We start from the raw sequence: 56,922 nt of genomic DNA on the forward strand, positions 1-56,922 counted from the left end.
CAGCAGTTTTCCGGGCCGGAGCCGGACCGGGACGGACTGGCGCGCTTTGCCGGAGATGTCGGGGGAACAGCGCTCTGCATCGCCAACGGGATGCAGGACATGCCCGACCACCTGAAGCCGGTGGAGGTTCCGCAGGCCATGGAGCGGGTGCTGTTCATGGCAGAGGATCTGTTCCATCGGCGGACTGTTTCACCGCAGCCCGCGGCAGACCTGCTGAAAAGCCTCACGGATGGCCGTGCCGATACCGGACGCCGCGCCCCCGGCGCTGCGGTTTGAGGTTATGTGCGGCCTTCGGGTGACGGCAGCAGCATCTTTCGGGCAACGGCCACCACATGGCGTGTCAGCGCCTCGAGCGGTTGCCCGGAAAGCCGTGTCGCCTGCCAGTCAAGCGCGATATCGACGGGGGTATCCGGCAGGAGTTCCACCAGCCGGCCCGCCGCCAAGTGCTCCTTCACCAGCATGTCCGGGTTCATGCCCCAGCCGATGCCGGCGAGGGCCGCGTCGACGAAGGCATGCGTCGAGGGAAGCCAATGGCTGGGATGGACGAGATCGGCGCCGAAATTTTCGCGCAACCATTGGCCCTGCAGCCGGTCCTTCTGGTTGAAAACGAGGGCTGGCGCGTTGGCCAAAGCGTCCGCCGTCACGCCATCGGGGCAGTAGCGCGCCAGAAAATCCGGGCTTGCCGTTGCCCGGTAGCGCAGGATGCCGAGCGGCGTTCGCCGGCAGCCTGCCACTGGTTTTGACAGGCCTGTCACGGCCGCCAGCACCCGCCCGCGTTGCAGCCATTCGGCGGTATGATCCTGATCGTCCACCGCGACATCCACGAGATAACCGGTCTCGCGGGTGAAGCGCGCCAGTGCTTCGATGAACCAGGTGCCAAGGCTGTCGGCATTGGTTGCGATGTTGAGTGTTACCCTCTGTGGCTCGCTGCCGGCAAGGCCCGGCAACTCCTGAAACAGGGCGTCTTCCAGCATGCCGACATGCTCCATGTGGCGGCAGAGCCAGGCGCCTTTTTCGGTGGCAGTGCAGGGCGTACCGCGCACGATGAGCACGAGGCCGAGCCTGTCCTCCAGCTGCTTGACCCGCTGCGATATGGCAGATGGCGTGACGTTCAAAACACGCGCGGCTTTTTCAAAGCTGCCGGTCTGGATGATGGCGGCCACGGCACGCAGGGCAGGGTAGTCGATCATGGCATTAGCTCGGCTTCATCTAGATAAGCAACATTAATTAGCCTGAAGGGAAGGCCGGCGCTATGGCTACCGGCACACGATCAGGAAAGTGCCCCAGAGAATGATTTCCTCCGCCAGTCTCACCGGTTTTACAACCGGCCTCAGCCTCATCCTCGCCATCGGCGCGCAGAATGCTTTCGTGTTGCGCCAGGGACTGCTCGGCCGTTACGTGTTTGCGGTCTGCTTCGCCTGTGCGGCGTCGGATGCGGTGCTGATCCTCATCGGTGTGACCAGCTTCCGGCAAATCGCGGCCCTCTTGCCGTGGCTTGATCCGGTCATGCGTCTCGGAGGTGCGGCGTTTCTTCTCTGTTATGGCGCGCGCAGCCTCTATTCAGCTTTCCGTTCCAGTGGCAGCCTTTCGCCGGACGGCGGGGCGGTGGCGGGGCTGTGGCGCACGCTTGGCCTTTGCCTTGCTCTCACCTGGCTCAATCCGCATGTCTATCTGGATACGGTGGTGCTGCTCGGTACGATTTCGACGCGCTTTCCCGGTGCCGAACTCGCCTTTGCCGCCGGGGCCACGCTGGCCTCCTTCAGCTTCTTCTTTTTGCTCGGTTACGGCGCCGGCTGGCTGCGGCCGATCTTCCTGAAACCCTTGAGCTGGCGTGTGCTGGAAGCGGTGATCGGCCTTGTGATGTGGGCGATTGCGCTGAAGCTGCTGCTTGGCGCTTGAGACCGGCCTCGGCCTTCAGAGGCGCGCCCGCGTGCTGCGGGGCGTGGCGAGCAGCAGGCTGGTTTCGCTGGCGGTAATGCCCGCCACCAGCCGGATACGGCGCAGCACCGCGTCAAACTCCGTGAGGCTTGCGGCACCCACTTCGACAATCAGATCGAAGCGGCCATTGGTGGTGTGGATTTCGGAAATTTCAGGAAAACCACCGAGCGTCTGGATCACCCGGTCAGCCATGCGGCCTTCGACCTCGATCATCATGATGCCGCGCACCGGCAGTTCCACCGCGTCGGCCCGCAGGATCACGGTATAACCGATAATGTTGCCGCTGGTTTCCAGCCGTTCCATGCGGCCGCGTACGGTTGCCCTGGAGACGCCGAGGTCAATGGCGAGATCCGAGACGCTGCGGCGCGCATCGTGGCGCAGGAGCGTGATCAGCCGTAGATCCAGATCATCCATTCGAGATGCCGTTTTGATTGATGAAGCTGCCATATTGATAGGTTAAGCCATGAGAAATGGCAATTCTTGGTGTTCGGATTGCCAGGGGACTGTGGTCTTATCCAGTGAAAGGGAGACAAGGCATGTTATGCAAACTGATCGGCGTTCCGCTGCAGGATGGTGCAGCGCAACTGGGGTGCGAAATGGGACCGAGCGCCCTGCGCACGGCGGGCCTCGTCGCGGCACTGGCCGGGCTTGGCCATCAGGTGGCCGATCTCGGCAATCTGCAGCCCACGGTCGGCGAACCGGTGGCGCATCCGAATGGAGCGGTGCGCAATCTGGCAGAAATCTGCGGCTGGATCACCGTGATCGAAGAGGCGGCCTACCGCGAAAGTGCCGAGGGCATGCCGATCTTTCTCGGTGGCGATCACGCGCTTTCCGCCGGCTCGGTTGCCGGCCTTGCGCGCCGCGCACAGGAAAAGGGCCGGCCGCTTTTCGTGCTGTGGCTTGATGCCCACACCGATTTCCACACGCTCGACACCACCGGCAGCGGCAACCTGCATGGCGTGCCCGTCGCCTATTTCACCGGTCGTCCCGGCTTTGCGCCATATTTCCCTGAACTGGCCGCTCCCGTCGATCCGAAAAATGTCTGCATGATCGGCATTCGCAGCGTCGATCCGGCCGAACGGGCAGCGCTTAACGAGACGGATGTGCTTGTGCATGACATGCGCGCCATCGATGAGCATGGTGTGGCCGCACTGCTGCGCGGCTTTCTCGAAAAAGTCGCCTCCGTCAACGGCCTGTTGCATGTGAGCCTCGACGTGGATTTCCTCGATCCGTCCGTGGGGCCGGCCGTTGGCACGACGGTGCCGGGCGGTGCAACCTTCCGCGAGGCGCATCTTGTCATGGAAATGCTGCATGACAGCGGCCTCGTTTCCAGCCTCGACCTCGTGGAGCTTAATCCCTTCCTCGATGAGCGGGGCCGCACTGCAACCGTTCTGGTGGATCTGACCGCCAGCCTGATGGGCCGCACTGTGATGGACCGCCCGACACGCAGCTACTGACCGCACCCGCTTCACGCAAACGCCGGAGAACTCTCATGCCTGCACCTGGAACTCTCAATCTCGTGCCTTTTGTCAGTGTCGAGAACATGATGAACCTGGTGCTGGCAACCGGCGTCGAAACATTCCTCACCGAACTTGCCGTCTATATCGAGGAGGACTTTCGACGCTGGGAGGCGTTTGACAAGACGGCGCGTATCGCCTCCCATTCGACGGATGGCGTGATCGAACTGATGCCGACCAGTGACGGCCGGCTCTACGGGTTCAAATATGTCAACGGCCATCCGAAGAACACGCGGACGGGACGCCAGACGGTGACGGCGTTTGGCGTTCTCTCGGATGTGGAGAGCGGCTATCCGCTGCTGTTGACGGAGATGACCATTCTGACGGCCCTTCGTACGGCCGCCACCTCTGCCGTTGCGGCGCGTTATCTGGCGCCTCAGGGTGCACGCACCATGGCCTTGATCGGCAATGGCGCACAGAGCGAGTTTCAGGCCATGGCCTTCAAGGCGATCCTCGGCATCGACCGCCTACGGCTCTTCGACATCGAACCGACTGCCAGCGAACGGTGCCGGCGCAATCTGGAAGGGTTCGGCTTTGACATCGAGATCTGCCGGAGCGGCGAACAGGCCGTGGAAGGTGCTGATATCGTCACCACCGCCACCGCCGACAAGCAGAGCGCCACCATCCTCAGCGACAACATGATCGGCGCGGGCATGCACATCAACGCGGTGGGTGGTGATTGTCCCGGAAAGACGGAACTGCACCGCGACATCCTGTTGCGCTCCGACATTTTTGTGGAATTTCCGCCGCAGACCCGCATCGAAGGGGAAATCCAGCAATTACCGGCAGATCATCCGGTGACGGAGCTTTGGCAGGTGATTGCGGGCCTGAAGCCCGGCCGGCGCGCAGCGCAGCAGATCACCTTGTTCGACAGCGTCGGTTTTGCGACGGAAGATTTTTCAGCCCTGCGCTATGTGCGCGACAAGCTCGTCGACACACACCATTTCGACATGCTCGATCTTCTGGCCGATCCGGACGAGCCGCGGGACCTCTTCGGCATGCTGCTGCGCCGCAAGGCGCTGGGTCTTTCCGCTCAGTAGGAGGCGGCGGCAATTACCGGCGGTGCCTCGCCCTTGGCGCGGGCATCCTGGATGGCGCGGTATTCGCCCATGGCGGCAAGGCCGCTGTCGCGCAAAAGCGCCACGTCATAGGGGCCGGGAATGAAGCGATAACCGCGCTCCAGCAGATCATGCACATTGGCGCCGGCATTCGGCACGGTACCCATGATCTTGCCGGCGGCCAGAATATCGCGTTCGGCCTTGCGGGCGAGCGCCTGCACTTCCGGATGGCCGGTCTGGCCCAGCCGGCCGACGGAGCCTGCGAGATCATTGATGCCGATGAAGATGATGTCGGCGCCTTCGATCGCCGAGATTTCAGCGGCATGCTCGACAGCGGTGTAGGATTCCAGCTGCAGCACGATCAGCATGTTGGCATTGGCCTTTTCCAGATAATCCGGCGCCGTGCCATAGCTGGAGGCACGCACCACGCTTGCCGCATAACCGCGAATGCCCTGTGGCGGATAAAGACAGGCCTTGACGGCTTCCACGCCGGCCTCTGGCGTATCCACCTGCGGGATCATCACCGACTGCACGCCCGCATCGATGACGCGCTTCAGAAACACATGGTCGTTCCAGGGAACGCGCACCACGGCCGGCGTCGGTGTGGATTCGATGGCGCGAAGCGCATCGACGATATCGCGGGTTTCGCCGATGCCATGCTCATGGTCTGCCAGCAGGAAATCAAAGCCGAGATGGCCAAGGATTTCGCAGTTCGTCGGCGATCCGCCGCCCACCCAGCAGCCGTATGCGGCGTCTCCGGCAAGAAGGCGGGCTTTCAGGTGGTTGGGCTTGAACATGCGGATAAACCTTGGACAGAACGATGATGAGGATGGGAAGGCGCACGATGTTGAACGGGGCGATCTTAACGCTCCGGCATCGTGCCGCCTAGCCGCAATCTAAAATCTAGTGGCCGAAGGCAAGGGTGCATTTTACCGCCGAATCCCAGCCATCGAGGAGACGGCGGCGTTCGCCGGCCTGCATCGAGGGCGTGAACTGGCGCTCGCGGTGCCAATCGGCAGCAAAGCCGTCCCGGTCTGGCCAGATGCCGGCACCGTGGCCGGCAAGCCAGGCGGCCCCGAGCGCCGTCACCTCAGACGAATCGGAACGGTCGACGGGAACGCCCAGAATGTCGGCGAGCCGCTGCATGGTCCAGTCGTTGGCCGCCATGCCGCCATCAACGCGCAGCAGCGTATCGCCTTCACCCGGCCAGTCCTTGCGCATGGCGCCGAGCAGATCACGCGTCTGGAAGCAGACGGATTCAAGCGCTGCCCGGGCAAATTCGGCGGGCCCCGTATTGCGCGTCATGCCAAACATGGCGCCGCGCGCTTCCGCATCCCACCACGGTGCGCCAAGACCGGTAAAGGCCGGCACAAGATAGACGTTCTGGCCCGGATCGGCCTTTGCCGCCAGTTCCGCCGTCTCCGACGCCTTGCCGATCATCTTCAGCCCGTCGCGCAGCCATTGCACGGCAGCGCCCGCGATGAAGATCGAGCCTTCCAGCGCATAATGGATCTCGCCATCAAGGCGATAGGCGATGGTGGTCAGCAGCCGGTTCTTCGAGGTGACCCGATCCCGACCGGTATTCAAAAGCGCAAAGCAACCAGTGCCATAGGTGGATTTCATCATGCCCGGCGTGAAGCAGGCCTGGCCGATGACGGCCGCCTGCTGGTCGCCGGCCACACCGCGAATGGCGATGGAACCGCCGAACAGATCCGGGTCCGTCTCGCCGAATTCATCGATATTGGAGAGGATCTCCGGCAGCATGGAGCGCGGAATGTCAAACAGCTGCAGCAGGTCGTCATCCCAGGCGGCAGTGCCGATGTTGCACAGCATGGTGCGCGAAGCGTTCGTCACGTCGATGACATGGCGTTTGCCGCCGGTCATCTTGTAGATGAGCCAGCTATCGACGGTGCCGAAGGCGAGATGCCCGGCTCTGGCGGCTTCGCGCGCACCTGAGACATTTTCGAGAATCCAGGCGATCTTGGTGGCCGAAAAATAGGGGTCGATGAGGAGGCCCGTCCGCTCGGCCACCAGATCGGAATGACCTTCCTCCCGCAGTTTTGCGCAATGGTCTGCGGTGCGCCGATCCTGCCAGACGATGGCACGGTGAATGGCCTTGCCGGTGCGCTTGTCCCAGACAAGCGCTGTTTCCCGCTGGTTGGTGATGCCGATGGCGGCAATGTCTGCGGCGGTGACGCCGGCCGTTTCCATGGCCTTGCGCGCTGTCTCAAGCGTCGTCGTCCAGAGATCCTCGGCCTCATGCTCCACCCAGCCGGACTGCGGAAAATACTGGGCAAATTCCATCTGGCCGGCGCCCCGGCTTTTGTAGGCGCGGTCGAAGATGATCGAGCGGGTGGACGTGGTGCCCTGGTCGATGGCGAGAATATAATCCTTCATGCGGCAGATCCCGTTTCCGTCATGGCGTGCAGATCATGGAGAGATCGGTGCGTCGAACCGATCCTTTAAAAAATTCTGGTTGGAAGTGCTGGTCACGGATGCACGCCGCGGCCGAGCCTTGCGGCACACCGGCATGACTGACATCAACTCCTCCGTCTCCGTCGCTCCCAACGACAGTGCTCTCTTGGTAGCATAAATGGCAGCCGGCAAAAGCCCCGTGCGCCGGCTTTTGCGCCAGCCTTCGCTCATGGCGCACCGGCCAGCACGTGAACGAGCGTCGGCATGGCAAGCGAAAGGCCCGACAGGAACAGCATCAGAAAAGCCATGCGCCGCAGGGAAAGCGGCGATAGCGGCGGCGGATGGCGCCGCGCAAGATAGGTGGCTGCCATCACGACGGGAACGGCAAGCAGTGCGGGCCAGAAGGCGGCAGAGGGCAGGCGTCCGGTTGCCGCGACCAGCCCGAGGCGGATCAGCGCATTGACCGCAAAGATCGCCACCAGCGTTTCGCGCACGGCCGCGGGCTTCAGTGGCTGGCGGTAGAAATGATAGATCAATGGCGGCCCCGCCGTGGAAAACAGGCCCCCCATGATGCCGGCCACCGCTCCGAAGCCGGCAAACGAGGCGCGTCCCGACGGCACGGCAAGCGGCGCCGGCTTCAGCGACAGCTGGATGCTGGAGGCGACGATGACAAACCCGAGCATCAGCTTCAGCCAGTCCAGCGAGGTGGCCACCATCAGGCCGAGCAGCCAGTAGCCGAGGCCGAGAAAGACGAGGCTTGCGGCAAGCGCCGGCAGGAACTGCGCCACGGCAATATCCCGCCAACCCTTTGCCAGCACCTGCGCGGCATTGACCACGACAAGAATGCTGACCAGCACGGCAGCGTCGGTGAGCGGAATGACGCCGGTCAACCCGACGCCTCCCATCATGATGAGGCCGAGCGCAAAACCGGTCAGCGTTTGCGTATAGGCCGCAACGAAGGCAATCACGAGCAGGCCGGCAAGGCCCTGGGGCTCCATGCTCAGAGTGTCCTCAAGGCATCAAACAAGGCGGCCTTATCGGCGCCCTTGCGGTAGAAGACCGGCGGGGAGCCAAGCGGTGCATCCACCGTGATCGTCTGGCCGCCCGTGTGCTCGGCGCCACTCCAGACATGCACCCAGGCCTCGCCACCTGGCAGGTAGACGTGCCGGGTCGTTTCGCCTGCCTGCCAGACCGGAGCCACCAGCAGGTCACGGCCGTAGAGATAGGCATCCTGGATCGCGTAGGTTTCCCGGTCGTCTTCATGGTGGAGGAAGAGCGGGCGCTGTACCGGCAGGCCGGTTTCGGCAGCTTCTGCAGACAGCACCTTCAGGTATGGCGCCAGATGCACATAGATGTCGGTCATGCGGGCAAAATGGGCCAGAACCTCCGGGTCCTGGTCGATCTGCAGGTTGTCGCGCGGACGGTTGCCCTCGTGGCTGCGCATGACGGCGGTAAACGCTGCCATTTCCGCCCAGCGCATGATGAGTTCGCTCGTGCGCACATTGCCGAACAGGCTGGTGTAACCGCCGATATCGGAATGGTGATAGGCATTGCCGAGAAGGCCCGACGACAGCGCACCGCACATCACAGTGACAAGCCCGTCATGGCGGGAGAAATCCACCGACTGGTCACCGCCCCACAGAAGCGGGCAATGGGCCTGAACGCCGGTAAAGCCCGCGCGCATGAAGAACAGCGCTTCGCCCGTCTTGCCCCGGCTCTCCACCGCCTTGGCATTCACTTCGGCCCAGAGCGTCGGCCAGGCATTGTGCATCAGCTTGGCATCGATGCCGTTCTTCAGGTGGACGTCGATCGGCAGGTATTCGCCGAAATCGGCCATCCAGCCGGACAGGCCAAAATCCAGCATGTTCTTGCCGATCACCTCTTCAGCAAACCAGTCGGCTGCCTCGGGATTGGTAAAATCGACCACGCCGCAATCGAATTCGCCGAAATCCACCAGCGCGGTGCTGCCAAAATTATCTGTGGCGAAATAGCCCTTGGCCTCCGCCACCGGATAAAGCGGCCCGTCGACGCAGAGATAGGGGTTCACATACCCGAGGAAGCGGATGCCATCATCCTGCAGCTGGGCAATCTTCTGGCGCAGGTTCGGATAACGCGCCTCATTGGCCTGCCAGTCCCAGAACAGGCGGGCGCCGAAAGAGGTGTGGCGAAGACCCACCCAATCCTCGCACCAGAGCCCGGCAACCTTTACGCCAGCCGCCCGCATCGTCTCCATACGGGCAAAGGAGTTTTCGCCGTCCTTCAAGCCAAGGATTGCGCCGCCATAGACCCAGTCGGGAAGCTGCGGTTGCCGGCCGAAGCGCGTGGAAAGCTGCCCGACCAGCGCCACGAATGTATCTGCCGCAAAAAATTCCAGACGCTCGGGAATGGCCCAGATCTCGATCTCGTGAAATTCGCTCCGGCTAAAATCGAAAACGGAATAGGCCGTGGTTTCGACATGCGCCGCGTAACGGCGCGAAGAAATATAGGTCGGCTGCGGATAATTGGTGTTGTAATAATCGCCGCCGGATTTGCCCGTCACATCCGCCTTGAAGGTGATTTCGCTCGACTTGTCGCGGCCGACGCCGGGTTCGGAAGTCCACAGCGGAAATTTGCGGCCGCGCATGTCGAAATAGGACATCTGCTCGCCACCGCCCCAGACATGTTCGCCGTCTTCGGCAACGAGACGGATCCAGAGCCGGTTGATGGCGGCGTCCATCGTCTCCGTCAAAACGTGATTGCCGGCAAGGCGCAGGCAAAATCTTGCCGGCTGGCCCATACCGGTCGCCAGTTCGATGCGGTCATCGACGATCTCGGCATGGCAAAGCGCCACGCGCTCGACCACGTAATCCTCGATATCGAAATTGCCGCGATACATGTCCATCCGCTCGATCCCGCGCCCAACGAACAGGGCAGGGGCGGCGGCGGTGTGGCGCAGGATTTCGCGGCCGTTGAGCGTAAGGGTAAAGCCGCCGGGGATCAGGTCGAGTTTCATGGACATGGCTTTCAGTTCTGGGTGAGGCCGGCATCAACGACGAAATTGGCGCCGGTGCAGCCGGCGCTCTCGTCGGAGCCGAGGAAAAGGGCAAGGCGGGCCACGTGGCTCGCATCGAGGCGGAATTTCAGCGCCTGCAGGTCGATGAACTGCTGGTTCTGCTCCGGACTGGTCCAGAGCGCCAGCTGGCGCTCGGTCACGATGGCGCCCGGCACGATGCAATTGACGCGGATGCCGGAGGGGCCAAGCTCGCGCGCCAAGGTCTTCGTCATGCCGTTGATGGCAGCCTTCGCCGTCGTATAGCCCACCATGCCCGGGCGCCCGCGCATCCACGAGATCGAGCCCGTCATGATGACCGATCCGCCACCCTTTTCCGCCATGGCTTGCGTTACGGCTTGCGTCGCGAAAAACTGATGGTCGAGATTGAGCGCCAGCGCGCGGTGCCAATAGTCCGGCTCGACCTGTGCCATGGCGTGGCGGTCATCCTTGCCGGCATTGTTGAGGAGAACGTCAACGACGCCTTGTTCCGCCTCGAAGGCGGCAATCGTCTCCCGCAGCGCCGAAATATCCGTGACGTCACAGGGCTTGAAGTTCGCGCCGCTTGCCTCTGCGGTCGCGGCACCTGCGGTCGCATCAATGTCGAGGAAGGAGACGCGGGCACCCTGGTTGCGGAAGGCCTTGACCATTTCCTCGCCAATGCCCGAGGCACCGCCGGTGATCAGGACGTGACGGTTTTCGAGTGAGGCATAACGGACGGTATCGTAGGAGGCGGACATTGGAGGTCTCAGATGTCTGGGTTGAACAGGGATTTTGGCAGGCCGGGCGTTTCTGTGCGCATGGCAAACAGCGCGCCTGAAAGCGGATATTCGGCGAGTTCTTCGTCGGGCCGGCCGATGCTGGCTGAGGTGCAGTAGAGGGTGTTCAGATCCGCGCCGCCGAAGGTGACCATGGTCGGGCATTTGGCGGGAACCGGGTATTCGGAAAGAAGCGTGCCATCCGGCGCATAGCGTTGGACGCGGCCACCTTCGAAAAGCGCTGTCCAGTAACAGCCCTCGGCATCGACAGCACCGCCATCGGGGCGGCCCTTGTCGGTGTCGGAGCCGAATTTTGCAAAGAGCTGCCGGTTGGTGGCAGCGCCCGTCACGACATCATAATCATAGGTATAGAGCGAATAACGCAGCGTATCGGAATGGTAGAGGCGTCGGCCATCGGGCGAAAAGGCAACGCCATTGGAGGTGAACAGGTCTCCCGCCAGCTTTTCCAGCCCACGACTGTCATAGCGGTAAAGACTGGCCGTGCCGCGCTCGCGCGTCTCGTCCACCGTGCCGGCGATGAAGCGGCCCGCGGGGTCCACCATGCCATCGTTAAAGCGGCTCACCGTCTGGTCTTCCGGATTGTCCGCAAGCTTGGCGATCAGTTCGCCTTTGGCAGAAATCAGCCAGAGGCCGGAGCGCAGACCGGCCACGAAACCGCCTCCCAGCGCCAGACCGATACAACCCACCTCTTCCGGCAGGGTGATCGTGCCGAGCGCGCTGGTGGCCGGATCGAAGCGATGGATGCGGCTCTGCTTGATGTCGACGAAATAGAGCACCTGTTCGGCGACCGACCACAGGGGGCATTCGCCGAGTGACGTCTTCACATCCAGAACGCGTTCGAAACCGGCTTGCACGCTTGCCACCTCAATAGGCCGCGGCAGGGGCGGACGTCGCAGGTTTTGCTTCGCCCTTCATCTGGGAAAGCCAGTCATTGGCACGACCGGTCATCATGGCGACATCAGACGCGATGGCGGCAAAGTCATAACCATAACCGATGAAGCGCTTCACCATGTCGGGGTTCGGGCCGACAATGCCGACCGGCTTGCCGGCAGCGTGGGCATCCTTGGCGGCCTTTTCGATCAGCGCCTGGACTTCCGGATGGGCGATATTGCCGATATGGCCCATGGCAGCCGACAGATCGCCCGGACCGACGAAGAGCGCATCAATGCCCTCGACGGCAGCGATTTCCGGCAGGCGTTCGATGGCCTCAGGCGTTTCCAGCTGCACGATGGTGCAGACGTCGTTGTTGGCGTTCTTCAGGTAATCCGGAATGGTGCCGAATTTCGAGCCGCGATGAACGGCGGCAACGCCACGGATGCCGTGCGGCGGATAACGCGTGTAGGAGGCGGCAGCCTTTGCCTCTTCCGCCGTCTGCACGAAGGGCAGCATGACAGTGCGCGCACCGGCATCCATGCAGCGCTTGACCAGAACCTGATCGTTCCAGGCAAGACGCACCACGGCATCTGCCGGCGTGCAGCCGATGGCGCGCAGGATATGGGCCAGATCGGACACTTCGATCGGCACGTGTTCCATGTCGACGACGAGGAAATCGAAACCGGCATAACCGAGCGCTTCGGCAGTCGTTGGCGCCGCTGCCATCAGCCATGTGCCAAGAGGTGTGGCGCGGTTCTTGTCCGACAGCCAGGACTTGAAGGGGTTGAGCGTGCTCATGGACAAAAATCCTTTAGAAAATGACCGGGTCCGGCACCTTGGCCGTGCCGCCGAGAAAGTCGAAGTCGCAGCCCTCATCCGCCTGGCTGACATGCTGCTGGTAAAGGGCGGCAAAGGAGCGTTCGTAGATGCGGGCCGTCGGCTTCCATTCCGCCCGGCGACGGGCGATTTCCGCATCGTCCACAGCCATGTTGATGGTGCCGGCGGCCACATCCAGCTCGATGAGATCGCCGGTCTTCACCAGCGCCAGCGGGCCGCCGATGGCCGCTTCCGGCGAGACATGCAGGATGCAGGTGCCGTAATGCGTGCCGCTCATGCGCCCGTCGCAGATGCGCACCATGTCGCGCACGCCCTGCTTCAAAAGCTTCTTCGGGATCGGCAGGTTGCCCCATTCAGGCATGCCGGGCGCCCCGACCGGGCCGGCATTGCGCAGGATGATGACGGTATCTTCCGTGATATCGAGGTCCGCCTGGTCGAGCGTCTTGTTCATGGTGGCGGGATCGTCAAAGACGATGGCCGGGCCGACATGCTTTAGGAACTTCGGATTGGCGGCAGAGGATTTCATGACAGCGCCATTGGGGGCGAGATTGCCGCGCAGCACTTCCAGCGTTTTTCCGCGCGAGAGCGGAACGACCGGATTGTCCTCGCCACGGATCACGTCATCGTTCCAGCAATCGGCAGTCGCAATGTTTTCGCCGATGGTCTTGCCGTTGACTGTGGGACGAGAGAGATCGAGATGATGCTGGTACTTGCGCAGCAGGGCATTGAGCCCGCCGGCGAAATAAAAGTCTTCCATCAGATATTCGCCTGAGGGAAAGACGTTTGCGGCAACGGGCACCTTGGCGGCCATGGCCGACATGTCATCCAGCGTCAGGTCCACCTGCGCGCGCCGTGCCATCGCCACCAAATGCACGGCGGCATTGGTGGAGCCGCCGAGCGCCATATAGGCGACCAGCCCATTTTCAAAACTTGCCTTGTTGAGGATGTCGGAGGGTTTCAAGTCCTCCCAGACCATCTCGACAATACGCACGCCGCATTCGGATGCCATGCGCGGATGGCCGCTATCGGTCGCCGGGATCGAGGAGGCGCCGGACAGTGTCAGCCCCATGGCATCAACGATGGAGGTCATGGTCGAGGCGGTGCCGATCGTGTTGCAGGTGCCGGCCGAGCGGGTCATGCGGCTTTCCAGATCCACCCAGTCATCCTGGGTGATGTTGCCGGCGCGCAGTTCGTCCCAGTATTTCTTCGTATGGGTGCCGGCACCCGTCTTAATGCCGCGCCACTGGCCGTTCGACATCGGACCTGCCGGGCAATAGATCACCGGAATATCCATGGAGATAGCGCCCATGATCAGCGCCGGCGTGGACTTGTCGCAACCGCCGAGCAGCACCGCGCCGTCGATCGGGTGCGAGCGCAGCAGTTCCTCGCATTCCATGGCGAGAAAATTGCGGTAGAGCATGGTCGTCGGCTTGACCATCACCTCGCCGACAGAGAGCGCCGGCATTTCCACCGGATAGCCGCCCGCCTGCCACACACCGCGTTTCACCGCTTCGGCCCGGTCGCGCAGATGCGCGTGGCACGGGCTCATCTCGCTCCAGGTGTTGATGATGCCGATCACGGGCCGCCCCATGAACTCGTCGCGGCGCATGCCCATCTGCTGGGTGCGCTGGCGGTGGGCAAAACCGCGCATGTCATCGGAGGCGAACCAGCGCTGGCTGCGCAGTTCTGACAATTCCTTACGCTTCGTCATGTCGCTTATCCCTTGATGCCGCCGGAGGTGAGGCCGGAGACGACCCGTTCCTGGAAAATGACGATGAGGATCGCGACCGGCACGATGCCGACGACGAGGGCTGCCGAAATCACCGGCCAGGGGAAGGCGAACTCGCCCTGATAAAGCTGGATGCCGACGGGAAGCGTGCGAAGCGCCGGATTGGAATTGAACGACAGCGCCAGCAGGAACTCATCCCAGGCATTAACGAAGGCCAGAATGCCGGCGGTGAAGACACCCGGCGCGCAGAGCGGCACGACCACCTTGAACAGCGCGCCCATGCGGGTGCAGCCATCGATCATCGCGGCATTTTCCAGATCGCGCGGAATGCCCTCGAAGAAGGAGACGAGCATCAGCGTGCAGACCGGCAGCGACAGGACGGTATAGGGCAGGATCAGCGCGATCCAGGTATTCAGAAGGTTCAGCGCCCGCATGATCTCGAACAGCGGCACCAGCAGCGTGACGAGCGGGAAGGTTGAGACCGCAATGATCAGCGACAGGATGAGGCCACGATATTTAAGGTTGAGGCGCGCCAGAGCGTAAGCGGCAAGCACAGAGACGAGCAGCGTCAGGCAGGTGGAGAGCAGCGCCACCATGAAGCTGTTGAACAGGAAGACATGCAGCGGCTGGTCGGAAAAGGCCTGCATGTAATTGGCAAGCGTGGGCGTATGCGGCAGCCAGGTGATCGGCTTCACCGTCAGCTCCGCTTCCGTCTTCAGCGATGTGAAAAGGATCCAGAGGGCCGGAAACATGCCGTTCACCAGAAGGATGGTGGCGGCGATGAAGCGCAACGGCTTGCCGGAAAAGAACGAGTTGGCCCCAGAGGCGGCGACCTGGCTCATGGGTTACTCCTTGGTCCTGATAATGCGCAGGTAAACGGCGGTCACGCACATGGAGAGCGCGAACATCACGACGGCGAGCGCCGAGCCGTAGCCGAGATCGAGGAAGGACACGGTGTTCTGGTGGATATACATGGCAAGCGTTGCCGTTGATGTGCCCGGCCCGCCGCCTGTCATCATGAAGGGGATGTCAAACGTCTGCAGCGCCGTGATGGTGCGGAAGATCAGCGCCACGACGATGGCCGGCTTCAAAAGCGGCAGGGTGATTTCGAAAAACTGGCGAATGCGGCCTGCACCATCCACATCGGCTGCTTCATAAAGCGAACGCGGAATGGTCTGCAGGCCTGCCAGAATGATCAGCGCCATGAAGGACGAGGTCTTCCAGACGATGGTGAGACAGATGGCGGCAAAGGCGAGTTTGGGTGAATTGAACCAGATGACGCCGGGAAAACCGAAGCGCGCCAGCACATCGTTCACAACGCCATATTCCGAATGGAAGAACCAGGCAAAGATCAGGCCGGCAAAGGAGAGCGGCAGCGCCCAGGGAATGAGCAGCGACAGGCGCACCGGCCACTGCATGCCAAAGGGCAGGTTGGCGAGAAGCGCAAGCCCAAGCCCGACAAACAGCGCGCCCGGCACCGTGATCAGCGTGATCAGCACGGTATTCCAGGTGGTTTCCCAAAACACCGGATCCTCGATCATCAGCTGGTAGTTTTCCAGCCCGACGAACTCGGCGGGTAGGCCTGATGTCAGCGAGAGCGAAAAGAAGCTGGTATAGAGAAGCCGCAGAACCGGATAGACGATGATCAGCGACAAGAGGATGGCAGCCGGCGCCAGGAGCAGCACGGCAAGCGCGCGGTCGCTGAGATCGAGCATCTTCGTCCAGGCCGGTTGCCGTTTCTCTAGCTCGTCGTTGGTGGTGAAGGATGTCACCGTCGCATCTCCCGCGATTGGCTTTTTGGTCAAAGGACAGGCTCCGGGGCGGCGATGAGGCCGCCCGGTTGCGTGTCGGATGAGGGGAGGGGCGCCCTTTGGCGTCCTTCCCGAATTTCTGCTTTAGGCTTAGCGCAGGATGCGCTTCAGGCGCGCTTCGATCTGGGCGGCACCATCTTCCGGCGTCATGACACCGGCAAGAACCGCGTTGACGGTGGTGCGGATCGTTTCGCTGACCTCGTTGTAGCGCGGCGTGACCGGACGCGGCTTTGCGGTTTCAACCACCTGCAGCGCATCGGCAAACCAGGGGGCAGCCTTCAGAACGTCGGCATCCTTGTAGAGATCGGGATAGGTCGGCAGCAGCGAGCCGTTGACCGCCATGAACTTGGACGAATCCTTGCTCGAGAGGTATTCGACAAGCTTCTTGGCCTCATCCTGATGGGTGGAATACGCCGAAACGCCCCATTCCCAGCCGCCGAGGCAGGTGGCCTGCTCGCCGCCGGTGATGGCGGGAAGGCGGGCAACGCCGACCTTGCCGGCAATCGCCGATTCCTTGCCCTGCGACTGTGCCCAGGCATAGGACCAGTTGACGGCGAAGATGGCGTTGCCGGCTTGGAATTCCTTGCGGGTATCGTCCGTTGCCACTTCGGCAATGTTCTTCTTGGCCACGCCGTTATCGACGAAGCTCTTCCAGAGCTTCAGGGACTTTGTGGCCGCGTCCTTGTCGAAGGTCAGCTTGCCGTTGTTGACCAGTGACTTGCCCTGGCTCCAGTAGGGGAGGAGGAAGGTGCAGACGGCGCCTTCGATGGCCTTGCCCTGGAAGGACAGACCCTGCAGGTCGGGGTTGTTTTCAGCGCCATTGATCTTCTTGACGGCAGCGGTCAGCTCGTCCCAGGTCTTGGGCGGCTGAATGCCATGTTTCTCAAGCAGGTCCTTGCGATAGTAGAGGAACATGGAATCGGCAAAGGCCGGCAGGGCGACGACCTTGCCATCCACCGTATTGGCTTCGGCATAGGCCGGCAGATAGACCGACATGTCCTTGCCTGCAAACGGGCTCGTCCAGCCGGCTGCCGCAAACTGCGCCGGGCGGATGACGTCGAGGATCAGCACGTCGAGCGAGCTGTCCTTGGCCGACATGATGGTGTTAAGATACTGCGCCTGCGCTTCCGAGGTGTTGCCGCCGGTTTCGATCGAAACCTTCGTGCCGGGATTGGCAGCCTCGTATTTATCGAGAATCTGGCGCCAGACCTGCGGCTGATGCTGGCTTGAAATATAGACTTTCAGCTCTGTATCGGCAAAGGCTGGCTGCGCGATGGCGGCCATTCCGGCAGACAGGGCCAAAGCTGCGGTTGTTATTCTGTAGTTCATATCGTCCTCCCAAAACGGTAAGTCTGTCCGCGGGCCCGTGTTCTCCCCCGCGTTCGGAGCATGTGAAATCTGGCCTTGTCCAGTGCGGATCAGGCGGCGGATCAGGCGATCGTGCGCTCGGTCTTGGCATCAAAGAGATGAACCTTGGACGGATCAAGCCCCAGGCGCATTTCGCTGCCGACCACAGGGCGCATGTCCGGCGGCATGCGCGCCGTCAGCGTCTCGCCGCCGATCTGGAAATGCACGAGCGTATCGGACCCGAGGGGTTCCACGACCTGGACGCGCGCCGAAAGCGTCATGGCCGGGTCGGCCAGCGTGACAAAATGTTCAGGCCGGATGCCAACGATCAGCTCGCGGCCTTCCATGGCGCCGTCACGGCCGCGGTTGAGGCCCGACAGCGGCAGGCGGTCGCCATTGGCAAATCGCAACGCGTCGCCGTCGACGGTCACCTTGGCGAAATTCATTGCGGGCGAGCCGACAAAACCGCCGACAAAGACGCTTTGCGGCTGGTTATAGACCTCGTCCGGTGTGCCGACCTGCTCGATATCGCCCCCGCGCAGGATGACGATGCGGTCCGCCAGCGTCATCGCCTCGACCTGGTCATGGGTGACATAGATGATTGTCGTGCCGATCTGCTGGTGCAGGCGCTTGATTTCGGTGCGCACCTGGCCGCGCAGCTTGGCATCGAGGTTGGACAGCGGTTCATCGAACAGAAAAACCTGCGGACGGCGCACGATGGCGCGGCCCATGGCGACGCGCTGGCGCTGACCGCCAGAGAGCTGTCCGGGTTTGCGGTCGAGCAGATGCGCGATGCCGAGCATTTCGGCGGCCTCGCCGATACGGCTTTCGGCATCCTTCACGGCAACGCCGCGCACCTTCAGGCTGAAACCCATGTTTTCGCGCACGGTCTTGTGCGGATAAAGCGCGTAATCCTGGAAGACCATGGCGATGTCACGCTCGCGCGGGGCAAGCTTGTTGACGACGCGATCGCCGATCAGAACCTCGCCGCCGCTGATCGATTCCAGGCCCGCCACCATGCGCAGCGTCGTGGACTTGCCGCAGCCCGATGGGCCGACAAACACTACGAACTCGCCATCCTCGATGGTGAGGTCGATACCCTTGACGATGCGAAGCGAGCCATAGCTCTTTTCAAGCTTGCGAAGACTGACCGAAGCCATCCGTTCCTCCCGAACGCAGGACGTCGAAATCCTGCTTTATCCCATTGCGGCAAATCATAGCGCTACGATTTATAAATGCAATGCCTGTTTCGGGCTTTCTTGATGTTGTGGAAAAGGGCGACAGAAAGGGCAATTTTATTGTTAAATAACATCGTATTCTCACCAAAGACGCTAGAATTCGATTGCCGCATGGGATGCAAAGAGTTAAAAAATATCATCGCAGCGCTATGCAGGGGTGGACATGGCCGATCATCTGAAGTCTGGACTGGAGCGCCCTCAGCGACGACGCCGCAAGATGCAAAGCATCACCATGACCGATGTGGCCGAGCATGCCAAGGTCTCGCCGTCGACCGTTTCGCTCTACCTGCGACGTCCCGAAGCCGTATCGGCAAGCGCCGGCAGCGCGATCGCCCATGCCATCGACAAGCTGAATTATGTGCCCAATCTCATGGCAGGTGGTCTTGCTGCGGCAAGCTCGCGCGCGGTCAGCATTATCGTCCCTTCCGTGCGAAACGCCTTCTTTGCAGAAACCGTCTCCTCCATGCAGACGGCGCTTCGGCGGGAGCGGCTGCAGGTTATCCTCGGCCATACCGAATATGACGAGCGGGAAGAGGAGGATCTGGTGCGCACCGCCTTATCCTGGTCGCCGGCAGCCATCGTGCTGACGGGCCTTGCCCATAGCGATGCAACCCGGCGCATGCTGTCGCATTCGCCCGTGCCGGTTATCGAGATCTGGGAACTGGGCGGGCCACAGATCGAAACCGCCATCGGATTTCATCACGCCGAGGTCGGGGCGGCATCCGCCCGCCACCTGATCCAGCAGGGACGTCAGAATCTGCTTTATCTCGGCGCGCGCATGCATGAGGACCAGCGCGCCCGGCAGCGCTGCGACGGATTTCTGGCCGCAGCCGGGGAGGCGGGCGTTTCAGTCGACGTGATGCAGCATCCGGCGCCGGCTTCGGCAGATGTGGGCGCCATGCTGCTGTCTGAAGCGATGCAGACGAGGCCCCTGACCGACGGCGTTGCCTGCTCGAACGACCATATTGCGCTCGGCGCCTTGTTTGAATGCGAGCGGCTGGGCATTGCCGTGCCGGACCGGCTGGCGGTGATGGGCTTCGGCGATCTGAGCTTCAGCGGTGCCTGCAATCCCTCGCTCACCACCATTCGCCCGTCGGGAGACCTGATCGGCAAGGAAGCGGCACGCCTCATCATCGACCATATGGCCGGCCGCGAGCCGCCGGCCCAGAGCGTGATCGACACGCGTTTTACGCTTCTGCACCGACGCAGCAGCTGAGGGCGGTTCAGCCCTCCGCGTTGATCGCAACGAGGATGACGCCGGCCCATCCCTCGACCGATATCGGCGGATCGCCGTCCTCGAGAAGAAGGCAGTCCCAGGTCTGCAATGTTGTGGCACCGCCTGACCATTCCAGCGCCATCTTTCCCTCGGTGCAGAAGAGCGCGCGGAGCGAAGGGGATGACGGCAGATCGAGTGGCAGAGACAGACGATGCACACTATGGCGCAGGCGTCCCCGCCGGGTCATGACGTTAAGATCGATCACCGTGCCATCGACCAGAACGGCCGAGGTCGCAACGTCTGCACGAAATGCCAGCGGGTCGGATTTGCGCGTCAGCGTCATCTCCGGCTGATCGTCCACCGCAAGGATGATGCCGGCGCCCGACAGGATCGTCAGGGTGCGATCAACACCTTCGAACATGGAGAACGGCCCATCGCAGGCAACCGTCGCCATGCTGATGCGCCAGTTAAAGGCGCTGAGCGGCGCGTCCGGCGGAAAGACGGCGATTTCCGCCGTCTCGCCGCCGCCGTTTTTCCACGGCATGCGCCTGTAGTTTTCGGCTCGGAGGATCTGCATCCTCAATTGCCCAGAATGCCGGGCAGGCGAAGACCTTTTTCCTTGGCGCAATCGAGTGCCACGTCATAACCCGCATCGGCGTGGCGCATGACGCCGGTTGCCGGATCGTTCCAGAGCACGCGCTCCAGCCGGCGTGCGGCATCATCCGTGCCATCGGCGCAGATGACCATGCCGGAATGCTGCGAAAAGCCCATGCCGACGCCGCCACCATGATGCAGAGACACCCAGGTGGCGCCCGAGGCGCAATTTAAAAGCGCGTTGAGCAGCGGCCAGTCCGATACGGCATCCGAGCCGTCCTTCATGGCTTCCGTCTCGCGGTTGGGCGAGGCGACCGAGCCTGAATCCAGATGATCGCGGCCGATCACCACAGGCGCTTTCAGCTCGCCGCTGCGCACCATCTCGTTGAAGGCAAGGCCAAGCTTGTGCCGGTCTCCGAGCCCCACCCAGCAGATGCGGGCGGGAAGGCCCTGAAAGGCGATGCGTTCGCGCGCCATGTCCAGCCAGTTGTGCAGATGCGTGTTGTCAGGCAGCAGTTCCTTCACCTTGGCATCGGTCTTGTAGATATCTTCGGGATCACCGGAGAGGGCTGCCCAGCGGAAGGGGCCGATGCCGCGGCAAAACAGCGGGCGGATATAGGCGGGAACAAAGCCCGGAAAGGCGAAGGCGTTTTCGAGACCCTCTTCTTTCGCCACCTGGCGGATATTGTTGCCATAATCGAGCGTTGGAACGCCCATGTTCCAGAAATCGACCATGGCCTGAACATGCACCTTCATCGAGGCGCGGGCAGCAACTTCCACGGCTTTTGGATCGCTTTCCTGTTTCGCGCGCCATTCGGCGACGGTCCAGCCGGAGGGCAGGTAGCCATGGATCGGGTCATGGGCAGAGGTCTGGTCGGTGACGATATCGGGCTTGACGCCACGCTTCACCAGTTCCGGAAAGATGTCTGCGGCATTGCCGATGAGGCCGACGGATTTTGCTTCGCCCGCCTTCGTCCACTGGTCGATCAGCGCAAGGGCCTCATCCAGCGTATGGGCTTTTGCATCGACATAACGCGTGCGCAGACGAAAATCGACGCGGGTCTCATCACATTCGACGGCAAGGCAGCATGCGCCGGCCATGACGGCGGCAAGCGGCTGGGCGCCGCCCATGCCGCCAAGCCCGCCGGTCAGGATCCATTTGCCCTTCAGGCTTCCGCCGTAATGCTGGCGACCGGCTTCGACAAAGGTTTCGTAGGTGCCCTGCACGATGCCCTGCGTGCCGATATAGATCCAGGAGCCGGCGGTCATCTGGCCGTACATGGCCAGGCCCTTCTTATCGAGTTCGTTGAAATGATCCCAGGTCGCCCAATGCGGCACGAGGTTGGAATTGGCGATCAGCACGCGCGGCGCATCCTTGTGGGTGCGAAACACGCCGACCGGCTTTCCCGATTGCACGATGAGGGTTTCTTCCTCGGTCAGCGTCTTCAGCGTTTCGACGATTCTGTCGAAATCATCCCAGGTGCGCGCGGCGCGACCGATGCCGCCATAAACGACGAGATCATGCGGGCGCTCTGCCACGTCAGGATCGAGATTGTTCATCAGCATCCGGAGCGGCGCTTCCGTCATCCAGCTTTTGGCGGAAAGCTCCGTGCCGGTTGCGGCGCGCACATCGCGCATATTGTGGCGTGGATTGGTCATGGTCATTCCCCCTTGTTCTTGAATGCAAATGCAATGGTCTCGATGCGTTCCAGAATGGCTTTCAGGTGCACCCTGAGCGTTTTGGCCTTCGCCTCGTCATAGGCAAAGGGTGGCGCTTCCGTCGTCAGATGACTGATCTGGGCCAACTCCATCTGGATGGCATGCACGCCCTGTTCCGGCCGGCCGTAATGGCGGGTTGTCCAGCCGCCCTTGAAGCGACCGTTGAGGATGCTTGTATAACCGTCAGCCTTCGCCGCAATCTCGGCGACAGCAGCTTCAATGGCAGGATCGCAGGTGCGCCCCATGTCCGTGCCAATGTTGAAATCCGGCAGCCGCCCTTCAAACAGATAGGGAATTGTTGAGCGGATCGAGTGGCAATCATAGAGCACCGCCACGCCATGCAGGGCCTTCACTCGCTCGATTTCGGCGGTAAGGGCTGCGTGATAGGGGGCGTGGAACTGAGCGAGGCGATGGGCGATATCCGCCTCTTTCGGCTCCTGCCCTTCGTGCCAGATCGGCAGGCCATCGAAATCCGTCTCCGGGATCAGGCCGGTCGTGTTCTGGCCGGGATAAAGACTTGTTCCCGAGGGATCGCGATTGGCATCGATCACGTAGCGGTGGAAGGTGGCGCGCACGGTGGTCGCTTCGGGCAAAAGCCCGGCATAGAGGTCGTGGATATGCCAGTCCGTATCGGCCAGCAGTTTGCCGTTGTCGTTCAGCCTGTCGTGGATCTCGGGCGCAACCTCTGTTCCCGTATGCGGGAAGGCGAGGATGACGGGGGAGGTGCCCCGGGTGATGTGAAAGGTGGCGGTCATCAGAAATCTTCCCCAATTGGTTGAGAAGCGATCAAGGTTGGTGCGAAAAACCCCCTCACCCCGCCTCCGCTTTGCTCGGCGGCCCTCTCCCCGAGGGAGAGGGGATCACTTGACGTTGCGGCTTTCTCCCTTCTCCCCCGCGGGGAGAAGGTGCCGGCAGGCGGATGAGGGGGTAAGCCAAGGCATCCACGCCAGAGGGGAGTGCGACCACGACCATCATCACCTCAACCCTCCAGCCCCGGCAGCAGCCCATCGGACACGCTTGCCACCAGAACACCATCCGCCACCAGCGTTGCAGCGGCGGCAAGATCCGGAGCCATGAAGCGATCCTCTTCCAGCGTCGGCACCACGGCGCGAAGCGCTGCGACGGCCTTCAAAAGCTCGGGACTGGTCGTCAGCGGTGCGCGGAACTCCACCCCTTGCGCGGCCGTCAGCGCTTCGATGCCGATGATGGCAAAGAGGTTTTCCGTCATCTGCAACAGGCGGCGTGCGCCGTGGCAGGCCATGGAGACGTGGTCTTCCTGATTGGCCGATGTCGGCGTCGAATCCACCGAGGCCGGATGCGACATCTGCTTGTTTTCGCTCATCAAGGCGGCGGAGGTAACCTCGGCGATCATCAGGCCGGAATTCAGCCCCGGCTTTTTGGCGAGGAAGGCCGGCAGGCCATAGGAGAGGGCGGGATCGACCAGCAGGGCGACGCGGCGCTGGGCGATTGCGCCGATTTCGCACACGGCAATGGCGATCTGGTCTGCCGCAAAGGCCACCGGTTCGGCATGGAAATTGCCGCCGGAGACAACGCTCAGGTCGGAGAGGACCAGCGGATTGTCAGTGACCGCATTGGCTTCGATTTCAAGCGTCCGGCCGGCCATGCGCAACAGGTCGAGGCAGGCACCATCCACCTGCGGCTGGCAGCGAATGCAATAGGGATCCTGCACGCGCTCATCGCCTTCCAGGTGGCTCTGGCGAATGACGGATCCTTCGAGCAGCGCGCGCAGCGAAGCGGCGGTATCGATCTGGCCCTTGTGGCCGCGTAGCGTATGGATATCGGCGGTGAAGGGGGCCGATGAGCCCATGGCCGCATCGGTGGAGAGTGCGCCGGTAATGAGTGCTGCCTGGGCGGCCCGATGGGCGCGAAACAGGCCGGCCAGCGCCAGCGCCGTCGAGGCCTGCGTGCCGTTGATCAGCGCCAGCCCCTCCTTGGCCGCGAGAACGACCGGCGTCAGTCCGGCGCGACGCAGCGCTTCGGCGCCGGAAAGACGTTCGCCTTCAAAAAAGGCTTCCGCCTCGCCCATCATCACGGCGGCCATATGGGCAAGCGGCGCCAGATCGCCCGACGCGCCGACAGACCCCTTTTCCGGAATGAGCGGTGTAACGCCCTTTTCCAGCATGCCCTCGATCAGCCGCACCAGATCCAGCCGCACGCCGGATGCGCCGCGCCCGAGCGAGACGAGTTTCAGCGCCATGATGAGGCGCGTGATGTTTTCAGCCATCGGCTGGCCCACGCCACAGCAATGGGAGAGGATGAGGTTGCGCTGAAGCGTTGCGGTGTCGGCGCTGTCGATCTTGATCGAGGCAAGTTTTCCAAAGCCGGTATTGATGCCATAGACCGGTGCGTTTCCGGCAGCGATCTCGGCAATGCGGGCCGCCGCGCGTTCGATGCCGGCATCGAAACTGCGGTCCAGCTGTGCTGCCGCACCCGTCCAGTAGATGCGCGAGAGATCGGCAAGCGTCACGCTGCCCGGCTTCAGAGTGATGGTCATGCGGATGCTCCTCGATGAATGGTCTGGCCTTTCCACACGCGCTGATGAAGCGGGTTGAAGCCCATGCGATAGACAAGTTCGGCCGGCCGTTCGATGTCCCAGAGGGCGAAATCGGCGGATTTTCCGGCCTCCAGCGTGCCGGTTTGCGCCTGCAGTCCGAGCGCTCTGGCTGCCTCGCGCGTCACGCCGGCAAGGCATTCCTCGACGGTCAGCCCAAACAGCGTCGCACCCATATTCATGGTCATCAGAAGCGAGGTGAGGGGGGAGGTGCCGGGGTTGCTGTCAGTGGCAAGCGCGATATGCGCGCCGGCTTTCCGGAGCGCGGCAATCGGCGGCAACTGTTTTTCCCGGAGCGTATAAAAGGCGCCGGGCAAAAGGACGGCAACCGTTCCCGCATCGGCCAGCACCTGCGCGTCCTCTACCGACAGAAATTCCAGATGATCGGCAGAGAGCGCGCCATAACGTGCCGCAAGACGTGCGCCACCCAGATCAGACAGCTGTTCGGCATGCAGTTTGACGGGCAGGCCAAGCGCCTTTGCACGATCAAAAACGCGAGCGATTTCCTCCGGCGAGAAGGCAATTCCCTCGCAAAAACCATCGACTGCATCCACGAGGCCTTCCGCGTGGGCAGCTTCAAGCCCCGGCAGCGCGATGTCGGTGAGATAGTCGCCGTTGCGGCCCTTGTAGGCGGGGGGCGTGGCATGGGCGGCAAGCCAGCTGGTGACGATGCGCACCGGGCGGATTTCGCCGAGCTTTCGCGCTGCCCGCAGCATGTTCATCTCACCCTCTATGGTGAGCGCATAACCGCTCTTGATCTCCACAGTGGAGACGCCTTCCGCCAGAAGCGTATCGAGGCGGGGCAGGGCCTGTGCCACGAGTTCATCGACGCCGAGCGCATTGGTGGCCGACACGGAAGAGACGATGCCACCGCCGGCGCGGGCAATTTCCTCGTATGTCGCGCCATTGAGACGCATCTCGAACTCCATGGCACGATTGCCGCCATAAACGAGATGCGTGTGGCAATCGATAAACGAAGGCAGCATGAGGCGCCCGCCGCAATCGATGATCTCGGCATTTTCGGCAAGTTCTACGGGCATCGTGTCCGCGGGGCCGACGAACCGGATGCGCGCGCCCTCCGCCACCAGCGCGCCGTTTTCGATGATGCCAGGCGCTGCCTCCTCGGCAAGTGTGGCGATCCGTACGTTCTGCCACAGCGTGCGGCCAGTTCCCGAAGTGTCTTGTGAAAAATCGCGTCCTGCCATCGCTCTTTCGCCTTCCCTTTGCGGTAACATGTATATACATTATAACGCTGAGGCAAGCGGAAATTCCGCAACCAGAGTGGTTCGCAGAAGGGAAGGAACGGCGACATGCAGGTCATCCATGCTAAAAGCGCATTGTTGCCAGAGGGCTGGCGAAGCGATGTACGATTGACAATCGAAGACGGGTGTTTTGTTAGCGTGGAAGACGGCGTGGCAGCGGACGTTGGCAACAGCTGTTGCGCAGTCATTGTGCCGGCCATGCCCAACCTGCATTCCCATGCGTTCCAGCGTGCCATGGCGGGGCTTGCCGAGCGACGCGGGCCGGGGACGGACAGTTTCTGGAGTTGGCGCACGCTGATGTATCGTTTTGCGCTGTCGATGACGCCGGAGCAGGTGGAGGCGGTGGCCGCACAGCTCTACATGGAAATGCTGGAGGCCGGTTTCGGCCGTGTCGGCGAATTCCATTATCTCCATCATGACAAGGATGGCGGCTTTTACGCCAATATCGCCGAAATGGCCGAGCGGATCGCGGCAGCCTCCGTCGAAACCGGCATTAACCTGACGCTGCTTCCGGTGTTTTACGCCCATTCCGGATTTGGCGGTGCCGCACCAAACGAAGGCCAGCGTCGCTTCATCCATTCCCCGGAGGCTTTTGCGCGCCAGATGGAGGCCTGCCGGAGCCTTGTCGCAACCCTTGCAGGCGCAAAACTTGGCATTGCCCCGCACAGCCTTCGCGCCGTAACGCCCTCCGAATTGCAGGCGATCCTGCCGCTCGCAGAGGGTGGCCCGGTGCATATCCATGTGGCCGAACAGCTGAAGGAAGTGGAAGACAGCCTTGCCCATACCGGCCAGCGCCCGGTGGAATGGCTGCTCGCCAACACGCCCGTCGACCATCGCTGGTGCCTGATCCACGCGACGCACATGACGGCTGCGGAAACATCGGGCGTCGCCCGCTCGGGTGCGGTCGCCGGCCTTTGCCCGATCACCGAGGCCAATCTCGGCGATGGCATTTTTGATGGCGCACCGTTTTTGGCGCAGCGTGGCCGGTTCGGCATCGGCTCGGATTCCAACATCCTGATCTCGGTTGCGCAGGAGCTGCGGCAGCTGGAATATTCGCAGCGCTTAGCGCTTAAGGCCCGCAACGTCGTGGCCGATGTCGAAGGCTCGACCGGCCGTCGCCTGTTCGACGAAGCCCTTGCCGGCGGTGCTGGCGCAACCGGTGCCTCTGCCGGACTTGCCACAGGCTTCAGCGCCGATCTTGTTGCGCTTGACGTCGCAGCCGTGCCGTATCTTCAGGGTGACCAGATCCTCGACCACTGGATCTTTGCCGGCAATGTCGGCATCGACAGTGTGTGGGTGAGGGGGCAAAAACAGGTGGAAAACGGTCGCCACCGGCTGCGCGACACGATAAGCCGGCGCTTTCGAGAGACCATGCAGGAATTGCTGTCATCATGAGCACGGAAAAAGAGGGCACGCTGCACAGCCGTATCCTCGGCGATATCGAGGGAAAAATCCTCTCCGGCGCCTGGGCACCCGGTCATCGCCTGCCGTTCGAGGTGGATCTCGCCGTGCAATACGGCTGTTCCCGCATGACGGCCAACAAGGTTTTGACGCAGCTGGCGCGGGCAGGCCTTATCGAGCGGCGCAAGAAATCCGGCAGTTTCGTGGCCCAGCCGATGGCGCAGGCGGCGGTCCTTGAAATCCACGATATCGAGGCAGAAGTGCGCTCGCTGAACCTGCCTTATGCCTTCGAGCTTCAGAAACGCCGAAAGCGAAAGGCAAGTGCTGCCGACCGGCTTCATCTCGAACTCGGCGAAGGTGCGGCCGTCCTCGATCTCACCTGCCTGCACAAAGCCGGCAACCGGCCGTTCTGCCTTGAGCAGCGCATGATCAACCTGGAAACCGTTGCGGAAGCCGCAACGGAGGATTTTTCAAACGCTGCCCCCGGCGCATGGCTGATCAGCCGCGTGCCCTGGAACGCGGCGGAACACCGCATCCAGGCCATTTCGGCATCCACCGAGATTGCGGCCGCGCTCGACATTGCCCGCCACGCGGCGTGCCTTGTCATCGAGCGCCGAACCTGGGGTGCCAGCGGCCCCGTCACCTTCGTGCGCCTGACCTATCCCGGTGACCGCCACGCGCTGATCGCCCGGTTTCAGCCGGGCGAAAGCTAAAAACGATCAGGCCACCCAGAAGATCAGGCCAGAGAGGGCAAAGCCGATCAGGCCGACCAGCGTCTGCATGACGGACCAGGTCTTGAAGGTTGTCTTCACGTCCATGTTGAAGAAACGACCGACCAGCCAGAAGCCGGAATCGTTGACATGCGACAGCATGACCGAGCCCGAGGCGAGCGCGATCACCACGGCCGAAAGCTGTAGCCCCTGATAACCTGCCGCCTGCACGGCGGGCTGGATGAGGCCAGCCGCGGTAATCAGAGCGACGGTCGCAGACCCTTGCGCGACACGAAGTGCGGTGGCGACGAGAAAGCCGGCAACAAGAACCGGCAGACCGATATCGGAGAGACCATCCGACAGCGCCTTGCCGATGCCGGATGCGCGCAGCACGCCGCCGAACATGCCGCCGGCGCCAGTGATCAGGATGATTGAGCAGACCGGGCCAAGGGCTGAATCCAGAATACGTTCCACCTTGACGGCGCTTCTGCCGCGCATCGGCCCCAGCACATAACCGGCAACAAGCACGGAGATGAGAAGTGCGACCGGCGTGGCGCCGATTGTCCGGCCCAGCTGGAACCAGGCGGCATCCTTGCTGACCCAGCCCTGGACGCGGGCAAAATCAAGACCCGTATTGATGAAGATGAGGAGGAGGGGCAGGAGGAGAAGCGCTACGACGAGGCCCGGGCTCGGCGGGTTCGTATCCTTCTCACCGGATGTCTCCGTCGAAAAGCTGTCCGGAATGGGAAGCACGATCCGCTTGCCGATCCAATTGCCGAAAAGCTGGCCGGCAACGATCCAGGTGGGGATTGCAACGGCAAGACCGGCAAGGATCAGCAGGCCCGCATCGGCACCCAGAAGCTCGGAGGCAGCCACCGGCCCCGGATGCGGCGGCACGAAAACGTGCATGACCGAAAAAGCCGTGGCGACCGGAATGCCGTAACGCAACAGGCCGCCGCCCAACCGCCGTCCCACGGTGAAGACGACGGGCAGCATGACCACGAGGCCCGCATCGAAGAAGATCGGGAAACCGAAGAAGAGCGAGGCGATGCCAAGCGCCATCGGCGCCCGTTTTTCGCCAAACCGTGCGACAAGAGCGTCCGCTAGCGCCTGGGCGCCGCCCGAAATTTCCAGCATGCGGCCAAGCATGGCGCCGAGACCGACGAGAAGCGCCACGCCCCCCAATGTCGAGCCGAAGGCGGAGGTGAGCGTCGTCAGGATATTGGCGGCTGGAATACCGGCGATAACCGCCGTCAGCAGGCTCACGAGAATGAGCGCCACAAACGCGTGGATGCGAAACTGGATGATCAGCAAAAGCAGTAGGGCCACAGCCCCGACCGCGATGGAAATGAGCGCGCCTGCGCCCAATGTCTGTTCAAATTCTGGCACTTTGCCACTCCCTGTCCGCGCATTGGCTCCGGTGGAGCCAGTCGCACGTTGATTTTATTGGATTATGTGTAAATTGAGTGCGAGCCCGGCGAGCGCCCGCTCGACGACGGTCTCGGGTGGTGCATCGACGGTAATCTTCACGCCGGTCTCATCGGGCTGGAGAACCTCGAGCGTCGCAAACTGCGAATCGAGAAGCGAGGCCGGCATGAAATGGCCTTTTCGCTTCGCCATTCGTTCGGCGACCAGTTCCTTGTTGGCCACGAGTTCAATGAAGCGCACATCCGCTTCGGCGCTGGCCAGGATGTCGCGATAGCTGCGCTTCAAGGCCGAACAGGTGATCACCACGTTGCGGCCGGCCTTGGCGTGATCGGTGATCCAGTCCCGGATCTTTTCGAGCCACGGCTGGCGATCGGCATCATCAAGGGGAATGCCCGCCGACATCTTTTCGATGTTTGCGGCGGGATGGAACGTGTCACCCTCGGCAAATTCCCATTGCAGCCTGCCCGACAGAAGCTCCGCCGTCGTCGTCTTGCCGGTGCTTGAAGGCCCCATCACGATCAGGGCGATGGGAATGGTCTTGGAGGTCTGGCTCATCTGGAGATCCCATATGCTGTGCCGCCCCCCGACGGAAAGAAATATGACAACGGCACATATCAGGCCGTCGAGCACCGATAAAGCAATTTCTGGACGTGGGCGGTCCTAACGCTCGCGCCTACCCGGCGCATGCTGAAAGATACTGCCCGCCACACGCCGGCGGGCAGATGCTGGGGAAGGGCGATCAGGCACGGGATGGGGTGTGACCAGCCGCTTCAGCGTTTGCGACCTCATGCCAGATCTCAGCGTCAATCTTGCCTGCCAGTTCCGGATACATGTGCGGATCAAACACCGGCATTTTCGTGCGCTTCTGCTCGAAGTAATCCCGTGTCAGTTTGATGACCAGCGGCGACATCAGGCAGATCGCGACGAGATTGATCGTGGCCATCAAGCCCATCGAGGCATCTGCGGCGTCAAACACGGTGGTTGCGCTCTCGTAGGATCCCCAAAGCACCATCAGCAGCAGACCGATACGGGCAACCATCAGGCCGAGCTTGTTGTCGAGCCCCAGATAGACGAGCGCGTTTTCGGCATAGGAATAATTGCCGAGCACGGAGGTCCAGGCAAAAAAGAAGATGGCGATCGCGATGAAAGTGTTCCCCGCGCTGCCGATATGGGCTGTGAGAGCCGCCTGCGTCAGCGGCGTGCCCGTCAGTTCGCCACCGGGCACCAGCGTTCCCGACAGGATGATCATGAGGCCGGTTGCCGTGCAGATCAGCAGCGTATCGATGAACACGCCGAGCGCCTGGACCATTCCCTGCGAGGACGGGTGGTGCGGATTGGGGGTGGCGGCGGCTGCGATGTTGGGTGCCGAGCCCATACCCGCTTCGTTCGAAAACAGGCCACGCTTGACACCGTTCAGCATGGCGCCCGCAATGCCGCCGGCGGCCTGTTCGAACCCGAAGGCGCTCTTGATGATGAGTGTGAAGGCTGCGGGAACCTCGCCAATGTTGAGGATCAGGATGAACAAGGCAAGACCGAGATAGGCCACGGCCATGAAGGGCACGATATATTCTGCGCAGCGGGCGATCTGCTTGATGCCGCCGAAAATCACGACGGCGGATATGGCAGCGATGACGCCGCCAACGGCAAGCTTGGGAACGCCGAAGGCTCCGTTGACTGCCTCGGCAATGGAATTGGCCTGGACCGCGTTAAACACGAAACCGAAAACGAGGAGCAGGCAGAGGGCGAAAATCACCGCGGCCCAGGGCGCTTTCAGACCGCGAGCGATATAAAATGCCGGTCCCCCGCGGTATTCGCCGTTCTGGCCGCGGACCTTGAACAATTGCGCCAGCGTACTTTCGGCATAGGCTGTCGCCATGCCAAGTGCTGCCACCACCCACATCCAGAACAATGCGCCGGGGCCGCCGAGCGTCATCGCAACCGCAACGCCTGCCAGATTACCGGTGCCGACGCGCGAGGCAAGGCTGGTGCAAAGCGCCTGAAACGGCGTGATACCCGCTGTATCCGTCTCCGGCGCGCGCAGGACGACGCGGATGAATTCCGGGAACTGGCGGAATTGCAGGAAGCCCAGCCGGATCGTGAAATAAAGGCCCACCGCCAGCAATCCGTAAATGAGGACATAACCCCAAAAGAACGCGTTGAGATATCCGATGATTGCCGTCATGCCACTCTCTCCTGCTAGGCTCAACTGCCTGTTCCCAGGCGCCCGGATCCACTCGCTGGCCGGTGGCGGTTTTCACTGCGCTGCCCGGCAGAGCAACGATGCGCCATCCGCAGGCCTGACTGACGGGTCTGCTGATACCGGAAGCTCCGTAAATCCGCTTTAATCGGTGCGATGAGATTGGGCAATTGCGGGCGCTGTCGAAAATTGATCCCGGGGGCGTCGTGCCGCGGAGACGAACTACCGCCGGTGTAAAAACGGAATGTAGGATGGCCCAAACACCTATTAAAAACCCGTGATTTCCAAGGAAAACGGAAGGCTAGAGGCCCAAAACGGAACGTGGCGTGGCCCAAATTTGAGGGAAATCAAGGCACAAAAAAACCGGGTCGAAACCCGGTTTTTCTTGGGGATGGCACGAAGTTCAGGCTGGTAAGTCGGACACCAAATTCGGATGCCGCTCCCGCACCACATCTTCGAGAAACTTGCCTAATTCCAAGTATCCTGGCAGGTCATGTCGCTCAAGAAGCTCGGCGTGTAATCTGCCAAGAAACATCGAAGCTCGTACCCGGCGAATCGTCGGATTGAATTCAAGGAATTCCTGAAGGGCAGCTCTCACGGCAGATTCCCCCGTTTCTGCAATTCCAAACCCGATCTCGGCGACCTCTATCCAGTCGTCTGAGGTGTAGCTTTCCAGGTCTGGTTCGGACCCGTCCCGGACGACTGCACCGAGAAGTTCGGCAAAATGTGCCGCTGCCTGCAAAGGGAATTCGTCCAGCCAGCCGCCCTCCGTTTTGCTCCCGCGCATTCGGTTGATCACATAGTCCTGGAGACGAATAGGGATATTCAGACGAGGCCTACTCGCGTGAGTTTTCAGTTCCTCGATTATCGCCCGTATTTGCGTTGCGAAATCACCAAAGTTCTTTCGCCCACCACCAAACCTGACCAGCGGAATTTTATGATCAGGACATGTATGGACGAACCGCAGCATCCACTCTGTGCGACCATAGGCCCGATGGAATGAAAATTCCGGACCGATGTCCCGCAGCACGCATGCCGGGCAGACGCGACAACGGTCCGTGTCGATAAACTCCCGAGTGAAGATGCTCTCTTGGATCACGACCGTTTTCCCATGCTGAGAGAGCTGGCCGCGATGCAACTGAATAGGCATTTTCCCAACAAGCTCTGCAAACACGTCTATCTCCGCGTGCCCGCCCTTCAGCAGCCGGTCGAAACGGAAACCGAAATGCGCCGAGAATTCCGACGCACTCTCGATACCGTTTACAGCAGCAATGCGGGAGCAGTAGCTTTGCAGTGTCTCGTTTGACTGAAACGGAAGTGTCAACGACAGTTTGGTCATGTTGTTACGCAACCTTCTTCCGGGACCAACGTTGTTGGCGGCTTCGGGTCCCCACCTCATTTTCTGCCGATGTGTATGGTTTGATATCCTCCCAGTTCTTTGCAACAAATACGTTCTCGGCTTCGTCGCGGCCGGTATTGCTTTCAAAGCACTCGGCGAAATGCTTGCTGGTGATCACGCGTTCGTCCGCGTATATCGCAAGCTCAACGGCACCTCGGATCATTTGAACCATGGTACCGAAATCCTTGTCGCAGCCGTGCATCAATCGCTGGATGAACTCTTGGTCCTCATGCAAAGAGGTCTTCATCTCGGCGTGGTCGAAGATGATCAACCGTGTGACCTCTGCCATTGTGGCAGTTCCGGCGGCACCTACCATTTTACCAAAGGGAATCTTCGTGCAACGATTAGCCAACTGCTTCCGGGAAAGGAATGCGTCGAGCGGCGCAACGCCCGCCAGGACGATCCTGACCGGCCAATCGGGCATCTGCACGAGGTTTTTCAACGCGTTGCCGATTTTGGTGATCTCGACACCATTGGAGGCGTCCACCGCGTGTTGAGCTTCGTCGATAACAAGCCACATCACGCCATGCGCCTTCAACACATCGCGGAACAGTTTCCACATTTCGTTTTCCTTGAGGTTCTGGCGGACAGGGTAACCCATCGCATGCAGACCTTCGTATGCCAGGAGCTTTGGAGTACAGGGACTGGGTGCAGTCATCATAAGGAGAGGATGAACAAGGTTTCCGTCGTCGTTGACGTAAGGCAGCATCGCTGCGCACTCCGAGGTATGGGTCAGAAGAGCAGTTGTTTTACCGGCTCCGGATTCACCACAGAGCGCCACAATGCGGCGTTTGTCCGGTTTCGCCATGTCGGAGATGCCGATGACTGCAATGCTCGCTACCATGGCTTCGAAGGCCTTTTTGAGCGCAGTGTCACGAGCAAGCCCGATATAGCGCCCATTGATCCTTGCGACGCGGTCAGCCTTCGATAAGGCGTCCTGCGACATCAACGCACGAACACGTGCGATTTGGGCTGCAGGAAATTGAGCGACTTTCATCGTGTTCTCCCTAAACTAGGTCGGATTTCACGGCTGCGGTCATTTTCAGCGGTTGAAATCGGGATTGAGGGCGTTCAACTTGGAGGAAGGCATGGGATGCGCAGGCGCAGGTTCCGGGGGGTGTTCTGCCTTGGTGTCCTGCTTGATGCCGAACATGTCCCAGTTTTTGATGAGGGAGGAGATGTCGGCCTCTTCGAGACTGGTATCCTCGTTCGCACGTGCGTCCTCGACGACGTCGACAGAGTAGGCGACCTTCCTCTCAAAACGCAGGATGTCGCGCTCGGTCAGGATAGCACTGCCAAGCTCAGCCTCAGCCCTTGCGATCTGAGCCTGGCTTTGCAACCATTGCTTCGTTCTGCGCACAATGGTCTCGGAAACCTGCGCATTTTTGCGATTGGTGAGGCGGAGGCGATCATTGAAGGCGAGCCATTTCCAGATGCTCATCCCGATCACATCGTCATGCACCGCTGGAACGGTGAGCCAACCTTCCGAATGGCGCACAGAGATCGCACCGAGGTCGAAGCGATCAATACGTACCTCGACCTCCACCTCGGATTCTCGGAACAGCTTCAGGAGCTTGCTGGAGGAGTATTGAATTCCCAGCACGCGAATACCTGAACGAGAAATCTTCCGGCGAACCGTGATGCCGAAAATGCTACGGCGCAGACCGGGAGAGAGCGGAGGTGCTGGTTTGTAGAATTTGTTCAACCGCTCCCAAGCCTGTCGCGGCGTCTCACCATTCAGCCCTTCATGGGGTGTGTTGTGGAACACATCAACGACGAAACGCATGAGCAGTTCTGCGGCCTGGTGGAATACAACGCTTGCTTCCGCCTCTGCATCATAGTCCCCTTTTTCGGCCGGAGACCCCCAGGTGCGTCCGGTGAAAAAGAGCAAGGCTTGCCGGTTCAGAGTGCGGAACCAGCGTTCCAAAGTCCCACGTGCAGCTGCATCACCAGATTTCGGCTGAAAAAGGATGCCGCCCATATCGTTCACGACGATCCGGACCTCATTGCTGGCGTTCCAGGTTGCCGAGTCCAGTGAAACCTCACCAAACACACCATGCTGATCCCAAGGCGTCTCGCACCCAATACTTTTCGCGAGTTCAGTTTTGTCGCGCGTTACCATTTCGAGAGTGGAAACCGCACTGGCAGTGTTAGGAGATGTATGGTGGATGCGCATGCCAACGATGGATTTCGTTGCCACGTCTTTTGCCGCAGTGACATACAATCTGACGCGAGCTACCAGCTTCTTTTCTTTTGCAGTCAGTTTCTCCCACTCTTCGGCCTGGATCAGGAGCGTTTGAAGGTCGATCCAACATTCATCGAGCTGGATTTGTTCGAGTGGCCGCAGGACATCGATACCCGACATAATTGAACGGTACTTCGCGTTGGCGTAGTCGGCCCCGCGATGGCCCAGATCAACATAGGAGGGGGGAAGCTTGCGGATACGCGCACTGAACGTATCGATGTCTGGCACACGAAGTTTTGGCAAAACTTCCGCGCCCATTTCTGCATTCTTCTGTTCACGTTTTGCGTTGTCGGCCTCGATTGCGCGAGAAAGCAACTGATGCAGCTCTTTGATCGGTAACCGATCTTTTGTTGCGTACATCCACACGTGCTTGTTGATATGCGCCAATTCCTCAGCCGTAAAATGTTCACGGCGACTTTTTGAGCTGTCGCGATTGCAAAGAACCACTGGGTCGAAATTTGCCGTTTCCAGCTTCTCTACCCAACGACGCAAACTACGAGGTGAGGGCGGCGCAGGAAGCCTCGGAGCGGTACGATGAGTCCGCCCGGCCGCTTTATGAGCCTCGTCTGAAGCATTCTGAAGCGCCTCTTGCGTGTCTTTAATGTAGGAGAGAAGCTTCGCCTCTGATCGGCTAACTCTGTCCTCTACTTTTTCATCCTTTGTTTCAGCCTCAGCTTTGAGGAAGCGCAAACACCAAGCGTGCTTGTACAGGACATCTTGCTGCTCATCAGGCTGCAAATTACTGAGGAGTTCAGTGCCTCCGGAAACGGTTTCCTTTTCCGGGCGGCGGCGGTGAGGAAGGTATCCCATGGGATCGCGTTTTTGATGGAAAGCGCGGGAAACCTCTTCAAAACTGTAGAATTCTGGCGGCAGATCGTCGTCTGCGCGCTGAAACCAATAACCAGCGTTCGTCGTACTCAGCCAGTTGTAGACGGCATGCTTGTACTCCACGCGATCTCCGCGATGAAATGCATAGAGCTTGGTCTCATGGGCATCAGGTGGCTGCAAATGAGGATGTCGAACAAACATATTCATGGTCAAGTTCCTGACGGACACAGGGGTCCATTTCCGCGTGCGGCGGATTGAAATCCGTTCAAAAATGGGAAGTGGTAATTACTGGGAGGTGGCCAGCATTATATCGCTTGCGGCCAATATGGGTGGCGGCTTCCAGTAGCCAAAGGCGATGAACCCGGAACACATGGCGACAACAGGTTTCATGGCGTCAGCTCCTGCTGTGACGACTTTTTGACCCACGGCGCATCAACCAACTTTTTGTCGGGCTCAGCCAGCTCAATGACACCATCGTAGACGAGGCACCAAATTGCGTTCAGTCCATCAGCAAACCGGTCGAAATTCCGTGCAAGCGCAAAGGCGCTGACGGTCCCTTGGATGTCAGAAATCATGGAACGCATCTTCTCGCAGTCTGCTTCGTCGCGGATTTTCAACGCCCGCAGGGTCCACTTAGCGTTCCATGCGCGCTCGCGAGTGAGAGTCCTATCCGTGACCAGGACTGCAGCGTCTGCAAATCCATTCAGGTTGGGCTTAGTCCGCTCGATAATATCTTCGATGCCCGACGACTTCACCAAGTCCTTCGGCTTAACCGCGAATGCGATCCGCGCTCCGTTACGCAGGGTCGCACGATAGTCGAAGGTGTGTTCGTGCTCGATACCATCAGACGTCGTGTAACGAATGGCTGGTGGGGTAATCCCCCCGTTTTTAACGGGTCCGATCAGTAGAATTTACGCTGCCATTTTCAGTTTCTGCCTCGGCGTGATGCCGCCGATAGCCATATTGGGTCGGTCATTGTTGTATGTCCAGAGCCAGCGTGTGGCGTGATCCTGCACCTCCTTGATGGTATCGAATATCAAGCATCCCAGCCATTCATGCCGAACCGTGCGGTTGTAGCGCTCGATGTAGGCGTTTTGCTGCGGCTTGCCCGGCTGGATATGGGCGATGGTGATGTTTCGCTTCTCGGCCCACGCCAAAAGCGTGCCGCTGATATATTCCGGGCCGTTATCGACACGAATTATATCCGGCTTGCCACGCCACTCGATGATCCGGTTGAGGGATCGAACGACCCGCTCGGCTGGCAACGAGAAATCGACCTCGATGCCAAGCCCCTCACGGTTGAAGTCATCGATGACATTCAAGGTCCGGAACGAGCGGCCGTCGGCAAGCTGATCGGCCATGAAATCCATCGACCAGGTCCGGTTCGGGTGTTCCGGCACGGCCAGCGGTTCGGGACACTCTCGAACCAAACGCTTCCTGGGCTTGATCCGAAGGTTCAATTCCAGTTCGCGATAGATGCGGTAAACCCGCTTGTGATTCCAGGTGAAGCCCTTGATGTTACGAAGATAAAGGAAACAAAGGCCGAAACCCCATGTCTTCCTGGCTGTCGTCAGACGCAGCAACCAGTCGGCAATGCCTTCGTTCTCGTTGTCGAGCTTGCGTCCATATCGATAGCATGTCTCGCTGATCGAGAACGTCCGGCACGCGAGGGCCACTTTGATATTATGCTTCTGGACCGCTTGCATGGCCATCTCCTTGCGTTGAGACGGCCTCAGCGCTTTTTTCCGAGAGCTTCCTTCAAAAGATCGTTCTGCATGCTCAGTTCCGCATACATCTTCTTCAGGCGCCGGTTCTCCTCTTCCATGCTCCTCATTTGGCTGACCATGGACGCATCCATGCCGCCTAACCGGGCCCGCCACTTGTAAAAACTCGCATCGCTCATGCCATGCTCCCGGCAAAGCTGTGCAACCGGAATGCCGTCCTCTGCCTGCTTCAGGATTGCCATGATTTGCGCGTCGCTGAATCGTGATATCTTCATCGGAATCTTCTCCAAAATCTTGTGAGAAAATTCTACTTTTAAGCCCGTTTAGTTTGCGGGGGGATTACCGTGGCTGATCTTCAATATCGACAACCGCAGAGTTCGTAAGCAGCATCAACGCGCACGTCATCTCGTACGTGCTGGCAAAACTCACAGCACGATTAGTCCTCGTATCGACGAGATAGCCACGGCTGTGTCCCTTTGTGCGGGCAGGGGGCAGCCTTGTCGCGGTCGATTTTACAGGCGGTGCCCAAAGTTCGACCTCCTCGATTACACCGTCGTCGTCAACCGTAGAGATTTGGATGAGCTTACCCGCAGGAATGAACTCTTGCTGGGCTTTATTGTTGTCATTACAAGGCGGCAGGTCGTCGACGTAGTTGTCGATGCCGTGTTCCACCTCGATCATGTAGCGGAGTACCCGTTGCGCTCTCACAGCACACTTCCTCTCTCGGCGTCTTGAAAAAAGCGCCGCTAACTCATTGCTTAAATTACGAACTGCCGGAAATCAGATGCAGTGACGTAGGAGGCAGTGAGCTATGGAGAGGAAGGCAGCTGTTACGAGGCGACGGCGCTTCGAAACAGGTGCTGGCCGGTCAAGAGGGACCGCATTGGAGGGCGAACAAAAGGAGGTGAGGGCAATGCTTACCATTTTCACGCGCGCGCCTCGACCATCGCGTTCTTATGGGCATCAAGCTCGCGATCCTGGCAAACCTGGAAGCGAAATTGAACGCCTTCTCCGTTGCCGGAGCGCAATTCGGTCCGAATGGCACGACGCACGAACACGTCGTGCAGCACATTTTTCGATGAGCGCATAGATACCTCCTGGGCGCACATGGGTGGCAGCCCATCCGGAGGTAGAGGACACAGTGTCCTTACTTCAGATGGAGCTGAGGAAGGTCTTTCCTAGATTGACGACGCGTATCATCGTGGGGCTCCGTGTTTGAAACTGGGGCGGAAAATAGTCACGGCAGGTACCGGGAGTCTAGCGGGATGCAATACGTTTCAGAGATATGGTTAACGTAACGTTAGACAGTCGGAGACGTCTGTTGAAATGAAGCTCTGCCCCCCTGCAAGCCGCAGGTTCAGGCGACGTTCTTCTCTCGATTTTCCTTCAAGCGCTCCATTATGTCTTGCACGATCAGAACCTCATATGCCGCGCCTGCTTCGTCCGCATGGCGGGTCAGTTCTAACTGAAGACGGTGCCTGTCCTCGTCAAGCGCCTTTTCGATCAGGTATGCGTCCCTAATTACGGGATGACCAAGTGTCAGGATTCGCATCGCCCCTTTCGACCTGTCCTTAGTAACTGGTCTCTCCGCCACCACGGCAATTGTTGTCTCCCGCAGGTCGGCGCAGGCGAGATACATCAGCGCATCACACTTGCCTGCCGCGATTGACTCGTCGCTAATTTCAATCCGCAGATTTACGTCGCTCAGCAGCACGGCGGCTTCGTGCAATTCGGGCAAGGCACAATTCAGGTCCCTCACACTGAACTGGAGCTTGGACAAATCCGTGTGAGCCCCCAGTTTTTCCAACGCAGCAACCACTTCAAGAAATGCGTTCGGTGCAGCTGCACCATTGCGCTGGAATTTACCGCCCCATGCGCGAACGCTGCGGCGGCGAATCTCGGCTTCAATCGTGGTGGTGTTCATCCATCGAAGCAATTTTGCATGAAGGGCAAAATGCGCGAGAGCGTGACAATCATTCTCTTCGTTTCTGAGAAGAATTTGGCCGCCGCCTTTTGAGGTGATCAGTTCGACCGGAGGCGACGAGAACCTCAAGCGACCATCGGATGGGGCACTCATCGGCGGTTTAAAGCCATAAACGGTAGCATTTAGAACCAGCGGCGGCTCGTTAGATGGTCCAGACAGCTTTATCTGGCATGTATCAATTGGCGTAGGCTCGATGAACAAGCGACCTTTTCCTCGAAATTCCTCAATTTTCTCGGGCAAACCAAAGCGAAGATCAGTATATAAGAAATGCTCAACGCTAAGTCCCTTGCCCAAGCCAAGAAAATTATCGTTGAAATCGCCCTCGCTGTTCGCTGTGACGATAAATTTACCAGTCCCGACGCAGTGTTCATAACCTTTAGTGTCGAATTGCTGCTTCTTGTTGTTTGTATAGGATTGCGCGGTATCTCCCAAGCGAGCTTGCATCCATTCGACGAGGTCGCCATCGATCTTATCCTCAGCACGAAAGTCCAATGACATTGTAGTCTTGTGAAGGGGGGTCCCTTCCAGTCGAGCTTTGCGGACTTCCCTCAGTCCGCGTGATAGCACGTCGTCAATCATTTCTCGGCCGTAGATAGTCTGGTCCGTCTTTACGAGGAACACGAACCACGCTTCTCGCGGGTCGCAAGCCTTCAAGACGTTGCTGAGCTTGATTTTGGCTCTGCATGAGTTGCCGGTGGTTGACTTGATTTGCGCAAAGGCCTGCCTGCGGGAGGGCGACCTTTCGGTCAATTCGCCTGTCGTGCGATCCGCAAACTCGATAAAGTAATCCCAGCCATTGATGTCTTCGTCGGGCTTAGTTGCAACAGCATCACCCCACGAGCATCGCGCGGAGAACAGTTTCTCTGCCCATCTTGGTACTCTCGCCATGCTGCGGCCCTGTAACCAGCTAAATACGCCAAATTTGTCAGCGATTGGCGTCCCTGATCATCTCGGCGGTTTCGTTTTATCCATCACACCAAGTTGGCGCGCAACCCAATTAGTACGGTATTTGCAGCCTCCCTTACGAGAGCCACTTTCTCGACCAGCTCTTCGTACTTAATCCTTATGGCTGAAGTTCATCCCGGATTTAACTGTGCTCTCAGTTATTTTGGCACATGGCCCTTTTCCCGTTTTACGCGAATCAGCCTAGTTTGATATGTCTGTGTTGCATTACGATAAATGCCGGGTAACCTCATGAAGCTGAAGAAGATTTGCATCAAAAATTTCCGATCACTAAAAAACCTCCAGGTAGACTTGGAGGAATACCTTTCGATCATCGTCGGCAAAAACAACTCTGGAAAAACGTCTCTATTGCTGGCGCTTGAGAGATTTCTAGCCACCAACGGGCTCCCACGCTTTGATTTCGATGATTTCAATACCGACTTCCAGCAGCATTTGATCGACCTTCTCGAAGAGAAGGTGCAGCCGGATGAGCCATATCCATTCTGTGGAATATCGCTGCGGTTGTTCATCCAATACGATGACCACGACGACCTAGCGAATGTCGGCAATGCGGTCATCATGGACCTCGATCCTGAGAACCGATGGATCATTCTAGATTTCCTATATCAGCTCTCACCTGAGAACCTTTCTTCCATAAAGCGCGCATTTCAGGAGCACAAAGATAAGAAGCTAAAGGATGGCAAGAAGGCAAAGGATGCGCGGAAATTTTTGAGGGAAGAGCAAGGAAAGTATTTCAAACCTGCCCGGCGCAGTGTTCGTTTCGATCATATCACTGGGACCGTGCAGGAGGACGATTACGTAGACCTGCTCAATGAGGCGGTTCGGATCGACGACATCATCTCGTTCAAGAGGATCAATGCGCGCAGATCGGTTTCGAATAAAGAATCAGATCGTAGCCTTTCGGCGATGTCGGCGAAAATCTACAATGCTATGGCGTCCGATGCTGGGGACGAAGAAGTGTTCGAAACCTTCAAGGAAGCCCTGAGTAATACTGACGATAAGCTGGACGGCATTTATGCCGACTTGTTCAAGGGGGTCATCTCCGACGTCCGAAGTTTCGGCGGCATTAAGGAAGGTGATACAGAGATCAAGATTAGGTCCACCCTGCAGCATCGTGATCTGCTGCAGGAGAATACGACGGTTATGTATGGTCAAGGCCTCGATCTCACCTTACCGGAAAACTATAACGGCCTCGGCTACCTTAACCTGATCTCGATTATCTTCGAGATCAAAATTATCCTCAACGAATTCAAACGCGGCCAGAAGCCTCGACCGGCTGACATCAATCTGCTCTTTATCGAAGAGCCCGAGGCCCATACGCATCCGCAGATGCAAGCCATCTTTATTGCGAATATCAAACGTCTCGTGGGGCGAGCAATCAGCAATGCCGATGGCATCTCGCGGCCGTTGCAGACGATTCTTTCGACGCATTCTTCTCACATCGTCGCCGAGTCTGATTTTAATGACATCAAATATTTCAAACGCGTTGACGGTTACACTCAGTCGCGCAGTCTCAAAGAGTTGGACGACCTCTACAAGTCGGCGGGGAAAGGAGGGCACTACGCCTTTCTGAAGCAATATTTGACCCTCAACAGGTCGCAGCTATTTTTCGCGGACAAAGCAATCCTTGTTGAGGGCGATACGGAACGCATCCTGCTTCCGGCTATGATGCGCAAAATCGATCAGGCCGACGCGGCTAAGGCGTATGAGGATGGTATACTCCCGCCTCTCGCCCTGCTTTCACAGAACATCTCAGTTATCGAGGTCGGTGCGCATTCTCAAATCTATGAAATCTTCCTTCAATTCATCGGCGTGAAAACGCTGATCATCACGGACATTGATTCGGCGAAAGAGGCGCTTGAGTTCGACGAACTCGGCGTCCCAGTGATGAACAAGCAGGGTGAGCAGAAAAAGATCGTTCGAGCGCACGAGATAGAAAATGCCACTCACACGACAAACGCCGCGCTCCGGTTCTTTCATGGCGTGGGGCCCGACATTTCATATTTCCTTGGCCTAAACTTTGAACAAAAGGCGGTTTGGAAGGACCCTGCAACAGGCAAGTGGGGCCCCAAGGTTGAAGGGCAGGTCCTCTGCGCCTATCAGATTTCGGAAAAGGACGGGGACGGAAATGAATACCACGCTCGCAGTTTTGAAGATGCGTTCTTTCACCTAAACCGAGTGTTTATCAGCAACTCGACTACGGAAGAGCCTGGCATTCAGAAAGCCGGTTTTCCTAGCCTGGTAGAAAAACACCTCAAAAAATATCTCGCCGGTGGGTCGTCTTTCGAGATGGCCGAAAATGGAATCACCAGGAAACCGTCGTTCGCTATCGAAATCCTTCTGAATAGTGCGACGTCCACATCGAACGTCGCGTCTCCCTTGGGTCCACCAAAGGAATTTTCCTTTGAATTTCACAATTGGAACATCCCTGGTTACATCGAGGAGGGCCTTCGATGGATCAAGGCGGGCTGAAGCTTGAACCGGAAGTGATCGAGGCCCTGGAACTTGTAGCCGCCGGGAAGAATTTCCTGCTCAGCGGTGGGGCCGGAAGTGGCAAGACGTACTCGCTTGTCCAGGTAATCGGAGAGCTGCTCCGCACCGATCCTAGCGCGTTCGTTGCGTGTATCACGTTTACGAACGCTGCTGTCCGCGAAGTGGAATCGCGTGTTTCCAACGAGCGCCTCACCGTCCGAACGATCCATGATTTTCTTTGGGACGTGGTCAGCCCGTTTCAGCGGGAACTCCGAAATGTCCTAGTGGGGTTGCTGAGCGGAAATGAACCTAAGTTGGAACCCGGAACAATCGTTGTGTCCGAGGAAATGTTCGCCGGAAAAAAAGTCCAGTACAAAGAATTCACGCGGCTGGGCGAGGGTATCGTTTCGCACGACGAGGTTATCATTATCGCCCATGCCATGTTTGAGACATACCCGAAAATTCGCGACATTCTTCGCAACCGTTATCGGTACATCCTCGTTGACGAGTATCAGGATACCGCGCCGGAGGTCGTCAAAATTCTTCTCGATTGGCTCCCGCTGAGTACGCGGCAAGGTGTTTGCGGGTTTTTCGGCGATGCGATGCAATCGATCTACGAAGAAGGTGTCGGATCGATCCAGCCTTATGTAGCCGCCGGGACCGTTGACGAAGTTAGGAAGCAGCAAAACCGTAGAAATCCGCGCTTAGTTTATGAACTCGCGAACAACTTGCGAACAGACGGTATCGTCCAAGGCGCATCGAAGGACCTCAATGCGCCCAACATGATTGAGGGTAAAGTCAAGGATGGGATCATCAGATTTTATCACTCAACGGGTCATGACAGTCGGCTGCAACAAGTCCGCGACCACCTAGGTTGGGACTTCTCAGATGTTTGGGAAACAAAAGAGCTGAACCTGACGCATAATTTGATCGCGCCGCAGGCAGGTTTTGCTGACTTGATGGAAATCTACGACAAGGATGGAGTCCTTTCCTTCAGAGATCGTATCGTCAAGTTCATTAAGACAAACGGTAACCTCAATGACTATCAATTCGAAACGTTCGGTGAGGTCGTCGCTTCCCTTCAGAAGGGGAAGACGGGTAGTGCACTACGCGCGGTCAGCCCGACGCCGGGGATGCAGGCATTCATCGACGCCAATCCAAAGCTGTTGGAATACGCGAACGAGATAGAATTCCATCACTTTCGGCGACTTTATGTCGATAAAGATCAACTGATCGATGACAAAAAACAGACAGAAGAGGAAATAGCTCGAAGGGGATCGAAGCGGTGCGATTTCGTGAAGCACGTCTTCAAGATTCAGGCTGTCGTCCACCTTTATGAACAGCGCCGGTTCAATGAATTTTTGCGCAAAACTGAATTTCGCGTGGCCAATGCTCAGGACAAGCTACGCATTCAAAAATGCGTCGAAGACATTGGCACAATGAAAGACAGTCCAATCCTGGATGTAATCGACTTGGCACACGACAACGGACTGTGCGTCAAAGACGACAAATTTGCCAACTTCCGCGCGGAAAAACGCTACCTTTTTGATCGGCTTACTGGTGTCCCGTTTTCATCTTTTCAGAAGCTTTATGAATACCTCGAAGGACGCACTACGTTTTCCACACAGCATAAAATTAAGGGACGGGAGTTTGAACGTGTCCTCGTCGTGCTGGATGCCGGTGGGTGGAATCACTACAATTTCACATACTTGTTCGAGGGCAGCGGTACGGAACGCGTGATAGAGCGGACCGGAAAGCTATTCTATGTCTGTTGCACTCGGGCGAAAGAAGTGCTGGCTGTCTATTTCCAGAATCCTACACCTGCTGTTTTGAAACAGGCTGAGGCGTGGTTTGGAAAAGGGAACGTTTTGGAAGTTTAGATGCGCCACTGGAAGTAGTTCATTATGAAGGTCGGATATACGGAGTTTTCCTACGGTTACGCGTTCACCGAAAATCTCATTCGGTCACACCCGACTGGGGCAACGGGCGCGCCGGTGTTCCCAAATCTGGCACAAGAGGCGCAGCTTGGATATGACGTCCAAATCCGATTGCCAGCAGTGCCACTTTTCTTTCAGTTTAAGCTGCCTGATCGAATGGAGAGGGGAACGGCGTTCGAGGTATCTACTGGCAACTGCCCAGGACTAACGACACCATTTTATCGGATTGGCTTAATGCGCAACGACCTTTCGGCGCAGCACGCCCACCTCATAGAGCTGGAGAGGAGCCATCCGAATTGCGTTTTCTACGCCGCTCCTTGCCTTGCGAACATTCACGAATTCAACAGGTCCTATGGTCTTGGCAGAGTTTTCCAAGACACCGCATTCTTCTCCCCTGGGGATATCGGGCCACTTCCCGATGATAAGCAGCATACAATCGCCTATCGTAGCGATCTGGGGCATGCGTTCTTCTGTTCCGATCCGCAGGAAATACGCCACACAACGTTCGACGACCTCCAACAAAAGATTGGCGCGCTCCTCCAGAAGAAGGAGTACGGAGATGCAAGAGCGACCTCTCGCACTATACGCGATCAGATTGTCGACTTGGCGTCTTCGACTTCCCAAAGACAGGCTGCTGGACTAGCCGATAGAATACGTGTTCGCGTCAGAGCCGCCATGCCTACGGCAGCGATCAACACTGAACAGGAAGAAACGCTTACGAATCTGCTCGTGGCGCGTGATATTGCACGCATCGATCTTGGAATCGAATTGCTAATCACTCAGCCAGGTTAACGACAGGCGGAAAGAGCGACTAACACCGATCTCGATAGCGACTGTCAAAGCACAACTTTTGACAGCTATCGTGGTGGGCTGCTGACGCAATCGCCATGGTAGGTCATCGTATCAGAACCCTGCCCACTGACCGATACGTTGGCTGGCATCCGCAGCGAGAACACAAACTCCTGACCTTGGAACGTCGCCGTCATCAAGCTTGATCCTACACTCAATGGAACCGGTTCTTGTTGCCCGATCTGCACGGTGTTGTCATTACCACCCATGCCAGACCGGAAAATCAGCAACATCAATGGCAAGTGTTCAAACTTGCAGGCAACTGGGGTCAAGTTGTCCGATGCGGAAGCTCCGCTTGCGCCGTACGCTAGAAATGACGATGCGCCAACAAACGACATCAACAAGCCATGGATTGCGCAGTGTGCCGGTTTCATTTCAATGCCCCCTCTGACAACTGCATTTGCGGGTTAGTTCTTTAGCCCGGCAACGCTTCGTCCCCAATACGGCGCTCGCCATCCTGCCGTAACGGCCTCTGCTTCGTCACAGAACCATCGTTCGCCCTCCGCAACGCTGACCTTCGTTTTTGCGTACCACGGCGACCAAGGCGCGTGATAGATTTTGCCGTTCTTTGAGATGTTGCCCTTGATGGGACATCCATTGGGCGCAGATTGCTGCGCGACAGCCCATTTCTCTGATCGATATTCCCAGGCGGGCTGCGTCGGTGCCTGCCAGATTGCCGTTTTCAGTTGCCGAGCCTGATCCTCGGCATCAACGTAATCCTCAGAATACTTGCGGAATGCCCAGGCTAATCCGGCTACCACCATTTTTTGATTGATATCTTTTCCATCAGACAAGCAGACGGCTATCGTCCGACCATAGTCATCAGAGCCTCTGTCGTCGCAATGCACCTGCCGACCCTCAACAATTTCTTCCAAGGTGGCAATCGCTGCCTGCCCACAGGGCCAGTTTCCACCGCGAGCTTTTTTACATTTTTGACCGGCTTCAGGTGCATCGATGCCGTGCAAACGAAACCGCACTCCTGCAACGTCTATGGTGTCTCCGTCCAGCACGTACAGCTCATCCTGAGCCGACGCTGCCGAGCAACTCAAGGAGAGCGCCATCAAGACTGGGAGCCTCCATCGGGCACGGGCTTCTCGTTTCTTCATTCTAGTCCTGCTAGGTAAATGCATAGCGATATTCTGAGTCTTTGGACAACATACGCTCAGAGCACTTAGGCGCAATCTCAACCTAACTGTGTATTTCATCGCATCCAATTGATCGGCAATTCGTTTTGGGGTTGTATGGCGGCAATTGTGGATGGGGAGCCTTGCATGTCCGAGTTCGATCAACAGCCTTTCGCCGATGCCGATCTGAAATCCAACCCTCAACCGCGCTGTCCATGCGTCCTGATCCTGGATGTTTCAGGTTCGATGGGCGGCAGACCAATTGACGAACTGAACGAAGGCCTACGGGCTCTGCAGGAAGAGATTCAGAGCGATAGTCTCGCGGCAAACCGGGTCGAATTCGCAATGGTGACGTTCGGGCCCGTGAACGTGGAAATGGACTTCATCGGTGCAGAGAACTTTTATCCGCCGACACTTACCTCTCAAGGCAACACTCCAATGGGAGAAGCCATTGAAACTGGTCTAGCCATGCTCCGTGAACGCAAGGATCGTTACCGGGAGAACGGGATCAATTTTTATCGACCCTGGGTTTTCCTGATTACCGATGGTGCGCCTACTGATAGCTGGCATCGCGCTGCTGAAGAGGTCAGGAAGGGCGAAGACAGCAAGGCCTTCATGTTTTATGCCATTGGCGTCGAGGGCGCTAACATGGACACCCTGGCCAAAATCTCGGTTCGCCAGCCGCTTAAACTGAAGGGCCTCCAATTCAAAGAGTTCTTCCAGTGGCTCTCGAACTCTCTTGGATCGGTTTCTCGGTCCAATCCGGGCGAGCAAGTGCCCCTTACCAATCCCACGGCTCCGGATGGATGGGCCTTTGCCGGATGACAAGATGGACATTCGGTGCCGCATCCGTTCGGGGCATCTCCCATGTCAAAAGCGGGACGCGCCTTCAGGATGCGAAGCGCTGCTTTGAAGTCGTCAAAGCGGACGGAGCGTCTATCTTCTGTGCCGTTGTTTCCGATGGCGCAGGTTCCGCGTCCCATGGTGGAGAAGGTGCTTCGGTTGTCTGTCGCACGGTGGCGGAAGCTCTTCGTTCCCATTTCGCCAATGGCTCAACGGACATGCCGTCCGAGGATCATGTGTGGGATTGGGTAGACCAGGTTCGCGACCGGATCATTCATGCAGCGTCCTTGCGATCTCTCACCCCTCGTGATTTCGCCGCAACGATGGTTCTTGGCATCACGGACGGCACCCGGACAGTGACCGCTCATGTCGGTGATGGTGCTATTGTTGCTCGAAGCGCCGTTGACCAAGGCTGGCTGCTTCTGAGCGAATCCGAAAATGGCGAGTACGCATCAACTACGTATTTCGTGACCGATTCCGCCACTCCGAGACTCAGGTTCGCAGAGCATGATGTTTCGATAGACGCCATATTCCTGTTCTCTGACGGGATCGAGAACCAGGTCTTGGACAGCTTAACGAACGAGCCCTACGAGAACTTTTTCAACCCTATGGTACGACCATTCGTATCAAGCACATCTCTCGGCCGCGACCATTTCCTGTCTGGCCGACTTTCGGCTTATCTCGATAGCGAGAAGTTTGCCGAGCACACCGATGACGACAAAACGTTGGTGATAGCGGTCAGAAGATGAGCCTCGACAAACTCTTTGCTGGAACTGACGAACTGCATGTCGGGAAGCGCATTGGCAAAGGCGGCGAAGGCGAGGTCTATGCGCTGACCAAACCTGCCGGGCTATGCGGTAAAGGCCTATCTGCCCACGGTCGTTGCATCGCGGGAGGCGAAAATCAGGGCCATGGTGGATGCTAACCTGCATTCATCCATTAATACGGTTGCATTCCCCACTAAGGTCGTGGCTGACCGCAAGGGAAGCTTTGTTGGCTTCCTGATGCGGCTCGTTGCAGAGCACAAAGAAATCCACGAACTGCAGACGCCTTCCTCACGGTTGAGGCATTTTCCAACTGCGGACTACAGGTTTCTGGTGCGGACTGCCATCAACGTGGCGCGTGTCTTTGGGCAGGTTCATGCTGCGGGTTGCGTCATTGGCGATATCAATCAACGTAGTATCTTGGTTTCGCAACAAGCTACTGTCGCGCTCATCGATACCGACTCATTCCAGGTTATTCAGAAAGGCAAGCAGTACCTTTGCGTCGTTGGCGTTCCAGAATACACGCCGCCAGAGCTGCAAGGCCAATCTTTGAAGAACGTGGTCCGTACACCCGATCACGATGCCTTCGGCTTGGCGGTCGCCATCTTCCAAATTCTCTGCATGGATCGACATCCATTCTCGGGCCGCTTCAAGGGAGCCGGAGATATGGGGATCGAACAGGCCATCAAGGAATTTCGCTTCGCATACTCGAAGCGGGACACGAAGATGCAACCGCCTCCATCGACCGTTCAGATGGCGGACCTTTCCCCAAAGGTCAGACAGAACTTCGAGTTGGCGTTCTCACCTCAAGGCGTCGGGTCCAGGCCAACTCCCAGCCAATGGATTTCCGCACTCGAAGAGCTGGAGCAATCCCTACGGCCGTGTCCGAACAACAAGGCTCACCACTATCCAAGGGTTGCCCCTGAATGTCCCTGGTGCCGAATGGAGCAGGCATTCGGCGTGCCGATGTTCATCAGCCACGACGCCAACGCTCACCACGTAAAAGGCTCTATCAGTGAAGGCGTTGGTTTTAGCTTTAACATCGTAGCCATCGAGGCCATCCTAAACTCGCTGACAATTCCACCCCAGATCAAAGTTGCGATCCCTGCGCCGAAAATAATGTACAAGGCGTCTGTGGCCGCAGTAGACGCTGCATCGAAAAAATCTTCGGATGGAATGCTGAGGAAACTCGGCGCAGCCGGTATGGGGGTGCTCGCGGTCTTTCTGTTCGCTAGCGGCATCCCGCCAATCGTACCTCTTATTGCGGGAGGTATCGGCCTTTACCTGGCGCTTCGATCTGACAGCACAGAAAGCCTCTACCTTCAGAAATTCAATGGGACTGCGGAAAAACTAAGGGCTCGTGTTCAACACCTGCAATCGAACTCACCTGCTGAAACCGTACAGGCAACCCGCGCTGCCATCCTTGAGAAGATTGAGGAATACAAGGCGCTCGTATCCGATTTCAAGAATATCGAAACCGATTACAATGCCTCCAGGCGGCAACAGCAGCTAGATGCCCACCTAAGTGCGCACGGCATCCGAGGTGCAAGGATACCAAAGCTAACGTCCGGTGACGTCGCGTCCTTGGCTTCCTACGGATTTACGACCGCATACGACGCATCAAGACGTGACGTTCAGGATGCTCATGGCATTGGCCCGGTTAAGTCCGCCAACATCATGGCCTGGGTCAACCAGGTCGAACGAAAGTTCCTGTTCCGGGCCGACTACACGGCTGCCGATAGAGCCGCGTTGCAAACCAAACGGGACAATATCATCTCCCGGCAACAAGGATGTGCTGACAAGCTTTCGAAGCTTGTCGATCAATTGAAGCAGCAACACAAGCAGCTCAATGATTGGATCGCTGGCAATGATGCCCAGCTTCAGCAGTTTGTCGAGGAACTGGCCCAGGCCGAAGCTGATCTACGTCATTTCAAGATTGCGGTTCCAGCTTTGCAGCCGATATCTCCGTATCAACCTACCCAGCCGTCGGCACGGAGACCGACCGCCTATTCGTCGACTGCCGGTACCACGCGAACAAGCTTCGGAGGCAACTACAATACAAGCCGAACCGGCTCAAGCATACCCAGTTGCCCGGTATGTGGTTCTGGCATGCGCTTGCGGACAGCAAGGCGCGGAAAACGGGCGGGTCGGCAGTTTTGGGGATGCAGCCGTTATCCGACCTGCCAGGGTACCCGGAACATTTGAAGTCAAAATCAAAAGTAATTTGTTACACCGTACGGCTGTCAGCCGCACACAGTGGCACGGACCATCGGCACAGCTGCATCGACGAGGTTTGTTATGGGCTGCCTTAAAACTGCGACCAAGAGGAGGATGGCGAATGCGATGAATGTCCTCAGCAAGAATGCATGGGCCATTTTGATGAAGGCGACTTTCGCATTCACTCCGTCGCGATTCATCCGCGTCGTAACCAGCATATCGCGTATCAGCGCGCTGTTGGCGTCGGGCTCGCCCCAGAGGTGAACAATGTCTGTCGCATCGATACGGTTATGGGTTGAGACAGCCAAGGTGCGGAAGGCCCATATTCCACTTCTCACGAGGTATACGACGCCCGCAACGAAGAGCCCTAAAAGCACAGTCTGCCAACCAGCGCTCATGTCGGGAAATTCGTCTCCGTAGAGGTCTTTTGGCAACGAAACCAGGACGGGGAAGATTGCAGCAATCACCGCGAGGTAAATGGACGCCTTGCTTTCAGATGATCTCTTCCGTTCGGTTTCTTGTTCGTGTAGCGCCCGGGCGCATTCAAGCGCTATCTCGGTGTGCGTATCCCACTTCGCGTCTTTGATAAGTTGCAGGTCATGCGTCTGCTTGCTGGCTTGGTCTTCAAGCTGCAAGGTTGTTGGCCTCGAAAGCCTTGGCCAAAAGAACTCGAAGACACCGATCATACCGCTGCAATCCTCTCCAGCTCATCTACGATTGCTGCCGCAATAGGGAGTCCAGTGCGATTTTCAATCCAGGCCCACTGTCCATTCGGATTGCATTCAAGAAACCAAAACTGACCATCCTCACCAAGCACGAGGTCTATGGCACCGAAGCGCAGCTTCTGCTGCCGGACAAGTTCTGTGCAGGCCAACTGGATGTCGCCGGGAAGGGTTATTACTTCGTGCCTGATTTTCGGATTTGAGCCGCGTCGCCAATCCAAAGACGCCTCGTCATACTCCTGCGAATGGATTGCCACGGAGAAGACTTGTTCGCCGACGACGGTTACCCTGATGTCGATTTTTTTGGGTATGAGCCTCTGGAAAATCACTGGGGCATACTGAAGAGCTTCACGATCCTCCTCTGCAATTGCCTCGATCCGACTCGTGAACATGACATGCTCGGACCCTTCGATCTCGACGACAGCTTGCCGATGAGGTTTTCCGACAATCGGTCCTTGGGCCAACAATGTGCGAGCGGCATCCAGGTCGTTCGTAATGACCGTATCCGGTACATTAAACCCGAGCCTTTTCGCCAGATATATTTGCGACGGCTTATCTTCGGCGATGAGGATGTCGCGGGGATGGCTGAGCCATCTGCTTCCGACCAACAAATAGAGCGATTTCAGCAGAGCTGACCATTCTGTCGACGCGTACGCTCTCTGCCCCATGTCATGGTCCAATTTATTCAAATCTGGGAGTTCGGGCCTGCGAAAGTAACCGGCTCTTACCTGATCAACCTGGACCCGTCTCTCTCGCGAGGATACTACCAGCGACATGGTGGATGGATCGAGCGCAAATGACATATTGGCGATTGCGTTAGTGTTAAGCCGGAAATGATCCCGGCCTCGTCGTTTCAACTCTCGAACAACGAAGTCAGTTGTCAGGTCCCTTTCATTGGTGAGGATCAATATCATCGACAGTCAGTGCCGTCATAGAAAGCCATGAACGCGCGGTGAGGTATCATCGCTTTCCATCTGCGCATCAGTCTTTGTCGTGATTTCAAGCAGGTGCATTGCGGAATGCTGAACCTGATCGTCTCCTTCGACGTTGGTTGCAGTTTTCGTCTGTATTTCAAGGAACGGCGCAGGCGTGTCGTCGCTTTCCTGCTCGACTTTCGTCTTCGTCGTGATTTCGATCAAATCGGACTTGGTCTCGATCAGAGGGACAATTCCCAGAGGGCTTGTAACCACCCACATTCCCAGGTCATCAGAATATTGCCCAGGGATTGGTTCGCCTGCAGTTCTCGGGGAAGCGAACCGCGTCAGAAACGCACGGTGACCGAGTGTCTCATTATGCACGATGGAACTCCAGGACGATTTCGTTAGACGTCATTCAACTAGAATGACACCGAAATACAATGGGAAGCGTTTCTATATGAGTGTTCGTCAACAGGCGAATTCGACAAAATCCCGAGAAAGAAATGCCGCACAATCCCCATACTGGATGTCTGCCGGTATTGATCAGGGCCAATTGAGATACGCTAGGCCAACTATGGCAACAAAGGCGGAAAGGAAGAAGACCACCCATTTAGTAGTTGTCCAAGGCTTTGGCGCATAGTCATTGTCTGGACCTGGATGTTTATCCCATCCGCCAACCATGAAAACCGCCCCCCATCCCGACAAACCAGACGCGCCGGTTGAATCTCGACGTTAATCGTCACCGGCCATGTCGTCCAAGTTATTGGTCTTCTTTCCGTCCGGGTTAGTTCGCAAATGCGGCTTCGCATTGCTGCGGCGAACGGAATGCGCATTGGAAACTTCGCCGCGATCCGCCAATTCCATTGCCTTCTTCAGCGGTGTGAAATTCTTGTTTCCATCGAGCTTTACGTGCGTGATGTCGCCTTCACGATCCGCACGGGCATCGACTACCTTTCTTGGTGCCATCTCGCATCTCCGGCCGCCTGATTGACCCCTAGCAATCCGAAGTTCTCGGATTGCTGACGTAGCCACTTCTCCCGTTACGTTATGTGCTTCTGCACTAACGAGAAATATCCCGCCGCTACACCTTAAGCTTGTCGGAAATCGTCTTCTGCGTCAAAGTATTTTCGAGGGCTGAGACATGCGGAAGCGGTATTTGATCATAGGGGCGTTTGTTTTGTTTGCCTTGGGCCGAATTCTGGGTGACGACCCGGGCGGAAGCGAGGGCCGCGTGGCAAATTTACCGCCCATCGCTGACCAGCGAAAACAGCCCCAGACGGTCAGCACCGAAACTTCAAAATTGGCTCCTACGACGACAGCGTCCGAAGCCAACCCTGCAGATGGACAGAAAATCGAGAAACTGGAGCCAGCTCAAAACTATCCGCCACGATTTGTTGCGGCTAACCGTGTCGCGTTTCGCTCGGGACCTTCCACCGGGGACGCGATCATTGATCGATTCGACAATGGACGACAGGTTTTACTGATCAAAGAGTCCGGCGAATGGTCCCACATCAAGGACCAACTTACCCAACGGGACGGTTGGATAGCCTCTCGGTTTCTCGCTAACAGACCAACGCCGGGTGATGAAAAGCCCTCGAAAAAGGAAGCGAAGGAAACGGCGCGAGAGAAGCCTGTACCCTCTGTGCCCGATTCCACCATCATCCAGCGCATCATCGCTGAATCTCTTGCGAACTATCCCGGCTCGTGCGCCTGCCCGTATAATACAGACCGTGGCGGTAGACGGTGTGGAAAAAGAAGCGCTTATTCCAAGCCGGGTGGATACGCACCAATCTGCTATCCGCAGGACGTGACCAAGGCAATGATCGATGCGTTTCGCCGACAATAGAAACCACCTGGACGACTAGTCTTTGATAGATGGAGGGCGTCGTCTGCAAAGCAAGCGAACTTAATGTGCGTGTTGTCCGCCATCGGCCGTGGGCACGATCAACCTAACAAACCGGTCGAACAGAGGCGTTTTTCGGATCAAGCGCTCTTCGAGCCGGATGTGGGGCTTCTGCTTGAGGTGCCCATCATCGACGAGCCCAAGCCAATTCATCGGTCGCACAATCTCGTGCACCGCGAACAGGCAGGCTTCGAAGCGACCGCTGATGCTTCCGCTTGAAGGAAACAGGTCTACTGGGACGATCAGTTCCGAAAAGTCCGCGACAGTGGTCCAGTCGCTGAGCTGATCACCAATGACGCGCATGAAATGTTCGAGGTTCCAAAACAGCGCGTTCGCCTGAGGATCGTCGCCTATTGGAGAGCGCAGCATATATTCTGTCAGGATCACCTGAAGATCGCCATAGCGCCCGATCATAGCGGTCCCCGCCTTGGTCAGCTTTGCTTTCCCCTTGTAATGTCGGATCAGCCTAGTGTTCAGCAGAATTTCGTGGATCAGGAAGAGGGGTGGAAAATCCGGCTCGTTCAGAACTTTGTTTACAGCGTAAAGCTCTATCGGTTCATACCCGGGCCACTGAAACGCTTCAGCAGCCCACTCCACGCACTTCCGATAAAAGTTGCCGAGTTTGGTGATTTGAATGCCTTCATGCTGCTCCGCATACCGCAAGACCTTCATGGCGTTGATGCACATCGCGGATGCTTGCAGTTCCTCCTCGGTCAGCGAAGCTTCGAAAAACAGCATCGCAGAATTCGATGAAGCCTTCAGCAAAGCGGTCTCCATTGAGGTTGGCTGTTGGAGTGTGCAAACATGAGAGGAATCGCGTCGAGGCGAGACGCGGGCATTTCGCTCATTCCGAAATCTCGCTGGCAGCGTAAACGGCCCATTCGGGCTCGTACTGTTGTTCGATCATCTTCTTCCAATCTCCGCTAATGATGACTGGGAAGGAACTCACAACTTCGTCGCTGTACCAAACCCCGAATTCAAAGTGCTGCCCGATCAGGCTGTCGCAGCGATAGCAGCCATTGCTCAAATATTCCTGCTGGAGTGTCTTGCTGTGCCGCTTCTTTAGCTTCCCAAGTCGCGGGTCTGCGGGCAAGTGTTCGATTATAGAGCTAAGTATGTCCGATGCGTCGTCAAGATCGCTCACTCTCCATGAGTACGTCTGCTGGACTTGCCTCGGAAAAGTGGAGAGGTTTTCTTGAGTTGAAAGGAAACCGGAATGCCGAAGCAGAAGAATTTTACGAAGGAATTTGAGACCGAAGCGGTGCGGCTGGCGCAGACGAGTGGGCGGACTCAGCGTGAGATCGCACAGGACCTGGGCGTCGGCCTATCGACGCTGGTGCGCTGGATCGGCCGTAGCCGTGATCGGGCGATGGATGCGCCGGCGGTATCCGCTGCCACCGAGGACATGGCGGCCGAGTTGAAACGGTTGCGCAGGGAGAACGAAATCCTTCGGCAGGAACGTGAGATACTGAAGCGTGCCGCGACTTTTTTCGCCAAGGAGGGAAGTCGATGAAGTTCCGTTTCATCGACGAGGCGAAAGATGAATTCCCCGCACACCGCCTCTGCAAAGTTTTGGGCGTCAGCCAGAGTGGCTATTTCGCTTGGAAAGACCGGCCAGCAAGTCGTCGGCAGCGCGAGGACATGGTGATGCTCGCGCATCTGCGCTCGGCCTATGCGCTGTCTCACGAGACCTATGGCAGCCCACGCATGACGCGGGAATTGCAGGACAGTGGCTTTGCCATTGGTCGGAGGCGCACAGCACGGCTGATGCGAGACAATGGCCTGCATGCCCGGCAGAAGCGTCGGTTCAAGCGCACGACCGACAGCCAGCATGCTTTCCCGATTGCACCCAACATCATCGATCAGGACTTCGCCGCAATCGGCCCCAATCAGAAATGGGGTGTTGATATTTCCTACGTATGGACCCGCGAGGGTTGGCTATATCTTTCCGTCGTCATCGACCTGTTCTCTCGCCGCGTCGTCGGCTGGGCTGTGGGTGACCGGCTGCACCGCGAACTGGCACTCAATGCTCTTCGCAAGGCCATTGTCATGCGGCGTCCAAAGCCTGGCCTGGTCCATCATTCCGATCGTGGCAGTCAATATTGTTCTATCGACTATCAGGCGCTCCTGCGCAGCAAAGGCATTTTGATCTCAATGTCGGGAAAGGGAAATTGCTATGATAACGCCATGGTCGAAACGTTCTTCAAGACGTTGAAATCAGAGCTGATCTGGAGGACGATCTATCAAACCCGAAACCAGGCCGAAAATGCCATTGCCCGCTATATCGATGGCTTCTACAATCCCACCCGTCGGCACTCGGCGCTTAACTACCTAAGCCCCGCACAGTTCGAGAGACTGGCCG

General features: G+C 58.4%; 54 protein-coding genes (3 of these 54 cut by a window edge). 15 read left to right on the forward strand and 39 right to left on the reverse strand.

The features are described from left to right. On the forward strand, positions 1–276 hold the 3' portion of the coding sequence (locus AC4CWH_RS22755; RefSeq protein WP_491286212.1) for a hypothetical protein. 126 nt of this gene lie to the left of the window's left edge; 276 of the gene's 402 nt are visible here — the last part of the coding sequence; its start codon lies beyond the left edge, outside the window; the stop codon is at positions 274–276. 2 nt (positions 277–278) lie between these two features. On the opposite strand, the gene AC4CWH_RS22760 is transcribed toward AC4CWH_RS22755, so the two are convergent. Continuing rightward, entirely contained in the window at positions 279–1,190 is a 912-nt protein-coding gene (locus AC4CWH_RS22760; RefSeq protein ID WP_491321589.1) for a LysR family transcriptional regulator ArgP, read from the reverse strand. Between the two features lie 100 nt (positions 1,191–1,290). On the opposite strand from AC4CWH_RS22760, the gene AC4CWH_RS22765 reads away from it, so the two are divergent. Next, positions 1,291–1,899 (forward strand): LysE/ArgO family amino acid transporter, encoded by a 609-nt coding sequence (locus AC4CWH_RS22765; protein ID WP_491286208.1) that lies wholly within the window; start codon positions 1,291–1,293, stop codon positions 1,897–1,899. 15 nt (positions 1,900–1,914) lie between these two features. Here the strand turns inward: AC4CWH_RS22765 and AC4CWH_RS22770 are convergent, their stop codons facing one another. Next, on the reverse strand, positions 1,915–2,352 hold the full coding sequence (locus tag AC4CWH_RS22770; protein WP_491321590.1) for an Lrp/AsnC family transcriptional regulator: 438 nt from the start codon (positions 2,350–2,352) through the stop codon (positions 1,915–1,917). Positions 2,353–2,474: 122 nt separating this feature from the next. Here AC4CWH_RS22770 and rocF point away from each other — a divergent pair, with 122 nt between their 5' ends. Continuing rightward, complete coding sequence (gene rocF / locus AC4CWH_RS22775) at positions 2,475–3,395, forward strand: arginase (RefSeq protein WP_491286203.1); 921 nt, start codon at positions 2,475–2,477, stop codon at positions 3,393–3,395. Between the two features lie 35 nt (positions 3,396–3,430). Then, a complete protein-coding gene (gene ocd, locus AC4CWH_RS22780) occupies positions 3,431–4,495 on the forward strand; it encodes an ornithine cyclodeaminase (protein WP_491286201.1) in 1,065 nt (354 codons plus the stop codon). Here ocd and AC4CWH_RS22785 read toward each other — a convergent pair. The 12 genes from AC4CWH_RS22785 to AC4CWH_RS22840 form a co-directional block, all read right to left on the reverse strand. After that, positions 4,489–5,310, reverse strand: coding sequence for an HpcH/HpaI aldolase family protein (locus AC4CWH_RS22785; RefSeq protein WP_491286200.1), 822 nt, complete (start codon positions 5,308–5,310; stop codon positions 4,489–4,491). The genes ocd and AC4CWH_RS22785 overlap by 7 nt on opposite strands. 106 nt (positions 5,311–5,416) lie before the next feature. Then, positions 5,417–6,910, reverse strand: coding sequence for a glycerol kinase GlpK (glpK, locus tag AC4CWH_RS22790; protein WP_491321591.1), 1,494 nt, complete (start codon positions 6,908–6,910; stop codon positions 5,417–5,419). A 245-nt stretch (positions 6,911–7,155) separates the two neighbouring features. Further along, on the reverse strand, positions 7,156–7,926 hold the full coding sequence (locus tag AC4CWH_RS22795) for a TSUP family transporter (protein WP_491286197.1): 771 nt from the start codon (positions 7,924–7,926) through the stop codon (positions 7,156–7,158). A 2-nt stretch (positions 7,927–7,928) separates the two neighbouring features. Beyond that, complete coding sequence (locus AC4CWH_RS22800) at positions 7,929–9,920, reverse strand: alpha-glucosidase (protein WP_491287790.1); 1,992 nt, start codon at positions 9,918–9,920, stop codon at positions 7,929–7,931. A gap of 11 nt (positions 9,921–9,931) precedes the next feature. Beyond that, positions 9,932–10,696, reverse strand: coding sequence for an SDR family NAD(P)-dependent oxidoreductase (locus tag AC4CWH_RS22805; RefSeq protein WP_491286195.1), 765 nt, complete (start codon positions 10,694–10,696; stop codon positions 9,932–9,934). 8 nt (positions 10,697–10,704) lie between these two features. After that, positions 10,705–11,589, reverse strand: a complete 885-nt coding sequence (locus tag AC4CWH_RS22810) for an SMP-30/gluconolactonase/LRE family protein (protein ID WP_491286193.1) — start codon at positions 11,587–11,589, stop codon at positions 10,705–10,707. 10 nt (positions 11,590–11,599) lie between these two features. Then, positions 11,600–12,406 (reverse strand): HpcH/HpaI aldolase family protein, encoded by an 807-nt coding sequence (locus AC4CWH_RS22815; protein WP_491286191.1) that lies wholly within the window; start codon positions 12,404–12,406, stop codon positions 11,600–11,602. Between the two features lie 13 nt (positions 12,407–12,419). Beyond that, positions 12,420–14,156, reverse strand: a complete 1,737-nt coding sequence (gene araD / locus AC4CWH_RS22820; protein WP_491286189.1) for an L-arabinonate dehydratase — start codon at positions 14,154–14,156, stop codon at positions 12,420–12,422. A 5-nt stretch (positions 14,157–14,161) separates the two neighbouring features. Further along, positions 14,162–15,016, reverse strand: a complete 855-nt coding sequence (locus AC4CWH_RS22825; protein ID WP_491286187.1) for a carbohydrate ABC transporter permease — start codon at positions 15,014–15,016, stop codon at positions 14,162–14,164. Positions 15,017–15,019: 3 nt separating this feature from the next. After that, positions 15,020–15,889: a carbohydrate ABC transporter permease gene (locus tag AC4CWH_RS22830; protein ID WP_491287789.1), complete on the reverse strand. Its 870-nt coding sequence runs from the start codon at positions 15,887–15,889 to the stop codon at positions 15,020–15,022. A 186-nt stretch (positions 15,890–16,075) separates the two neighbouring features. Beyond that, positions 16,076–17,314 (reverse strand): ABC transporter substrate-binding protein, encoded by a 1,239-nt coding sequence (locus AC4CWH_RS22835; protein WP_491286185.1) that lies wholly within the window; start codon positions 17,312–17,314, stop codon positions 16,076–16,078. 101 nt (positions 17,315–17,415) lie between these two features. Then, positions 17,416–18,492 (reverse strand): ABC transporter ATP-binding protein, encoded by a 1,077-nt coding sequence (locus AC4CWH_RS22840; protein WP_491286182.1) that lies wholly within the window; start codon positions 18,490–18,492, stop codon positions 17,416–17,418. A gap of 241 nt (positions 18,493–18,733) precedes the next feature. Between AC4CWH_RS22840 and AC4CWH_RS22845 the strand changes: the two genes are divergently transcribed. Next, the gene (locus tag AC4CWH_RS22845; protein WP_491286180.1) at positions 18,734–19,786 is read left to right on the forward strand and encodes a LacI family DNA-binding transcriptional regulator; all 1,053 of its coding nucleotides are present in this window, start codon (positions 18,734–18,736) and stop codon (positions 19,784–19,786) included. Positions 19,787–19,793: 7 nt separating this feature from the next. Here AC4CWH_RS22845 and AC4CWH_RS22850 read toward each other — a convergent pair whose 3' ends face one another. The 5 genes from AC4CWH_RS22850 to hutI form a co-directional block, all read right to left on the reverse strand. Then, positions 19,794–20,363, reverse strand: a complete 570-nt coding sequence (locus AC4CWH_RS22850) for a HutD/Ves family protein (protein WP_491286177.1) — start codon at positions 20,361–20,363, stop codon at positions 19,794–19,796. A 2-nt stretch (positions 20,364–20,365) separates the two neighbouring features. After that, entirely contained in the window at positions 20,366–22,039 is a 1,674-nt protein-coding gene (hutU, locus tag AC4CWH_RS22855) for a urocanate hydratase (RefSeq protein WP_491286175.1), read from the reverse strand. Between the two features lie 2 nt (positions 22,040–22,041). Continuing rightward, positions 22,042–22,854: an N-formylglutamate deformylase gene (gene hutG, locus AC4CWH_RS22860; RefSeq protein WP_491286173.1), complete on the reverse strand. Its 813-nt coding sequence runs from the start codon at positions 22,852–22,854 to the stop codon at positions 22,042–22,044. Positions 22,855–23,078: 224 nt separating this feature from the next. Then, positions 23,079–24,614 (reverse strand): histidine ammonia-lyase, encoded by a 1,536-nt coding sequence (gene hutH / locus AC4CWH_RS22865; RefSeq protein ID WP_491286171.1) that lies wholly within the window; start codon positions 24,612–24,614, stop codon positions 23,079–23,081. After that, positions 24,611–25,876, reverse strand: a complete 1,266-nt coding sequence (gene hutI, locus AC4CWH_RS22870; protein WP_491286168.1) for an imidazolonepropionase — start codon at positions 25,874–25,876, stop codon at positions 24,611–24,613. Before hutI ends, hutH begins: the two co-directional genes overlap by 4 nt. Positions 25,877–25,981: 105 nt before the next feature. Here hutI and AC4CWH_RS22875 point away from each other — a divergent pair, with 105 nt between their 5' ends. Together AC4CWH_RS22875 and hutC are read left to right on the forward strand one after the other, a co-directional pair. Then, positions 25,982–27,328 (forward strand): formimidoylglutamate deiminase, encoded by a 1,347-nt coding sequence (locus AC4CWH_RS22875; protein ID WP_491286166.1) that lies wholly within the window; start codon positions 25,982–25,984, stop codon positions 27,326–27,328. Then, entirely contained in the window at positions 27,325–28,047 is a 723-nt protein-coding gene (gene hutC / locus AC4CWH_RS22880) for a histidine utilization transcriptional repressor HutC (RefSeq protein ID WP_491286164.1), read from the forward strand. Before AC4CWH_RS22875 ends, hutC begins: the two co-directional genes overlap by 4 nt. A gap of 6 nt (positions 28,048–28,053) precedes the next feature. Here the strand turns inward: hutC and AC4CWH_RS22885 are convergent, their stop codons facing one another. From AC4CWH_RS22885 to AC4CWH_RS22935, 11 genes are all read right to left on the reverse strand, one after another. Beyond that, on the reverse strand, positions 28,054–29,433 hold the full coding sequence (locus tag AC4CWH_RS22885) for a GntP family permease (RefSeq protein WP_491286162.1): 1,380 nt from the start codon (positions 29,431–29,433) through the stop codon (positions 28,054–28,056). Between the two features lie 54 nt (positions 29,434–29,487). Further along, positions 29,488–30,027 carry a gluconokinase gene (locus AC4CWH_RS22890; RefSeq protein WP_491286158.1) on the reverse strand — a complete coding sequence of 180 codons (540 nt, stop codon included), beginning with the start codon at positions 30,025–30,027 and terminating at the stop codon, positions 29,488–29,490. Between the two features lie 184 nt (positions 30,028–30,211). Further along, positions 30,212–31,654, reverse strand: coding sequence for an alanine/glycine:cation symporter family protein (locus AC4CWH_RS22895; protein WP_491286156.1), 1,443 nt, complete (start codon positions 31,652–31,654; stop codon positions 30,212–30,214). Between the two features lie 418 nt (positions 31,655–32,072). Continuing rightward, positions 32,073–33,008 carry a TniQ family protein gene (locus AC4CWH_RS22900; RefSeq protein WP_491321592.1) on the reverse strand — a complete coding sequence of 312 codons (936 nt, stop codon included), beginning with the start codon at positions 33,006–33,008 and terminating at the stop codon, positions 32,073–32,075. Between the two features lie 4 nt (positions 33,009–33,012). Further along, a complete protein-coding gene (locus tag AC4CWH_RS22905) occupies positions 33,013–34,065 on the reverse strand; it encodes an ATP-binding protein (protein WP_491321593.1) in 1,053 nt (350 codons plus the stop codon). Positions 34,066–34,110: 45 nt separating this feature from the next. Continuing rightward, a complete protein-coding gene (locus AC4CWH_RS22910) occupies positions 34,111–36,348 on the reverse strand; it encodes a Mu transposase C-terminal domain-containing protein (protein WP_491321594.1) in 2,238 nt (745 codons plus the stop codon). A 179-nt stretch (positions 36,349–36,527) separates the two neighbouring features. After that, positions 36,528–36,896, reverse strand: coding sequence for a hypothetical protein (locus tag AC4CWH_RS22915; protein WP_491321595.1), 369 nt, complete (start codon positions 36,894–36,896; stop codon positions 36,528–36,530). A gap of 156 nt (positions 36,897–37,052) precedes the next feature. Further along, a protein-coding gene (locus AC4CWH_RS22920) for an IS3 family transposase (protein ID WP_491321446.1) occupies positions 37,053–38,140 on the reverse strand; the annotation gives its coding sequence in 2 pieces (ribosomal slippage) (positions 37,053–37,879 and positions 37,879–38,140; 1,089 coding nt in all). Between the two features lie 64 nt (positions 38,141–38,204). Further along, entirely contained in the window at positions 38,205–38,546 is a 342-nt protein-coding gene (locus AC4CWH_RS22925; protein ID WP_491321596.1) for a hypothetical protein, read from the reverse strand. Between the two features lie 245 nt (positions 38,547–38,791). Next, positions 38,792–38,953 (reverse strand): hypothetical protein, encoded by a 162-nt coding sequence (locus tag AC4CWH_RS22930; protein WP_491321597.1) that lies wholly within the window; start codon positions 38,951–38,953, stop codon positions 38,792–38,794. A 269-nt stretch (positions 38,954–39,222) separates the two neighbouring features. After that, positions 39,223–40,737, reverse strand: coding sequence for a hypothetical protein (locus AC4CWH_RS22935; protein ID WP_491321598.1), 1,515 nt, complete (start codon positions 40,735–40,737; stop codon positions 39,223–39,225). 306 nt (positions 40,738–41,043) lie between these two features. Between AC4CWH_RS22935 and AC4CWH_RS22940 the strand changes: the two genes are divergently transcribed. From AC4CWH_RS22940 to AC4CWH_RS22950, 3 genes are read left to right on the forward strand one after another with little or no spacing between them, the layout of a single operon-like run. Continuing rightward, entirely contained in the window at positions 41,044–43,284 is a 2,241-nt protein-coding gene (locus tag AC4CWH_RS22940) for an ATP-dependent nuclease (protein WP_491321599.1), read from the forward strand. After that, positions 43,266–45,164: a UvrD-helicase domain-containing protein gene (locus tag AC4CWH_RS22945; RefSeq protein WP_491321600.1), complete on the forward strand. Its 1,899-nt coding sequence runs from the start codon at positions 43,266–43,268 to the stop codon at positions 45,162–45,164. Before AC4CWH_RS22940 ends, AC4CWH_RS22945 begins: the two co-directional genes overlap by 19 nt. A gap of 24 nt (positions 45,165–45,188) precedes the next feature. After that, entirely contained in the window at positions 45,189–46,013 is an 825-nt protein-coding gene (locus tag AC4CWH_RS22950; RefSeq protein WP_491321601.1) for a hypothetical protein, read from the forward strand. A gap of 65 nt (positions 46,014–46,078) precedes the next feature. Here the strand turns inward: AC4CWH_RS22950 and AC4CWH_RS22955 are convergent, their stop codons facing one another. Together AC4CWH_RS22955 and AC4CWH_RS22960 are read right to left on the reverse strand one after the other, a co-directional pair. Continuing rightward, positions 46,079–46,444, reverse strand: coding sequence for a hypothetical protein (locus tag AC4CWH_RS22955; RefSeq protein WP_491321602.1), 366 nt, complete (start codon positions 46,442–46,444; stop codon positions 46,079–46,081). 33 nt (positions 46,445–46,477) lie between these two features. Beyond that, a complete protein-coding gene (locus AC4CWH_RS22960; RefSeq protein WP_491322320.1) occupies positions 46,478–47,131 on the reverse strand; it encodes a thermonuclease family protein in 654 nt (217 codons plus the stop codon). A 210-nt stretch (positions 47,132–47,341) separates the two neighbouring features. On the opposite strand from AC4CWH_RS22960, the gene AC4CWH_RS22965 reads away from it, so the two are divergent. The 3 genes from AC4CWH_RS22965 to AC4CWH_RS22975 all read left to right on the forward strand — a co-directional run bounded on the left by AC4CWH_RS22965 (position 47,342) and on the right by AC4CWH_RS22975 (position 51,006). Further along, positions 47,342–48,019 (forward strand): vWA domain-containing protein, encoded by a 678-nt coding sequence (locus AC4CWH_RS22965; protein ID WP_491321603.1) that lies wholly within the window; start codon positions 47,342–47,344, stop codon positions 48,017–48,019. Then, positions 48,016–48,786: a PP2C family serine/threonine-protein phosphatase gene (locus AC4CWH_RS22970; RefSeq protein ID WP_491321604.1), complete on the forward strand. Its 771-nt coding sequence runs from the start codon at positions 48,016–48,018 to the stop codon at positions 48,784–48,786. The genes AC4CWH_RS22965 and AC4CWH_RS22970 overlap by 4 nt, the downstream gene beginning before the upstream one ends. Positions 48,787–48,948: 162 nt before the next feature. Beyond that, positions 48,949–51,006: a topoisomerase DNA-binding C4 zinc finger domain-containing protein gene (locus AC4CWH_RS22975; RefSeq protein WP_491321605.1), complete on the forward strand. Its 2,058-nt coding sequence runs from the start codon at positions 48,949–48,951 to the stop codon at positions 51,004–51,006. Positions 51,007–51,044: 38 nt separating this feature from the next. Here AC4CWH_RS22975 and AC4CWH_RS22980 read toward each other — a convergent pair whose 3' ends face one another. The 4 genes from AC4CWH_RS22980 to AC4CWH_RS22995 form a co-directional block, all read right to left on the reverse strand. After that, on the reverse strand, positions 51,045–51,704 hold the full coding sequence (locus AC4CWH_RS22980; protein ID WP_491321606.1) for a hypothetical protein: 660 nt from the start codon (positions 51,702–51,704) through the stop codon (positions 51,045–51,047). After that, positions 51,701–52,408 carry an MvdC/MvdD family ATP grasp protein gene (locus AC4CWH_RS22985; RefSeq protein ID WP_491321607.1) on the reverse strand — a complete coding sequence of 236 codons (708 nt, stop codon included), beginning with the start codon at positions 52,406–52,408 and terminating at the stop codon, positions 51,701–51,703. The genes AC4CWH_RS22980 and AC4CWH_RS22985 overlap by 4 nt, the downstream gene beginning before the upstream one ends. 261 nt (positions 52,409–52,669) lie before the next feature. Beyond that, complete coding sequence (locus AC4CWH_RS22990; protein ID WP_491321608.1) at positions 52,670–53,038, reverse strand: hypothetical protein; 369 nt, start codon at positions 53,036–53,038, stop codon at positions 52,670–52,672. Between the two features lie 351 nt (positions 53,039–53,389). Next, on the reverse strand, positions 53,390–53,623 hold the full coding sequence (locus AC4CWH_RS22995; RefSeq protein ID WP_491321609.1) for a DUF3892 domain-containing protein: 234 nt from the start codon (positions 53,621–53,623) through the stop codon (positions 53,390–53,392). Positions 53,624–53,798: 175 nt separating this feature from the next. Between AC4CWH_RS22995 and AC4CWH_RS23000 the strand changes: the two genes are divergently transcribed. Beyond that, the gene (locus tag AC4CWH_RS23000; RefSeq protein WP_491321610.1) at positions 53,799–54,503 is read left to right on the forward strand and encodes an SH3 domain-containing protein; all 705 of its coding nucleotides are present in this window, start codon (positions 53,799–53,801) and stop codon (positions 54,501–54,503) included. A 60-nt stretch (positions 54,504–54,563) separates the two neighbouring features. On the opposite strand, the gene AC4CWH_RS23005 is transcribed toward AC4CWH_RS23000, so the two are convergent. Further along, positions 54,564–55,325, reverse strand: a complete 762-nt coding sequence (locus tag AC4CWH_RS23005; RefSeq protein ID WP_491321611.1) for a hypothetical protein — start codon at positions 55,323–55,325, stop codon at positions 54,564–54,566. A 79-nt stretch (positions 55,326–55,404) separates the two neighbouring features. Then, complete coding sequence (locus AC4CWH_RS23010; RefSeq protein ID WP_491321612.1) at positions 55,405–55,704, reverse strand: hypothetical protein; 300 nt, start codon at positions 55,702–55,704, stop codon at positions 55,405–55,407. Positions 55,705–55,776: 72 nt separating this feature from the next. On the opposite strand from AC4CWH_RS23010, the gene AC4CWH_RS23015 reads away from it, so the two are divergent. After that, positions 55,777–56,922, forward strand: a protein-coding gene (locus AC4CWH_RS23015) for an IS3 family transposase (RefSeq protein ID WP_491282487.1) whose coding sequence is annotated in 2 segments (ribosomal slippage) — positions 55,777–56,044 and positions 56,044–56,922 — 1,152 coding nt in all (it continues 5 nt past the right edge of the window). Because the reading frame shifts where the segments join, the coding sequence is not laid out codon by codon here. Then, a protein-coding gene (locus tag AC4CWH_RS23020; RefSeq protein ID WP_491321613.1) for a competence protein CoiA family protein crosses the window boundary here: on the reverse strand, positions 56,892–56,922 show its 3' end. The gene runs 434 nt beyond the window's last position; only the last 31 of its 465 coding nucleotides appear in the window; its start codon lies beyond the right edge, outside the window; the stop codon is at positions 56,892–56,894. The two genes, AC4CWH_RS23015 and AC4CWH_RS23020, sit on opposite strands and share 36 nt — an antisense overlap.

Source organism: Neorhizobium sp. PAMB6716 (assembly GCF_058242805.1).

What these genes read in the sequence shown, in the direction of transcription:
- AC4CWH_RS22760 (WP_491321589.1), bottom strand. Translation starts at nt 1,190, where the DNA reads ATGATCGACTACCCTGCCCTGCGTGCCGTGGCCGCCATCATCCAGACC.
- AC4CWH_RS22765 (WP_491286208.1), top strand. Translation starts at nt 1,291, where the DNA reads ATGATTTCCTCCGCCAGTCTCACCGGTTTTACAACCGGCCTCAGCCTC.
- AC4CWH_RS22770 (WP_491321590.1), bottom strand. Translation starts at nt 2,352, where the DNA reads ATGGATGATCTGGATCTACGGCTGATCACGCTCCTGCGCCACGATGCG.
- rocF (WP_491286203.1), top strand. Translation starts at nt 2,475, where the DNA reads ATGTTATGCAAACTGATCGGCGTTCCGCTGCAGGATGGTGCAGCGCAA.
- ocd (WP_491286201.1), top strand. Translation starts at nt 3,431, where the DNA reads ATGCCTGCACCTGGAACTCTCAATCTCGTGCCTTTTGTCAGTGTCGAG.
- AC4CWH_RS22785 (WP_491286200.1), bottom strand. Translation starts at nt 5,310, where the DNA reads ATGTTCAAGCCCAACCACCTGAAAGCCCGCCTTCTTGCCGGAGACGCC.
- glpK (WP_491321591.1), bottom strand. Translation starts at nt 6,910, where the DNA reads ATGAAGGATTATATTCTCGCCATCGACCAGGGCACCACGTCCACCCGC.
- AC4CWH_RS22795 (WP_491286197.1), bottom strand. Translation starts at nt 7,926, where the DNA reads ATGGAGCCCCAGGGCCTTGCCGGCCTGCTCGTGATTGCCTTCGTTGCG.
- AC4CWH_RS22800 (WP_491287790.1), bottom strand. Translation starts at nt 9,920, where the DNA reads ATGAAACTCGACCTGATCCCCGGCGGCTTTACCCTTACGCTCAACGGC.
- AC4CWH_RS22805 (WP_491286195.1), bottom strand. Translation starts at nt 10,696, where the DNA reads ATGTCCGCCTCCTACGATACCGTCCGTTATGCCTCACTCGAAAACCGT.
- AC4CWH_RS22815 (WP_491286191.1), bottom strand. Translation starts at nt 12,406, where the DNA reads ATGAGCACGCTCAACCCCTTCAAGTCCTGGCTGTCGGACAAGAACCGC.
- araD (WP_491286189.1), bottom strand. Translation starts at nt 14,156, where the DNA reads ATGACGAAGCGTAAGGAATTGTCAGAACTGCGCAGCCAGCGCTGGTTC.
- AC4CWH_RS22825 (WP_491286187.1), bottom strand. Translation starts at nt 15,016, where the DNA reads ATGAGCCAGGTCGCCGCCTCTGGGGCCAACTCGTTCTTTTCCGGCAAG.
- AC4CWH_RS22830 (WP_491287789.1), bottom strand. Translation starts at nt 15,889, where the DNA reads ATGCTCGATCTCAGCGACCGCGCGCTTGCCGTGCTGCTCCTGGCGCCG.
- AC4CWH_RS22835 (WP_491286185.1), bottom strand. Translation starts at nt 17,314, where the DNA reads ATGAACTACAGAATAACAACCGCAGCTTTGGCCCTGTCTGCCGGAATG.
- AC4CWH_RS22840 (WP_491286182.1), bottom strand. Translation starts at nt 18,492, where the DNA reads ATGGCTTCGGTCAGTCTTCGCAAGCTTGAAAAGAGCTATGGCTCGCTT.
- AC4CWH_RS22845 (WP_491286180.1), top strand. Translation starts at nt 18,734, where the DNA reads ATGGCCGATCATCTGAAGTCTGGACTGGAGCGCCCTCAGCGACGACGC.
- AC4CWH_RS22850 (WP_491286177.1), bottom strand. Translation starts at nt 20,363, where the DNA reads ATGCAGATCCTCCGAGCCGAAAACTACAGGCGCATGCCGTGGAAAAAC.
- hutU (WP_491286175.1), bottom strand. Translation starts at nt 22,039, where the DNA reads ATGACCAATCCACGCCACAATATGCGCGATGTGCGCGCCGCAACCGGC.
- hutG (WP_491286173.1), bottom strand. Translation starts at nt 22,854, where the DNA reads ATGACCGCCACCTTTCACATCACCCGGGGCACCTCCCCCGTCATCCTC.
- hutH (WP_491286171.1), bottom strand. Translation starts at nt 24,614, where the DNA reads ATGACCATCACTCTGAAGCCGGGCAGCGTGACGCTTGCCGATCTCTCG.
- hutI (WP_491286168.1), bottom strand. Translation starts at nt 25,876, where the DNA reads ATGGCAGGACGCGATTTTTCACAAGACACTTCGGGAACTGGCCGCACG.
- AC4CWH_RS22875 (WP_491286166.1), top strand. Translation starts at nt 25,982, where the DNA reads ATGCAGGTCATCCATGCTAAAAGCGCATTGTTGCCAGAGGGCTGGCGA.
- hutC (WP_491286164.1), top strand. Translation starts at nt 27,325, where the DNA reads ATGAGCACGGAAAAAGAGGGCACGCTGCACAGCCGTATCCTCGGCGAT.
- AC4CWH_RS22890 (WP_491286158.1), bottom strand. Translation starts at nt 30,027, where the DNA reads ATGAGCCAGACCTCCAAGACCATTCCCATCGCCCTGATCGTGATGGGG.
- AC4CWH_RS22895 (WP_491286156.1), bottom strand. Translation starts at nt 31,654, where the DNA reads ATGACGGCAATCATCGGATATCTCAACGCGTTCTTTTGGGGTTATGTC.
- AC4CWH_RS22900 (WP_491321592.1), bottom strand. Translation starts at nt 33,008, where the DNA reads ATGACCAAACTGTCGTTGACACTTCCGTTTCAGTCAAACGAGACACTG.
- AC4CWH_RS22905 (WP_491321593.1), bottom strand. Translation starts at nt 34,065, where the DNA reads ATGAAAGTCGCTCAATTTCCTGCAGCCCAAATCGCACGTGTTCGTGCG.
- AC4CWH_RS22910 (WP_491321594.1), bottom strand. Translation starts at nt 36,348, where the DNA reads ATGAATATGTTTGTTCGACATCCTCATTTGCAGCCACCTGATGCCCAT.
- AC4CWH_RS22925 (WP_491321596.1), bottom strand. Translation starts at nt 38,546, where the DNA reads ATGATCGAGGTGGAACACGGCATCGACAACTACGTCGACGACCTGCCG.
- AC4CWH_RS22930 (WP_491321597.1), bottom strand. Translation starts at nt 38,953, where the DNA reads ATGCGCTCATCGAAAAATGTGCTGCACGACGTGTTCGTGCGTCGTGCC.
- AC4CWH_RS22935 (WP_491321598.1), bottom strand. Translation starts at nt 40,737, where the DNA reads ATGGCGAGAGTACCAAGATGGGCAGAGAAACTGTTCTCCGCGCGATGC.
- AC4CWH_RS22940 (WP_491321599.1), top strand. Translation starts at nt 41,044, where the DNA reads ATGAAGCTGAAGAAGATTTGCATCAAAAATTTCCGATCACTAAAAAAC.
- AC4CWH_RS22945 (WP_491321600.1), top strand. Translation starts at nt 43,266, where the DNA reads ATGGATCAAGGCGGGCTGAAGCTTGAACCGGAAGTGATCGAGGCCCTG.
- AC4CWH_RS22950 (WP_491321601.1), top strand. Translation starts at nt 45,189, where the DNA reads ATGAAGGTCGGATATACGGAGTTTTCCTACGGTTACGCGTTCACCGAA.
- AC4CWH_RS22955 (WP_491321602.1), bottom strand. Translation starts at nt 46,444, where the DNA reads ATGAAACCGGCACACTGCGCAATCCATGGCTTGTTGATGTCGTTTGTT.
- AC4CWH_RS22960 (WP_491322320.1), bottom strand. Translation starts at nt 47,131, where the DNA reads ATGGCGCTCTCCTTGAGTTGCTCGGCAGCGTCGGCTCAGGATGAGCTG.
- AC4CWH_RS22965 (WP_491321603.1), top strand. Translation starts at nt 47,342, where the DNA reads ATGTCCGAGTTCGATCAACAGCCTTTCGCCGATGCCGATCTGAAATCC.
- AC4CWH_RS22970 (WP_491321604.1), top strand. Translation starts at nt 48,016, where the DNA reads ATGACAAGATGGACATTCGGTGCCGCATCCGTTCGGGGCATCTCCCAT.
- AC4CWH_RS22975 (WP_491321605.1), top strand. Translation starts at nt 48,949, where the DNA reads ATGGTGGATGCTAACCTGCATTCATCCATTAATACGGTTGCATTCCCC.
- AC4CWH_RS22980 (WP_491321606.1), bottom strand. Translation starts at nt 51,704, where the DNA reads ATGATCGGTGTCTTCGAGTTCTTTTGGCCAAGGCTTTCGAGGCCAACA.
- AC4CWH_RS22985 (WP_491321607.1), bottom strand. Translation starts at nt 52,408, where the DNA reads ATGGGGCAGAGAGCGTACGCGTCGACAGAATGGTCAGCTCTGCTGAAA.
- AC4CWH_RS22995 (WP_491321609.1), bottom strand. Translation starts at nt 53,623, where the DNA reads ATGGCACCAAGAAAGGTAGTCGATGCCCGTGCGGATCGTGAAGGCGAC.
- AC4CWH_RS23000 (WP_491321610.1), top strand. Translation starts at nt 53,799, where the DNA reads ATGCGGAAGCGGTATTTGATCATAGGGGCGTTTGTTTTGTTTGCCTTG.